This window comes from Exiguobacterium sp. TDN 0502 (assembly GCF_050846835.1).
Classification (GTDB): domain Bacteria; phylum Bacillota; class Bacilli; order Exiguobacteriales; family Exiguobacteriaceae; genus Exiguobacterium_A.
The window spans coordinates 172,221-225,021 of sequence record NZ_JBOZGJ010000003.1 but is presented as its reverse complement, the minus strand read 5'-3'; the positions used below and the strand labels follow the sequence as shown (position 1 = coordinate 225,021).

Here is a 52,801-nt window from a genome sequence, read left to right as displayed (position 1 = left end):
AGCCATAGAAAAAGCTCCCTTCAAAAAGTAGACAGTTTTTGTTATTTCAACTGTCTACTTTTTGGGGAGCATATCACAGTGCGGGCGAACGTTTTTTTATTAAAAGAAGCGCTCCGAGAGGAAAAGGAAGATTTTCATCCCGAGAAATACGCCGAAGATGCCGACGATCGCCGGAAAGACGGGCGGCGCGGGAATAGGGAGTTTAAGTGCGGTAAAGACGACTCCGCAGATTACACCTGCGAGTAAAGATAATAAGATTTGCTGAATCATAGGTTGCGTCCTTTCTGCTGTTAAACAGCTTCATGAATCACCTTCATTTGCGACATACGGTCATTGCAAAGAAGCGTTTTGATCAAAGATGATCTTTTCTTCCTTTTTTTCGATAGGAAGCCATTTGTTCGTAAGGGGTGCGGAAAACGTAGGTTTTTGTTTCAACTTCCCACTCGTATAGTCTTGAATCAGCAACTGTGATTCACAGCTCTGTTTTCCGTCGCTGACGTAGTGATACGAACCGTCAGCAGATTGTTCACGTGCTTTAATGTTATCAGCAAGTGCCAAGGCGAGACAGTCTTTTAGATAATCTTTATGCTCTTCATCCATGATCGGGAACAGAATTTCAATCCGTTTTCGCATATTGCGTGTCATCCAATCCGCGCTCGAGCCATACATCAACTCCTGTCCGCCGTGATGGAAGTAGAAGATGCGCGAGTGTTCAAGGTACCGATCGACGATTGAAACGACTCGGATGTTGTCGGAAACATCCTTGATACCGGGACGTAAACAACAGACCCCCCGGATGATCAGCTCGATTTGGACACCGGCACGCGAGGCTTTGTACAGCTTTAAAATGATATCCTTTTCAGTCAGGCTATTCATCTTTGCAACGATTCGACCGTTTCCATGTTTTTTATGGTGCTGAATCTCTTCGTCAATCAAAGAGAGGAACTTTTCGAGCATCGCGTTGGGAGAGGTTTGAATGACATTCCATTCGGGTTGTTCCCCGTATCCGGACAGCCAGTTGAAAAAATTCGTCGCATCTTCGGCAATTTCTTCACGAGATGTCAACAAACCGACATCCGTATAGAGCTTTGCGGTTGAATCATTATAATTACCAGTACCGAGATGAACGAAACGTTGAATTTTTCCTTCCTGAAGCCGGACGACGAGTGTGATTTTTGAATGGGTCTTCAAATCGCTATAGCCATAGATGACGTGAGCACCTACTTTTTCGAGTTGTTTTGCCCATTCGATGTTTTTCGCTTCATCAAACCGGGCTTTCAGTTCGACGAGAACGGTGACCTGTTTCCCATTTTCGGCTGCCGTCTTCAAGGCTTTGATAATCGGCGAGTCACCTGAGACGCGATAAAGCGTTTGTTTAATGGCCAGGACGTTTGGATCGTTCGCAGCCTGAACGATGAAGCGGACGATCGGGTCGAACGTATGGTATGGATGGTGCAACAGGTAATCGCGTTCGAGTAACTGATTGAACAGATTTTTAGAACTATCAAGCGCAGGGGGGTCAACTGGCATGATCGTCTGATAAATCAGATGATCATACTCAATCCCGATTTGACTATAGAACGCAAAGGCGAACGTCAAGTCAAGCGGACCGTCAACAGCAAAAATATCACGTTCTTGCAGATCGAGTACATCCCTTAACATATTGAGCAGTTCCGTATTGATGGCTGTCTTTTGAACTTCTAGACGAATGGCGACACCCCAACGCCGTTTCTTTAATTCCTTTTCGATCAATTTCAACAAATCATGAGTGCCTTCTTCATGGAACGGAAGATCCGCGTTACGGGTGATGCGAAAAGGCATAGCAGATAGTACACGATAACCTTTGAATAGGCTGCTGATGAAGGCGACGATGACATCTTCAAGTAAGATGATGGCGGTCGTCTCTTCATCAGGGACAGGTAAATCAACGAATCGTGGCAGGACGGCCGGTACTTGAACGAGTGCTAAGTTTCGTTTTGTTCCATCTTCCGCCTCAAGTACCGTTGCGATGTTCAACGACTTCGAAGATAACATCGGAAATGGACGATAAGCGTCGACGGCAACGGGTGTCAGGACAGGGAAGACCTGTTCCCGAAAGAACGTTTTCACATAGGTCGTCTGTTCGGCGTCTAGCGCATCATATTTCAAAAAGGTGATGCCCTCGTCAGACAACGTTTTATGGATTGTTTGAAATGCTTCGTATTGACGATCGACAAGTTCTTTTGTTTTTGAGGCGATGGCGCGCAACTGTTGTTTGGGTGTCATCTGCTGTTTGTTTTCCGGCTTATTAAAGCCCGCTAGGACTTCATCCTTTAAACCGCCGACACGGACCATGTAAAACTCATCTAAATTGGAGCTGAAAATACCGAGAAATTTGAAACGTTCCATTAGTGGATTGCGGGTATCGAACGCTTCATCTAAAACGCGTTCATTGAACTGTAACCAACTAAGCTCACGATTATTGAAATGCTCGGGAATATCGAGCTTCATGAAAGATCGTCTCCTTTCGTTTCGAAAGTGATTGTACAATCAATGATCCGTTCAAGATGCTTTTTTTGTTTTTCAGCTTTTTCGACTTCAAAGCCGTAGTCGTGATCACCTGTATCCAAGACGAAGCGCAGTTCGTCTTTTTCCGAAAACAGTTCGAGATGATCGACTGCTTTACGCTCCGTGATGTCAAGGGAATGGCTTAATTTTAATAAGGCACCGAGTAAGTCGAACCGATCAAGTGATTTTTCGGTAAACCAGTCTTTGAAGGGTTTGGCTAACTGTTGCATCCGTTTGGCCGATGAGTACGAGCTGACGAGCGCGAGCGCCACACGGTCTTTGTGCGTCATCCCGTTTAATTCAGTATTTGTCAGCAAATAGAAGGTTTGATCGGACCGGGTATCCGGATTGATGTATTGTCCGCAGTAAAACAGACGACTTGCTGAATCCAGTAAGCGTAAATCCGACGCCCGTTCCGGAATCACGTCGAGCGTAACGAGTTGACGGTACATCGACTTTGCGAGGGTACCGATATAGGTTGCGCGATCTCGGTTGACCTTATAATCGCTCTCCAGTTGATAAAGGCTTTGCTCACGCACGTTTTCGATTCGGCGATACGCTTCATCCTGTACATCAAACTCGTAGACGAGACCCTCCCGGAGACCCAGGTTGCTCATGACGAATTCTTCTGCTTCGATATGTTGTGCGAGTTCTTGGATGGCGATCAGCGCCGGAAGAAAGATATCAATTCGATCTTTTGACAGCCCTTCGATTTTGGCTAATTGTTTGGCAGACTTTCCTTCTAAGTCGTCAACCATCTTCGAAAGCTCTTTTGCCTTGATTTGATACTGGTGCACGCTGTGGAGTGGATAATCCTGATTGGCTTGATGAATCCGGACGAAGTTTCGGGCAGATCCGCCGACACCGATCAAGGGTAGTTCTTTGTCCGTCAACCAAGGAATCGTTTCAAATTGTTCGCGCAGAAACTTCACGAGCTTTTTCTTGTCGCTGGAACTTAGTGTCTCATCCGAGACGAACTGCCGGGTAAGCGTGACCGCACCGAACGGAAAGCTGTGATATGCGACCATTTCCCGGTTCTCAATCAAGGTGACCTCCATCGAGCCACCGCCGATATCGACGGAAAACCCGTCTTCGAGGAAAGTCGAATTGATGATGGCGAAATAGCCGTAATAGGCTTCTTGTTCGTCCGACAGGACTTGGATCGAAAATGGCGTATGCTCGGTGACGGCAGCAACGATTGCTTCTTGATTCGTTGCATTGCGAATCGCAGCAGTTGCGACGCAAATCGTCTCCTCGACTTCATGCGTGATCCCGACCTCATAAAAGCGATGTAACGTTTCTTCGAGTAATGCGATTCCTTCCTCGTCGAGTGCCCCATCTTCATTGATGTGAGCAGACAGACGGGCAACGACTTTAATATTAATCTTCTCGATATACCGTCCGGAAGCAATCGGGTGGAAAATGACATAACGGATCGAGTTGGAACCGATATCGATGACTGCAAGTTCTTGTTTCAAATGACTCCGACTCCTCTCTACAATGCGTTCCATATAAAGATTTCCCTCTAGGCTCCAGCTGAAAACAGCTAGCTTCTTTCTTTATTGTACTCTGATTTTTTCACCGTAGGGTAGGAAGTTGTTAGAGTTGCACCGTTAATTCACCGGCGCTATAATAAGACAGTTGAATAAGACGTAATTATTCCGTTTTACGATAACGGAAGGAGTGAGAATAGATGGAAACACCCATTATCGAGATTGACCAGGTGAGTTACGACTATCCGGATCGACGGGTTTTGAATCAGGTCACGTTTCAAGTACAGCAAGGTCAATTCCTAGCCATCGTCGGTGAAAATGGATCGGGAAAATCGACGTTGATTAAATGTATATTAGGTTTGTTGCAGCCAAAAGGTACGATTCGTCTATTTGGACAACAGCAGTCTCAATTCAACGAATGGTGGCGCATCAGCTACGTATCGCAAAAAGCAGCATCCTTTAATTCAGGATTCCCGGTGACGGTTGCTGAAGTCGTTGAAATGGGTTTGTATGCGAAGAAAGGACTGTTTCACCGCCTGACGCGGACGGATCGCGAAAAAGTTCGCACTGCGCTTGAGACAGTCGGCATGTGGGAGCGTCGTGACTCGAAGGTCGGTGATCTGTCTGGTGGGCAGCAACAACGTGTCTTCATTGCCCGCGCCCTCGTGAATGATCCGGATCTCATGATTTTGGATGAACCGACGGTCGGGGTGGACCAACGGTATGTCAAGGAATTCTATGAAATTCTAGAAGAGTTACGCCGTGATAAGCGTCGGACGTTCGTTCTTGTCACGCATGATATTCATTTCGTCAGTAAACTCGTCACGGATGTCATTCATCTCGTGGATGGACGGTTAGGCTGTAATTGTGGCATCAAGGAGTACTGGGAGCTTGATGAACAGACGATCCGGTCTCTTTATCCGGTTCCCGGCCGTGTCCTTGTACATGAAGGGAAGGGTGTCTGATGATTGAGGCATTCATGACCTTGAAGTTTCTGCAATATGCGTTAGTTGCAGCCATCCTGATTGGCTTCACGGCACCATTGATCGGTTCATTCGTCGTCGTTCGGCGGATGAGTTTGATCGCCGATGCGCTGTCGCACGTCACATTAGCCGGAATTGCGCTCAGTCTCTTGATTTCTGGGATGATTGCACAACTGGCAGACCTGAATCCGTTGTATTTAGGAATCGTGACAGCAGTCATCGCGGCACTGACGATTGACTGGTTGCGGGCGAAGTATAAGCACTTTCAAGAATTGGCGATTCCGATCATCATGGCGACAGGAATGGGTCTTGGAGCGACATTCATTAGTCTTGCGAACGGCTTTTCGATGGATCTCGTCTCCTTCTTATTCGGAACGGTCTCAGCCGTCGCCTTGACGGATGTCTACACGATTTTTGCTGTGACAATCGTCGTCGTCATTTTCGTCATTGCATTCTATAAGGAATTGTTATTTTTATCATTTGATGAAGAACAGGCACGTGTGTCGGGGATTCGTCTTCGTCTTGTGCATGTCCTCTTCATGATTGTCGTCGCACTTGTCATCGCGATCAGCATGCGGATCGTCGGAATTCTGCTTGTTTCCAGCTTGATTACGTTACCGGTCGCAGCAGCACTTCGGATTGCCAAAAGTTTTAAGGCGACAATCTTTTATGCCATCCTCTTTGGCGAAATCGCAACAGTGCTTGGACTCATTCTGGCGTATCAATTTGATTTGGCACCGGGTGGAATGATTGTCTTACTGGCGGTTCTTGAATTGATCATCGTCATGTTGTTGGAACGATTTTGGATGGGAGGGCAAACACATGAAGACGAACATCGAACAAGCGCGTGAACGGATGAAGGCTTCCGGCTTCAAGGCGACACCGAAACGGCTGGATCTACTATCCTATCTGTTTGAAGTGAATCGCTATGTCAGTGCACGGGAAGTAGCGGAAGCCCTTCGAATGTCCCATCCTTCACTCAGCTACGATACGATTTATCGGAACTTGAATGATTTTTCGGACATCGACCTGCTAGAGGTGACAGAACTCGACGGAGAGATGAAATATCGCGCAGCGTGTGCTTCGGGTCATCATCATCACCACCTGATTTGTCGGATTTGCGGGAAAACAGAGACATTGAATGTCTGTCCGATGGAATGGATTTCGCCGGTTCAGGAAACTGGGTTTGAAGTCGAGGATCATAAATTCGAAATTTACGGTCGTTGTGCAAGTTGTCGACGTATGACGTCTTGAACAAAGAGTATGTCCGATCGGACATGCTCTTTTTTTGTTTTAGGACTAGACCGCTTCAAAACGGGAATAGTCGAACAGAGGTGATGAATAGATGATTTATGATACTCAGGAAGCGAGACAGATTGACGAGTGGGCACGAACATCAGGACTGCCGCTAGAAGTCTTAATGGAACGGGCAGGGAGTCAGATTGCAGATATGCTGAAACGACGTCACACGAAAACGGAGCGTATATTGATCTTGTGCGGTACAGGCAACAATGGCGGGGACGGGTATGTGATTGGTCGCGAATTACTGCGAGACGACTACGATGTCACGGTCCATGCGCCGTTCGGCGAAAATCGTTCAGAAACATCCCGGGTGCATGTGCACTATGCGGAAGCTTTCGGACTCGTGACGGAGCAACCATGCGGGCAATATGATGTCATCGTTGACGCCTTATATGGAACAGGATTCGATCCGACACGTATAAGCTCCGCCTTCAAAGAGCAATGCGATTGGGTGATGGATCAACGACGCCAAGGTGCATGCGTGTATGCCGTTGATATGCCGAGTGGTGTTCCGACGGATCATGCGAAACGATTCGAACGGATTGCCATCCACTCCGATGTGACGTTTCAATTACATGCCGTGAAGCGATCGACGTTTTTAATACAAACGGCTCCCTTTTACGGCGAATCGGAAGTCATTGATATCGGATTACCTTCTTTTGGAGAATGGAGGCGTTTTGACGAACAACTCGATTCATTGTTCAAGCGAGATCGGTATGGTCATAAAGGAACGTATGGCACAGCCTTATTGATTGGCGGTAGTGATAAGATGCCGGGATCGATTCAGTTAGCAACGCGGGCAGCCTTGCGAAGTGGTGTCGGTAAGTTACAGGTGGCAACGACTGCACTTGCGAAGCATGGCATCATCGTTCAAGCACCGGAAGCAATGCTTCTTGATGCATCGCTTCCGGCGATTGAAGAGATGCTTCCATCCGTAACGGCAGTGGGTATCGGACCGGGTCTTGCGCACGATGAAATCGAACTGTGGGTCGACCGCTTACTCGAGAGTGACCGACCGCTTTTGTTGGATGCGGGTGCACTTGTCAAACAGTCATATCCAGAGCGCTCGGCGCCTATCATCGTCACGCCACATATCGGTGAATTTGCGCGAATGACGAATCAGAGCGTCTCGGCTGTACAGGAGGATTTATTCGGTCAAGCGACAGAATATGCACAGATTCATGGGGTGACAGTCGTATTGAAATCGCATGTCATCGTGATCGCCCGACCGGACGGCGGGGGATATGTAGTTGCGGGAGCATCCAGCGGACTAGCAAAAGGCGGAAGCGGCGATACTTTATTTGGAGTTCTCACCGGGTTACTAGCACAAAATCCGACAGATGATGTGGAACGAACACTTGCGATGGGGGCATCCTGGTATGCGCATGCATCCAAACAAGTGGAACACCGTCTTCATCCGAGTAGTTTACTTGCGAGTGATGTCATAGAGGAGCTTGGAAAATTAAAATGAATCAGTAGAGTGAAAGTCTTCCTAATCGAATCAGGTGAGGGAAGACTTTTCATTTAAGGAAATAATTGACACATCGCTTTCGATAGGAGTATCATCAAGCGATGTCGAATGAATGATTGAAAAAGATATAGGAAAGGAGGCGGACACATCATGGATGAAATCGTTCGAAAACAGCAGTGGTGGATTGGAAACTTTGCCTTATTCATGATGATCGTCGGTGCGCTGATCATTTGGACGACGACGGAAGAGACGATCAAGAATGCTTATCTCAGTCGTACGGCAATTATTACATTTTTATTGATCATGGGACTTTTTATATTTTATATCAGCCGTCGAAAGATGGGAACGGTTCTCCAAACCCATTTACTATCGCTTATGCTGTTGGTCGTTCCGATTACATCAATCAGCTTTTTACCATATGCGGCAGTAACCGTCTGGGCTAGCAGTTTCCTGTTTTTGATGATTGCACTCATATCCTATCAACGCATCATGATGTGGTATGCGATATTCGTCACAGTAGCAACGAGTTTATATGTTATGTGGAACACACGGACGGTTACGGTCGAAATTGACCCATCGGATCATTACGGGCGGATCGGAATGATTTTAATTGGTGTATCGATTGCGCTCGTAATCAATCATTTGCATATCCGTAATTTAAATCGACTGAACGATTTAGCGAATCAATTGCATGACACGGCACGCCGAGACGAGGAAACAGGAATCTTAAACCGTCAGGGATTGAATGAATTGACCTTCGCGCACTCCCATCAGCATTTGATTTTCGTCGGGGTTCATTTGCAAAATTATTATGAACTGGCGCGGTATTTCGGAGAGGACATTCAATCTCAAGTTTTACTTGCCTGTATCGATCGATTGAAGGAACAGCTCCCCCCGTATCAGGCGTTTGCCCGGATCGAGGCGGAGACGTTGCTGATTGTCATGGCGAAGCCGGATGAAGTCGCATGTAAAGAGGCGATGGAAGAACTCAGTCAGGCGATTTCTGTTCCGTATGAGATTGAAGGGCATCATATCTTTGTCAATATTTCAATCGTCATTGATAACGGGGAAGGAGCCACATCGAATCGAAAGCGGCGAGTCCAGCAATTGTTGACGGCTTTACAGGAGACAGCCCAACAAAATGAACGACTGATGTGTATCGACCAATCCTGGCGTGAAGATCAGGAATTACGTGTGAATGCAGCGCGGTCATTGGCTCAGGCCAACATCAAGACGGACTTTCATCTCGTTTATCAGTTGCAATACGATGTGCAATCAGAACAATTTATCGGCTTGGAGGCACTGGTCCGGTGGAAAACGAATTTACGAGGGGCCGATCGACCGTCTGTTTTCATTCCGATTGCCGAAAAAAGTGATCTGATCATTCAACTAGGTGAATGGATCTTTGAGGAATGCTGTAAAACAAGGCAGACGCTAACGGGACTCGTACCAGACGATTTTACGTTATCGGTCAACGTATCGCCGCGGCAGTTGACGAGTGAGGGCTTCATGCCGTTCATTGAACGGACATTACTCAAGTATGGATTAAAGCCCCAACAGATAAAGATTGAAATCACAGAAAGCCAGTCACTGGATTTCGAGAGTCAATCGATTCACCGAGCGCTTAAACGGATTAAGACGCTCGATTTCCCGGTTTCGTTAGATGACTTCGGAACAGGACATGCATCGTACCATGTCCTGGAGCGGTTGTTGCCGTTACGACAATTAAAGATCCCGAAACAGTTCATTGAACAAATCGGAAAATCTGAGAAACGACAATCTATTTTGGAATCGATTTTTCAATTGAGTCAATCGATGCACGTCGAATGTATCGTTGAAGGGGTCGAAACCGGAGAGGAAGTACAGATTGCAAAGGAAATTGGAATTCATCTATTCCAAGGGTACTTTTTCGCAAAACCGGTCCCGCTTGAAGAAATCATGTGCCTGCTTCAAAAAACAAACGAGAGCACGACACGCTAGAAAGAAGCCGCTTCTGTCCGTCATTCGGAGCAGGAGCGGCTTCTTTGATAACTATGAGTGATATAAACGATATTGATTTCGACCATGGACTTTCGCTTCATAAAGTGCAGCATCAGCGTGCTTGAATACGAGGTCTGCTGAGTCGTGCGAAGCATAGGCAATACCGGCGGAAACCGTAATGGATACCGCGTGATCCTGCATGACGAAAGGTGCCTGTGGAACTACCTGCACGATGGTGTCTGCCAATTGAACAGGATCATGTACACGCGTATCAGGAATGATGACGATGAATTCCTCACCTCCGTATCGTCCGACCGTGATCGGCGAGGGACAATGCTCATTCAAGAGAATTGAAAAATGACGGAGTACAGCGTCACCGACTGCATGGCCGTGCGAATCATTTACAGATTTGAAATGGTCCAGATCGAATAAAATAACGCCCCACGTAGCATCGTGTTTCTCGAGTTCTGTGACTTTTTCTAAAATGACATGTCGATTCGCGAGACGAGTCAATTGATCTGTCGAAGCCAAATAAGATTGATAGGAGTAGAGGACGAAGTGCTGCTGAAGAAGGGCGGATAATCGATAGAATAAGATGGCTCCGCCAATCGTTAGAATGAAATATGGAATATAAACCGTCGTCCATGCATTTGCAGGGGAAGAGCTTGTGATTAACCGCCAAAGCACGAGCAGCGAGCCTGTAGTGACGATTGCCGTATAAAAATAGGCTTGTCGCTTGATAAAACGGCGAAAGAGCAAGGAAAAGACTAGAAATCCAGCCAGTGTCATAATGGAATTCAGTAAAACGTCCAGCGTATCACCAGTCGCAATCAAAAAGCGATAGACGAGTAACGTTAAGCCCGTTACCATGAGACTGACATTTCCACCGAATAACGCGGACAACGCCAGCGGTAACAGCCGCAAGTCAATCAATGCACCGTTTAGATCAATTGCATTATGCATAAGTAAAACACCTGCAACGCCGTTCGCTAATCCGAAGTAAATGCGTGTAGAAAGCATCGAGTCTTCCTGAATCGGCAACCGGTTGCGAAGTAAATAAAATGAAAATGTAGAGATAAGAAAGATGATACAAATATTTAAAAAAAAGATATTCACTGTTACAAGCATCATGAAACCCTTTCCTTTTTAAAAGTCTAAAGATAGTGTACAGGACGTCAGCACAAAATGACATGAGAAATGGAAAAAACAGCCTAATCGGCTGTTTATTAACGAATGGGTGCAAATTTATGAATCTCTTGAACCGCTTCGTTCCAGGAAGCAACACGAATGACATTCGCCGGTACGGCTTTTCGATTATACGGAGCATCGAATAAAATGACAGGAATCAATGTATCTTCAGCAATTTGCACAGCATTTTCCAATCGATCTTCCATGAAGAGGTCAAGGGATAAATCACGAACGACCTGCACTTTATCGTGTGATCCCGTCATGATCAAGGAATCAAGCGGAAGCTCGTGTTGTCTGATCCACTCTTCAGTGACCGGGCGAACGAGTTCCGATCGTGCTGTCACGTAATGTAAGTCAAACTGTTTTCGTAAGTTCCATAAGTGATGCCGTACGCGATCCTGTGGGATCGACTCACGGTAAATACCCGTCTCGTGACCGGAATTCACCATGTACTCCCAAAATTCGATTTGATTCATATCCGTATACGTATGCAGTTCGTATTCAGACGCCTGACTGAAGTCAATCGACGTACCGAGATGTTTGTTCATATATGTGAAGCAAGAGGATGGATGTGTAATCGTTCCATCGATGTCAATTCCGATTTTCATTTGCAGCCACCTACGATCTAAGAATTTTCTTCACTTAGTATAACATAGACGAAATCGAGATACGAAAAAAGACTCCTCACGGGGGAGGAGTCTAAAACTTATGCGTGGTTTGCTTTTTCAGCTTCTTTTTCAGCTTGCTTTTCAAGAACGATCGCATCGATCTCTTTTTTCAATTCGTCGACCATTGTCGCTTCCGGTACTTTACGGATGATTTCTCCGTGACGGAACAACAACCCTTCGTTACGGGCTCCGGCGATTCCGATATCAGCTTCACGTGCTTCCCCAGGACCGTTGACCGCACAACCTAGAACCGCAACTTTAATGTTCGCTTGGATGTTTTCGATATAGTCTTCGATTTCTGCGGCGATCGACATCAAATCGATTTCAATCCGACCGCATGTTGGGCATGAAATCAATGTCGCGGCGTTCGCGGCAAGACCGAATGATTTCAAGACCTCTTTTGCAACTTTGACTTCTTCGACCGGATCCGCTGAAAGAGATACACGAACCGTGTTCCCGATTCCGCGTGACAAGATCGCGCCAAGACCCGCTGCTGATTTTAATGAACCAGAACGAAGTGGTCCGGATTCCGTGATTCCGACGTGAAGTGGGTAGTCGAATGATTCAGAAGCGAGTTGATATGCTTCAAGTGCCAACTGTACGTCAGAAGCTTTAAGTGAAACGATGATATCGTGGAAGTCGAGATCTTCAAGGATCTTGATGTGGTGCAACGCACTCTCGACCATACCACGGGCTGTCGGGTAGCCGTATTTTTCGAGAATGTGCTTCTCGAGTGAACCGGCGTTTACCCCGATCCGGATTGGGATGTTTTTCGCTTTTGCTGCTGTCACGACGGCTTCGACTTTTTCGCGACGACCGATGTTACCCGGGTTGATCCGGATTTTATCGACGCCGGCTTCGATTGCCATGAGCGCGAGTTTATAGTTGAAGTGAATGTCTACGACAAGCGGAATGTTGATCCGGCTTTTGATCTCTGCAAGTGCGAGCGCATCACGTTCTTCAGGACAAGCGACGCGGACGATTTGGCAACCAGCTTCTTCAAGACGTAGGATTTCAGCGACTGTCGCTTCGACGTCGTGTGTTTTAGTTGTCGTCATACTTTGGATGATGACTTCATTATTTCCACCAATGACAAGGTCCCCTACACGAACGGGACGAGTCTTAGAGCGATGGACCATTTTCGGCATATCGAAAATCTCCTTTTGTGGCATACCGCCATATTGTTTATGTTTACCTTTTCTATCATATCGAACTATTCCCTAAAAATCGAGAAACAAGAACGAAAATCGAACATTTACAATTGTTTAATGAAAGAAAGGCGTCCGTCAATCCGTCGGACGCCTGATTTTGATGCTCATAGAGGTTTACGTGAAGCGCGTGGCTTTGAGGAACGGGCGATCCATAAAGGGACCAACGTGTAAATCAAGTGTCCGATGATGAGTAAAGAAACTCCTATTTGATGATGACCCAATTGATAAAGAAGCATGCCAAGAGGGAAGGTCCATAAATTCGTAGCAACCGTGTAAGGGAACGTTTGCCGATATGCCCAGGGGCGGGGGAGTAACAGACGAACGAATCCTTTCGTCAGATAGGCCATCAAGAGCAAATACAGTAAGACGGCAATGGCGATGAAGATCAAGTGAAGAACGAACCAAATCACGATTGGAATATCTTTTTGTAAAAAAAAGGAATCAATGAGCGTCGTCCACAGTGAAATCCAAGCCAATCCACAGAAATACATGGAAACATCTGCGAGACGTAATCGAAGAAATGACCGATTTGGAATTAGGGAAGTTTGTAAGTAATTAAGGAATTGACGTAAAAAAGACACGATTATCACTCTTTTCTTTGTTTTATAACAGTTTAATAATTTGAGATTAATCATTGATAAATAAAGAATAATCTGTATTGATACAGTTTAATAAAACCTTAACAAATGGATATCTGAAAAACTATTTACAAGTTCAACAGACCTTTACATAATAGGGGAGTCGTGAAAGGACAAACTTTACAAACAATTCAATCCACATGAAATAAAGGAGCTGGCAAGATGAACTATGATTTGCAGGAAATGATTTTCACTTTCATCGGTGGACTCGGGATTTTCCTATTCGGTATTAAGTATATGGGAGATGGTCTTCAAAAAACAGCCGGAGACCGGTTACGTTACATCTTAGATAAATATACGACGAATCCGTTGCTTGGGATACTAGCGGGTATCGTCGTTACCGTCCTGATCCAATCCTCATCAGGAACGACCGTCATCGTCGTCGGACTCGTCAGTGCAGGTCTGATGAATTTAAGACAGGCAATCGGTGTCGTCATGGGGGCGAACATCGGAACGACGATTACGGCGTTCATCATTGGCTTTAACGTCAAGGAAGCGGCGTTACCCGCCATTGCTCTTGGAGCTTTCCTGATTTTCTTCTTTAAAAAGGAACGGATTCAATATATCGGTCAAATCGTCTTTGGTTTTGGTGCGCTTTTCTATGGTTTGACGCTGATGGGAGATGGCATGGAGCCTCTTGAGTCAAGTGTCTGGTTCCGGGAATTGACGGTATCGATGTCTGATAATCCGTTACTCGGTGTCTTCGTCGGAACGATTTTCACGGTTCTCGTCCAATCGTCTTCTGCGACGATCGGTATCTTACAAGAGTTATACTCTGGTGGCATGATCGATATCAAAGCAGCATTGCCGGTCTTGTTCGGTGATAACATCGGAACGACGATCACGGCTGTACTTGCAGCACTCGGTGCCTCGATTGCAGCGAGACGGACAGCCGCCGCACACGTCATCTTCAACATCATCGGAACGCTGCTGTTCTTGATTGCCTTACCGATTTTCTCAAGCTTCATCACGTGGATCACAGGTACACTCGATTTAGGTCCGAAGATGCAAATTGCCTTTGCACACGGGACATTCAATGTCGTCAATACGTTGATTCAGTGCTGGTTCATCGCGCAAATCGCATGGCTCGTTCAAAAAATCGTTCCAGGAACGGATGCGACGATCGATTCGAAGCCGCGCCATCTCGATCAGAACATCTTGAATCAATCTTCTGCACTTGCTTTAAGCCAAGCGAAGCTAGAAGTCTTGCGGATGGGAGAATTCTCAAAAGATGCACTCACAAAAGCACATCGTTATACACTTTCGCATGATAAGAAAGATGTCGCAGAATCTGAACAAATTGAATATGCGATCAACCACTTGAATACGGAAGTGACGAACTATCTCGTCAAAGTAGCTGCACATGACTTATCAGAGCGTGAATCGAATGACCACTCATTGTTGATGCATGCAATCAACGATTTCGAACGCATCGGTGACCATGTCGAGAATATCGTCGAATTGATCGATTTCCAAATCGTCAATCGGATCCATTTCACACCAGCTGCGAAACAAGAGCTGGAAGAGATGTACGTCTTGACGCAAGAAATCGTAGAATGTGCCGTCCGTGCGGTCGAAGAAGATGATGTCACACGTGCACGCAAGGTGCTTGAATTAGAAGGAAAGCTGGATGCTCTTGAACGCTCATTCCGAAAGCATCATGTCTTACGTGTCAACGCAGGAGAATGCTCTGGACAAGCGGGGATGATCTTCGTCGACTTACTTTCAAACCTTGAACGAATCGGCGATCACGCTGTCAATATTACGGATCTCGTGCTCGAACAACGGACAGCATTAAGCAATTAAGCCTGTATTCACAGTCCTGAACAGTTGTTTCCTTGAAAATGAGGAAACAACTGTTTATTTTTTTGAAATAGCATATTGACAAGAAACGTTACATCTCGTAATCTAATAAGAGTAAAGCAACACACATCATGGCGGTGTAGCTCAGCTGGCTAGAGCGTACGGTTCATACCCGTGAGGTCGTGGGTTCGACTCCCTCCGCCGCTACTATTTTACTTAAGGACCCTTAGCTCAGCTGGTTAGAGCTGACGGCTCATAACCGTCCGGTCGCAGGTTCGAGCCCTGCAGGGTCCATTCAGTAGAACGCTTCTCGTTAATAGACGGGGAGCGTTTATTTTTTTGTTACTCCGGGGAATAGTAAAGATATTGTAATAATATTCATACTATAGTAACTAAGGGAGAGCGAAGAGAGATGGAACGTAACCATACGATGATGCAGTTTTTTGAGTGGCATGTAGAGAATGATGGGAAGCACTGGCAACGCTTGAAAGAGCGGGCGCCTGAATTACGTGCTGCCGGCATCACGTCCGTGTGGATTCCACCGGCGTCAAAAGGTCAATCAGATGAAGATACAGGATATGGCATCTATGACGTGTATGATTTAGGTGAATTTGATCAAAAGGGAACGGTCCGTACGAAATACGGCACGAAGGACGAACTCGTCGAAGCGATTCAAGTCGCTCGTGAGAACGAAATCGCCGTCTATGCGGACGTCGTCATGAATCATAAAGCAGCAGCCGATGAACTTGAGACAATCAAGGTCGTTGAAGTCCATCCGGAAGATCGTTCAAAAGAAATTTCAGAAGAGTTTGAAATCGATTCCTGGACGAAATTCACCTTCCCAGGTCGTAACGGGAAGTATTCGGATTTCGTCTGGACACACGAATTTTTCAATGGAACGGACTTTGATGCGCGTGAGGAAAAAACAGGCGTTTTCAAAATATCGGGTAAAAATAAAGATTGGAATGATCAAGTTGATGATGAATTCGGAAACTATGATTATTTGATGTTTGCGAACATCGACTATAACCATCCTGAAGTACGTGAAGAAATGATCCGCTGGGGACACTGGTTCAAAGAGACGATTGACTGCCAAGGGTTCCGACTCGATGCCATCAAACACATCAACTATGAATTCGTCCGTGAATTTGCGAAATCAATGATTGAAGCGAGTGAAGACGATTTTTACATGGTTGGTGAGTTTTGGAAATCGGACCTCGACGATTGCCGGCACTTCCTTGATAGTGTCGACTATACGATCGATTTATTTGACGTACCGCTTCATTATAAGTTCCATGAAGCTTCAAAACAGGGGCAGGAATTTGATTTGACGACATTGTTTGCGGATACACTGGTTGAATCACACCCGACGAACGCCGTCACGTTCGTCGACAATCATGATTCACAACCCGGGGAATCACTTGAATCATGGGTGGATGACTGGTTCAAACAGCACGCTTATGCATCGATTTTACTCCGGAAAGATGGTTATCCATGTGTCTTCTATGGCGATTATTATGGGGTACAAGGACCGGAGCCGGTCGAAGGGAAAAAAGAGATGATCGATGCTTTATTGTATGCACGCTATCATAAAGCATACGGTGACCAAGAAGATTATCTTGATGATCCACATTGTGTCGGTTGGGTTCGTCGAGGTGTTGACGAAATCGAGAACTCTGGCTGTGCCGTCTTGCTATCGAATGCTGATATGTGTGAAAAACGGATGTTCGTAGGCGAAGAGCGTGCGGGTCAAGAATGGTACGACTATACGAACCATCAGGATCACCCGGTCGTGATCGATGAAGAAGGATTCGGAGTCTTCCCGGTTCCCGGCGGCGGGGTTTCCGTTTTTGCCCCACGAGAAGTCGAGTGAAACCGAGGGTCTTGACTTGCGTCAACACAGGTTCTTTTGCTAGTCTTAAAGAGTATTGAAGTTATGAAAATAGCACAAAGGGGGACATGAACATGTCAAAATTTGAATTACCAGAACTCGGCTACGCTTATGATGCGCTTGAGCCACATATCGATGCTCGTACGATGGAGATTCACCACACGAAACACCACAACACGTATGTCACGAACGTGAATGCGGCGCTTGAGGGTACAGAACATGAAGGAAAGTCACTTGAAGAACTTCTTCAAAACTTGGATGCTCTCCCGGCAAACATTCAAACTGCAGTCCGTAACAACGGTGGCGGTCACTGGAACCACTCATTCTTCTGGAAATTGTTGAAGAAGAATGACGGCGCTACTCCAACAGGAGAACTTGCAACTGCAATTGACGAAGCATTCGGTTCATTCGATGCCTTCAAAGATGCGTTTGCAAAAGCAGCAACAACTCGTTTTGGTTCAGGTTGGGCTTGGTTAATCGTTGACGGTGGCAAATTGGCAGTCGTTTCGACACCAAACCAAGATACACCGGTCATGGAAGGCAAAACGCCGATCCTCGGTCTTGATGTTTGGGAACACGCATACTACCTCAACTATCAAAACCGTCGTCCTGACTACATCAACGCATTCTTCAACGTTGTAGATTGGGATCATGTAGCGAAGCTTTATGCTGACGCGAAGTAATGTGAAAACGAGCGTATCGTTCAATTGTGAACGATACGCTTTTTTTAATGCGGAAAATGATGGGATAGGTTGTTATGGAAAGTTTCCTTCTATATAATGAAACAAGATGACTTTTGAACGATAGGGGAGTACGCCATGGCTAAACGAATTACCGTACGAGGAAGACGGCGTAATCACTTGCCGCTTCGTCTGAATTTAATGTTCTTCGTCGTTTTTTTATTGTTTGCGATTTTGATTTTCCGTCTAGGAGTCGTCCAAATCGTCAATGGTGAGAAAATTTCGCGGGAAGTCCAAAAAACAGAAATGATCGCATCGAAATATGAAGTACCACGCGGGAAGATGTATGACCGGGACGGTCGTCTTCTTGTCGATACGATTTCTAAATACTCAATCGTCTATCGTCGCGCACAGACGACGAAAGTCGATGAGCGGATTGAAATTGCGCAACGTCTTGCGGCAATCATTGATTTGCCGAAAAAAGACTGGAAGGTTACGGAACGAGATGTGAAAGACTTCTGGGTAGCAACGAATACGAAGGAGTCTGATCGTCGTTACCAAGCAGCCGTTAAAAAGAAGTATCCTTCAGCAGAAGAACAAAGTAAGCTCTCGATTCCAGAGCAAGATCAAATTCGTTTAGATGCCATCACAAAAGAGGATATCGATTATGATGATCAAACGATGGAAGTCATCGCCATCAAACACAACATGGAAGTCGGGTATGCCCTAGATCCACAGTTGGTTAAACTAGGAGCATCGGCAAAAGAGATGGCGATCATTGATGAGAACCTCGAAGATTTAAAAGGGGTATCGGTTGAACCTTTCTATGAGCGTTCATATCCATATGAAGGAACGTTGCGGAACATCTTCGGTAAATATTCGAAGATTCCGGCAGAGCAACAAGCTGAGTTCAAAGCAAAAGGATACAGTTTGAATGACCGCGTCGGGACGTCGTTCCTTGAACAACAGTATGAAGACCTCTTACGCGGAAAACCAGCTTACGATGTCTATGAGACGTTTAACGGAGAGCCGGTCGGTGATCCGAAGCGGGAAGAAGGCGAGTCCGGTAAGGATCTCGTGTTGACTGTTGATGCAGAATATAATAAACAAGTTGACCAAATCATGCAGCAAGCCATCAAGATGGGGCGCGGCATGGGTAGTCGTTATTTAAAAGAAGGATATGCCGTCGTCATGAATCCGCAAACAGGTGAAATCTTAGCGATGTCAGGTCAAAAACTTGATCCTTCGACTGGGAAGTTCACGGATGTGGCAATCAATAACGTCTTGACCTCCCTTCAGATCGGTTCGACGATCAAAGGGGCGACGGTCGCGATGGGACTGCAGGAAGGTGTCATTCGCCAAAACGAAGTCATCAATGATGCACCAATCACGATCGGAGGCACAAAAAAAGCATCATATGTTAACATGGGTCCCATCACGGATTTAACGGCGCTTGAGCGTTCATCGAACGTCTACATGTTCAACATCGCGATGCGGATGGCGAAGTATCCGAGTAACGGGATTGCCGGGGCGAGCGTTGATGCCGCAGCGGCAATCATGCAAAACTATTACAGCCAATTTGGTCTAGGTGTGACGACTGGAATCGATTTGCCGTATGAAGCAAAAGGGGTTCAAGGGACACCGGACCGTGTTACGTTGCTGATGGACCGAGTCATCGGTCAGTATGATGCATTTACACCACTTCAGGTCGCGCAGTATATTTCAACGCTTGCGAACGGTGGCTATCGCGTACAGCCCCACTTCTTAAAAGAGGTACTGGCCTCGAACTCGATTGAAAAAGAAACGAAAAAAGTCGATTACAGTTTTAAGACGAATTATTTGAACCGGATTGAAGTCAGCCAAGAAAACATTGATCATGTAAGAGAAGGTCTTCACCGCGTCGTCAAAGGTGAGCGCGGGACTGCGAAAGTCATCGCCCAAACGGGAATTGACGCAGCAGCGAAGACAGGTACAGCGCAGGTCAGCGTATACGGTGATGATGGAATCGCTTTGCGTGATGGTAGCGGTCAACCGATTCGTTCGTTGAACTCGAATCTTGTCGGCTGGGCACCGTATGATAATCCGGAGATTGCTTGGGCTGTCTTCCTTCCTTATATGGAACAAGAAACGGTCAACTCGAAAATCGGTCATGACCTGGTCAAAGCATACTTCAATGTCAAGGATGTACCGTGGCAGACTAAGCCAAATTAACTAGTTATCAAGCGAGAGTGAGCCATCACTCTCGTTTTTTTTGTTTGTATTGACCTTTTTTTCTAATGGATTTCGAATTGTAAACACCAAAAAACACGCCTTTACAATTCTTTTACGTTGGATTCATTTCGTTTTAATAGTTCATCCGTAGTATAAGTCTTGTAAGGAAAACGGATAAAAAGTCGTAGCATCGTCAGCGACATAATTTCGAGGAGGAAAATTAATCATGTCTTGGATGAAAAAAACAGCATTAATCACAACGGTAGCATCAATCGCGGTAGTCGGAGCGGCATGTGGTAACGATAAAGGCGGTTCTGCTAGTTCATCTGATTTAAAAGGAAAAATCGCAATCGACGGTTCTTCTACAGTCTTCCCGATCATGGAAGCTGTCGGTGAGGAATATTCAGCTGAACAACCAGATGTCGATGTCACAGTAGGTGTTTCTGGAACAGGTGGCGGATTCAAACGCTTCGTCGTCGGTGAAACGGATCTCTCGAATGCCTCACGTGAAATCAAAGAAGAAGAAGCAGCTGAAGCAAAGAAAAATAACATCGAATACACAAAATTAGCACTCGCATATGATGGTTTGACTGTCGTAGTCAGCAAGGAAAACACTTGGGTCAAAGAACTTTCACTTGATCAACTTGAAAAGATCTGGCTAGATCCAAACGTCAAGACTTGGAAAGATGTCGATTCATCTTACCCAGCTGAACCATTGAAATTCTACAGCCCTGGTAAAGATTCAGGTACGTTCGATTTCTTCTCAGAAAAAGTACTTGAGAAAAAAGACATGCGTAAAGACGTTCAATTGTCTGAAGATGACAACGTCCTCGTTAAAGGCGTCGAAGGAACAAAAGGGGCAATCGGCTACTTCGGTTATGCGTACTACGCTGAAAACAAAGATAAGTTGAAAGAAGTCCCAGTTTCAGCTGATGGAAAAGACGCAGTCGATCCAAAACCTGAAACAATCAAAGATCTGTCTTATCCGTTGTCACGTGAAATCTACACGTACGTCAACAACAAATCATTGAATGATAAAAAACAAGTAGCAGATTTCGTGAAGTTCGCTAACGAAAACGCAGGTGAACTCTCGGAAGAAGTCGGCTATATCAAAATGCCGCAAGATCGCTATGATGAGAACGCTAAAGCAATCGAAGATGCAATGAAATAATCATCGAGTCATGAGGATGGCCCAACCGGGGAAGTCTATACCGGTTGGGTCCCGTTCTCATGTCAAGAAGGAGTAGGGAGCGAAGAAGGATGAATTCAACACCAAACAAATCGGTTCGCGAGCTGATTCAACAGAACCGACAGCAAAAATTCAGTACGAAAAACGTCATGGAACGCATCATGCCGATCGTCTTATTTCTCTGTGCGTTTGTCTCGGTCGTTACGACCATCGGCATCATTCTCACGTTAGTCATCGAAACAGAGCACTTCTTTGAAGTCGTGCCGTTCAAGGAATTCTTCGGCAGCACGAGCTGGTATCCACTGAACTCGCAACCAGAGTACGGGATTTGGCCGCTTGTCGTCGGTACACTTGAGATTACCGTGATTGCGATGCTAGTTGCCGTGCCGATTGGCCTCACGTCTGCGATTTATTTAAGTGAGTATGCGTCAGACCGCGCACGTCGTATTTTAAAACCAATTTTAGAAGTATTAGCTGGAGTGCCGACGATCGTTTTCGGATTCTTTGCGTTGACGTTCGTTACTCCAATCCTTGATAAAGTGATTCCAGGTCTCCAAATTTATAACGCCTTAAGTCCGGGGATCGTTGTCGGGATCATGATCATTCCGATGATTGCTTCGATTTCTGAGGATGCAATGAGTTCTGTACCGAAAAAGATTCGTGACGGCGCCCTTGCACTTGGATCGACACGTCTTGAAGTTGCTGTAAAAGTTGTCGTACCTGCTGCTTTATCAGGGATCATCGCATCCATCGTTTTAGGTATTTCACGTGCGATTGGTGAGACGATGATCGTTACGATTGCAGGTGGTTCGAATCCGACAGCCGCAATCAATCCACTTGAGCCTGTCCAGACGATGACTGCGTACATCGTTCAAGTAGCACTTGGAGATGCCGGATTTGGAACAGTCGAATACTACAGTATCTACGCAGTTGGTACGTTACTGTTCGTATTCACATTACTAATGAACCTACTAGCGAACTGGATTACACGTCGCTTCAGAGAGGAGTACTAAGATGGCCTTACCAGAAAAACAACCCGTTACGAAAAAATTCATCGATCCAGTCGCGGTGAAGAAATCGATTAGCCAACGACTTGTCGTCAACAACGTTACGAAAGGCATCTTTCTCGTCGGACTATTTTTCGGTCTTGTCGTACTAGGTATTCTTCTCTATGGCGTCATCCGGGATGGTGCGTCTTGGTTATCTCTTGATTTCCTACAAAATGCACCTTCGCGTCGTGCTGAACGTGCTGGAATCTATCCGGCGTTGATGGGATCCATCTATTTGATGCTCTTGATCATCCCGATGATTTTCATCATCGGTGTCGGAGCTGCGATTTATTTAGAAGAGTATGCGAAGAAAAGCCGGATGACTTCGTTCATCGAGATTAATATCTCGAACCTTGCCGGTGTACCGTCAATTGTCTTCGGTTTACTTGGATTGACGTTCTTCGTTCGAAACATGGGATTCGGTTCGACATTGATTGCAGGTGCCTTAACGCTTGCCTTGATGAGTCTTCCGGTCGTCATCGTCTCGTCGCAAGAGGCGATTCGTGCTGTTCCGCAAGCGATGCGCCACGCGTCACTTGCACTCGGGGCTTCGAAGTGGCAGACGACGTTTAAAGTCGTGTTACCTGCTTCATTGCCGGGGATCATCACAGGAATCATCCTTGCCGTATCACGTGCGATTGGTGAAACAGCACCACTGATCATGGTCGGGGCCGCGATTTTCATCGCCCGTGCACCAGAAGGGATTTTCTCTTCGTTTACTGCTTTGCCGATTCAGATTTACAACTGGACGAGTCGCCCGCAAGCGGACTTCCAAGGTCTTGCAGCTGCAGGAATCATCATCTTGATGGTCATCCTACTTGCGATGAACTCCATTGCCATCTGGATCCGAAACCGTTTCTCAAAACGTTACTAACATGAACTTGATCGATAGAAGGGTTTTCTTGAAGGAGGAAGACAGATGATGGATACGAAGCTGAATATGAAATCAGTCGTCACAGAAGGGACGGAGCGTATGAACCAGCCAGTTGCAGCACAAGAGAGCGTTTATAACGTCAAAGACTTAAACCTATGGTACGGCGACGATCACGCATTAAAAGATATTAACTTAGATATTAAGAAAAATGAGGTCACAGCAATCATTGGACCGTCTGGATGCGGAAAATCCACATTCATCAAAACATTGAATCGAATGGTGGAACTTGTTCCGATCGTACGGACGAACGGTGCAATCGATTATCACGGACGCAATATCTTTGATAAGGATTACGGTGTAGAGGAGCTTCGGACGTCTGTCGGAATGGTCTTCCAGCAACCGAATCCGTTTCCGAAATCGATTTATGACAATATCGCGTATGGTCCACGTGTCCACGGCGTCAAAAACAAAAAAATCCTTGATGAGATTGTTGAGCGCAGTCTTCGACGGGCAGCTATCTGGGATGAAGTCAAAGATCGCTTGAATGAAAATGCGTATGGACTCTCTGGTGGTCAGCAGCAACGTTTATGTATCGCCCGTTGTCTTGCAATCGAGCCGGACGTCATCTTGATGGATGAACCGACATCGGCACTTGACCCGATTTCTACATTAAAAGTAGAAGAACTCGTCCAAGAATTGAAATCAGATTACTCGATCATCATCGTGACGCACAACATGCAGCAAGCAGCTCGTGTATCTGACAAAACAGCGTTCTTCTTAAACGGTGAAGTCGTCGAGTTCGATCAGACAGACCGGATCTTCGGAAATCCAAGTGACAAGCGGACAGAAGATTACATTTCAGGACGATTCGGATAAGAAGGGGAGACGAGACGAATGGCAGCGAACCGTACGATTTTTGGAGAAAATCTTGCAATACTCGACCAAAAGGTCTTTTTACTGGCACGTAAGACGATGCAACAAATCGCAACAACAGCAGAAGCACTTGAAAAGTATGATCAAGACATCGCGCGCGGTGTCATCGAAAATGATAATGAACTCGATGATCTCGAACTCGAAATCAATGATGATGCCATCCTGTTGATTGCAAAACAACAGCCGGTTGCGACGGATTTGCGTCGTATCGTCACGGCGATGAAGATCGCTTCCGATCTTGAACGGATTGCGGATTATGCAGGGAATATTTCGAAAGCAGTCCTGCGTGTCGAGACATTCCCCTATGTCATTGATATCTCATTACTCAAAGAGGCGTTCGAGACCTTACTCGATATGACGGAAACGGCAATCGTCGCCTATCGTGACGGAGATGTCGAAAAGGCAAAAGCATTGTCTGACCTCGATAACATCATTGATGAAACGACATACAAGGCACTGCGACAGTACATGCGTCATATGTCGCTACAACCGATCGTCGTGGATGAAGTCATGCAGTTTACGAATATTTGCCGTTATATCGAACGGATGGGTGACCACTTGACGAACGTCGGTGAGCATCTGATTTATCTCGAAAAAGGAAAACACTATGATTTAAACGGTTGAACCAAGTAGGCGGAGGAATTTCCTCTGCCTACTTTTTTTGTAAAGGGATTCGAAACACGTTTGTAGAATAGGAAAGAAGTGAATAATGACAGAGAGGTGATTGGGAATGCTTGAGCAAATCATTAAAATGAAGGAACAAGGGCTGACAACAAAACAAATCGCAGCTCAATTGGATACGACTGAAGGAAAAGTCAAATATGCATGGACGAAATACCGGAAGTCTCTCGCGGGACAATCCTCTACAGCGGTCCCGAAAGTGAAACCTAAAACGGTAAAGCAGACAAAAAAACGGGGATCAGCGGATCTTGATGTCGTACCTGCTGTTCATGTCATGCCGTCTTTAGAGCGGGATGCCTTCGGAATGGCAACGCATTATGAAGATGATATTTTGCATGCGATCGTTCAATCGCCGACTGCACTGTATGTCTATTGGGAATTATCAGAACTGTCGAAACAGTTGCTTGAGACCCACTACCATACGGCATTTGATTCATTCCGTAAAGAATTGCGGATCATCGATGTCACACTTGTCGATTATGAACAGGGACAAGCGAATCGAACGTATCAATTCGAATTACCGGAAATGACGAATGCGTGGTTCGTTCGACCGGTTACCCCAAATACTACATACATCATCGAATGGGGCATTCAAACGATTGATGGGGACTTCGTTCCAGTACTGCGGTCAAAACCAGTCGAAACGCCGCGCGACGAACCGGTCGCGGATGGCCGATTCGCTGAAGTCGTCCACCATTGGCAATACGGAGAGGTCGAACAGCCGGAATGGGTCGAAGTCTTACGCCCGTATTCCTATTTCGATCGCGTCCGGTAATAGAATTAGAGAGAGGGAAAGGAAGAGAAGCCATGCGTAAAGGATATTTTTCACTCGTCTTACATGCACACTTACCATATATCCGTCATGAAGAGGCACATCGTCTTGAGGAACGGTGGATGTATGAAGCGATTTCAGAAACGTACATCCCGTTATTATGGGAAGTCGATCGCTTGTCACGACCGCTCGGTTGGACAGTCAGTATTTCACCGCCCGTCATCGAGATGCTTGCCGATCCACTGATTCAAGAGCGGTATATCGAGCATATCGAGGATACATTGCGTTTAATCCGTCAGGAACTGGAGCGAGAGCTTGATCAAAAGGAGCGAGATGCCCTTTTGTTCTATCAAGACCGTTATCAAGACCTATTGAATACGTTCCTCCACTGGGAAAAGGATTTAAACCGGGCGTTCCGTCATTACAAGGAGCAAGGTTATCTCGATTTGATTACGTGTACGGCGACGCACGGATTCAGTCCGCATATGTTGTCCGAACAAGCGGCACGTTCTGAAATTCAGACAGGATTGAACTGTTTTGAACGTCATTACGGATTCCGTCCAACTGGTCTTTGGATGCCGGAATGTGCGTATACGCCAGGACTTGACCGTATTTTGTACGAAGAGGGCATTCGTTATACATTCGTTGACGAACACTCGATTTTAAATGCGGATCCGTCACCGAAACACGGAATCGGAGCACCTGTCTATTCGCCGCATGGTGTGGCACTCTTCCCGCGTGATCAAATCATTTCCGGAAAGATTTGGAGTTCCGTCATCGGATATCCGGGTCATCCGGATTACCGCGAGTTTTACCGGGATCTTGCGTATGACCGGGAATGGGATCAAATCGCTGAGTTCATGCATCCGGAAGGCTTGCGATATGATACGGGACTAAAGCTGCATCGTGTAACCGGGGAATCGGATCAAAAAGACTACTACGTTCGTGACTGGGCATGGCAACGGACAAGTGAGCACGCAGCAGACTTCGCACAAGCACTCGGCGAGCATCTGGACGCACATCAAGGACAAGACTTCCCACCGTTCCTTGTCACCGCACCATTCGATGCCGAATTGTTCGGTCACTGGTGGTTTGAAGGTCCCGACTTCCTCGGTAAAGCGATGGAACGTTTAGAAGATCAAGGAATTGAGTCGATTTCACCGGCGATGTTCCTCGAACGTCACTTCCAGGACATCGACACCGCGCATGTCGCGATGGGGACGTGGGGGCGTAAGGGTTATGCGGAAGTCTGGATCAATGAACGCAATGACTGGATGATTCGTCATCTCCATCAGCTTGAGAAGAGACTAGCAGGCGTCGTGGCACGAAACCGTCATCAAGATGCCTTGACTGTCAAAGCGAAGCGTCAACTCATTCGAGAATACCTGCTTGCTGTTTCAAGCGACTGGCCGTTCATTTTAGACGGACAGACGACCGCTCAGTATGCGGCAAACCGATTCCGGGAACACGTGTTACGGTTTGAAGAGACGGAACGGCGCCTCGATGCCAAAGAACTGACGCTCGATTGGTTGGAAAGAAGATACGAGCACTATCCGTTTCTGCAGGACGAAGACATCGAACCAGATGTTTTCCTGACGGCACATGATTATTACGTCGCTGTTAAACGCGATACGTCATGGAATACGGACGGAATCTTATTGTTCGTACGGGATTATGAGCAATCACATCGTCCGGCAAAAGATGTTGCGAAACGACTGGCAGCGGTGGGAGAGAATGTGTATGTCATTACGGAACATCCGGAAGCGTACCGTCTAGAAGACGGTGTACACATTTACGGTGTCCAAGTGACGGGCTTACCACTCGTTCAGACGTACAATCAGCTGGCAGCGTTAAACCTGGCTTTCTTACGTCAAGCGCAAGCTTTGTGTAAAATCGTTGATTTCCGAGTCCTCCATAACTTCAATATGGAGACGGCGTCAGCTGCGCAGTCGATTGCGAAAATCAAAGAGTTACCACTCGTCAGTAATGTCTACGATGTCGAAAGCGAACGCTCGCCTGATCGTTCAGGAGGTCTCGTCGTTGCCTTAAAACGACTAGAAGGAGATGCTCTCCGTCAATCGAGTGTCATTTATTTAGAGCGTGAAGAGTCACGCCATGGGGTGGAACAGGAGTATCACGTCGAAAAGAAACCCCTTCGTTTTGAAGAGAACCTTGAAAAACCATACCAACACGTGACGAATCCGAAAAAGAACGGATGAACAGTTGCAATTCCCTTCCTTTCTTGGTACGATACTTGAGTATGCTTAACCTTATGTAAAGCAAAATCACTTGATACATCGAGAGCTAGATAGGAGGGAATCCCATGCGCGTTAAAATTACATTAGCTTGCACTGAAACTGGTGACCGTACTTATATCACTAAAAAGAACAAGCGTAACAACCCAGAGCGTCTTGAGTTGAAGAAATACAACCCACGTCTCCGTAAGCACACACTTCACCGTGAAGTGAAATAATTGAGATGGAAGCCGTCACTTCGTGTGATGGCTTTTTTTGTGGAAAGGAAGTCAGTCATGGACAAACAGGAAGCACGCCGTCGAATCAAAGACCGGCTCGATCGAATGGAGAATCGGGCTGAAAAAGAACGATTGATACATGAACATGTCGTATTATTACCTGAATGGCAACAAGCGACCTGTGTCGCAATCACGTTAGCGTTTCGAAATGAATGTGATACGAGAATGCTGATTGAACGCGCATGGCAAGAGGATAAGACGGTCTTGATACCGAAAGTAACGGGAGAAGAGATGGTTTTTTACGAACATAAACCGGAAGATGTATTACAGCATAATCAGATGGGGATTGCTGAACCGATCGATTCGGCACGTCGCGTCTCGCTGGATCAAGCGGAACTGTGTCTCGTTCCGGGACGTGCGTATCGACGGGATGGCTATCGACTAGGATGGGGGGGTGGCTATTACGATCGGGCACTGATGACATACAGCGGATGCAAACTATCGATTGCTTTTTCTGAGCAGCTTCTTTCGGATTTTGATGTGGAAGCTTTCGATATTCCGGTCGACCTGATTGTCACGGATCAAGAGGTCATCCGATGTTAAAGATCACGATCTTGTTTTGCCTCGTACTCGCGCTGACCGGTTATCGATTTCGTTTGTTGACAATGAGTGGAGCTGTCCTGACACTTGTAGTCGGCAGTGGTGTTTCAGTCGGTTTTGGTTGGCAAGGGTTGGCAGTACTCCTACTCTTTTTCGGTAGTTCGAGTCTATTATCGAAAGTCGGACGTTCGAAAAAACAAGTCGTCGACACGATCGTTGAAAAAGACGGTGCACGTGATGGCTGGCAAGTGCTTGCAAATGGTGGAGTGGCACTTTTCGCTGCACTTGCATACACCATGACGCAGGAAGCTTCCTATCAATTGCTCTTTCTATTTGTCATCGCAGCGTCGAATGCCGATACATGGGCTTCGGAAATCGGACCACTTTCTAAACGGGATCCATGGTCATTGAAAACCTTTCGGCGTGTACCGGCCGGGACGAGCGGAGCGATGTCTGTCATTGGTACGATTGGAACGATAGCAGGAGCTGCCTTTATTGCATGTACCGCATCGCTCATTTTTTCGCTACCGATACCGATGGCGGTTCTCATCACGTCAATCGGTGTCTTAGGCAGTCTGTTCGATACGATTTTTGGAGCCACCTGGCAACGCGTGTACCGCTGTTCGATTTGTGGTGAACTGACGGAAAAGCGGATCCATCATCAAACACCGACCTCTTACGTTTCCGGGATTCGCATTCTTGGTAATGACGCTGTCAATTTTTTGACGAGCGGGCTTGCAGGTGGGATCGGGTTTATCTTCGTTCGATTCTGGTGAGTGGAAATCAAGAGCATATGATTCCTTATGTTAGGATATCAATGTCACAAAATGGACAAATGTGATTAATTTCACATATACCAAAGTTTGTAGAAGGTGTTACAATTTGATTGTGAGGTAGTTAACAAACTCTGATGGCGAATGAAAGGGTGGACATAACGAATGGAATTACATGCGAAAGTGACACGTGTAGCATTAATAGGAGCAGGAGCAGTCGGTTCAAGTTTTGCATACCAAATGTCGACGGCTGGTTTATGCGAAGAACTTGTCATCATTGATGTCAACAAGGCGAAGGCAGAAGGGGAAGCGATGGATTTAAACCACGGAACCCCGTTCAGTTCTTCGCCGATGCGCATCTGGGCAGGGGATTACGCGGACTGCCGCGAAGCGGAAGTCGTCGTCATTACGGCGGGAGCCCCGCAAAAGCCGGGTGAGACTAGACTCGATCTTGTTGCAAAGAATGCGTTGATCATGAAGGAAATGATTCGTCAAATCATGGAGTCCGGTTTTGATGGAATCATCGTCGTAGCGTCCAATCCAGTTGATATCATGGCGCACTTAGCATGGAAGTATTCGGGTTTGTCAAAGTCGCGGGTCTTCGGCTCAGGAACGGTTCTGGATACAGCCCGCCTGCGTCAAATGCTCGGAGAATACTTTCATATCGATTCGCGTAACGCTCATGCCTATATTCTTGGGGAACACGGAGATACCGAGTTCGCAGCCTGGAGCAACAGTCGGATTTACGGAAAGACGATCGATGAGCTGCTTGCAGAGGATGATCGGTATTCACAGGCAGACCTTGATCAAATCTATATCAACGTCCGTGATGCGGCCTACCATATCATTGAGCGTAAAGGTGCAACCTATTATGCAATCGGTCTCGGTCTCGTTCGAATCGTCCGCGCGATTCTCGGAAATGAAAATTGTCTCTTGACCGTCGGAGCCCATGTCGATGGTCAATACGGCATATCAGGTATTCATATCGGAGTTCCCGCCATCATCAATCGGCAAGGCGTCCGTGAAATCATTGAAGTCTCCTTGACGGAAGAAGAACTAAAAAAATTCCATCATTCAGCTGATGTTCTACGTCAAACGTTAGAACCTGTCCTGCAAGGACGGTAAAGCAGTGTAACACGATAACACTCAATCGATGTTCATATGCATCGGTCGGGTGTTTTTTGCTTGAAATCATACATACCTAATAAAAAGAACAGGTACCCATTGCATACATCTCGTCTTACGGTTACTTGAGAGTTAGTAAGAAAACGAAAAAGAAAAAATCCAGGTTTTATTTTACTAGAAAAAGGTTAAGTAGAAAGGTAGGAGCATTTTTACGTGTTTTTAGTACGACATGAAACCCAAAAAGGAGAGAACCGACAGTCATGTATACTTTTCGAAAATTAACTAAAGAGGATGCAGAACAATACTGGAATCTACGCCTTGAGGGACTAAAAAATCATCCGGATGCTTTTGGACATTCGTTTGATGACGAACAGCAGACGCCGTTACGTGAGGTGCAGGAAGGACTTGAAGGGGAACCTGATTCTGATGAAATCTGGCTAGGTATATTCGATGGGGATACCTTATTCGGTTTCGGTCAAGTGAAGCCATATGAACTTTCACGTGAATCACACAAAGCGATGATTTCCGGTGTATATGTCTCGCCTGAATACCGGGGAGGAACGGGTCGTGCCTTGATGGAGGCCTTGATCGATGAAGCGAAAAAAATACCAGATGTCGAACAAGTCATCCTTGCTGTCTTGTCAGGAAATGAAGCTGCTCAAAGTCTCTATGAGTCTCTTGGATTCGAAGTCTATGCAGAAGATCCAGATTCCGTAAAACTGGAAGATGGTACGTATCGAGATGACATTTGGATGAAGAAGTACGTCTAACCCGGAATACGAAAAAGCTGTAGTGTGGGCATACTACAGCTTTTTCGTATACCTGGACGAATATATCAGTATCGAATGAGTGAGATTGTTTGTTATCATGAAGGAAATGCGGAAGCAACGATGCAGTCCGACTGAAAGGGAGCGAATGAATCATGAAAGAAGTCATACGTACGATTGAAGAACTTGTCTCGATTCCAAGTCCGACAGGATCAACGAAAGAAGCGATTACATATGTAGAGAATCGGTTGCAGGCAGATGGAATCAGTTACCGAAAGCTTGAGAAAGGTGCAATCCTTGCGACGATACCGGGCGTTTCGGAACGAACGCGTTTGTTGACGGCACATGTCGATACGCTCGGTGCAATGGTCAAGGAAATTCTGCCGACCGGTCGTTTACGGTTATCTCAGCTGGGGGGATATGCCTGGACAGCAATCGAAGGGGAAAATTGTTTGATCCATAAGATGGACGGGCAGACGGTCTCCGGTACGATCGTCTTCCATCATTCGAGTGTCCATACATCACGGGAGACGAATTCGACTGAACGTTCTAGTGAAAATATTGAAGTCCGACTGGATATCCGTTCAACGACAGCAGAAGAAACACGAGTCGCGGGCATTGAAGTAGGGGATATCGTCACGTTTGATCCAAGATTCGATTATACGGAAACGGGATTCGTGAAATCACGTCATCTTGACGATAAGGCATCGGTTGCTTTATTGCTTGAACTGGTCAAGGAATGGAAAAAGAGTGAACTCCCGCATACGATCCAAATCTTAATCTCGAATTATGAAGAGGTCGGATTCGGTGGAAATGCTGGGTTTACAGAAGACGTTGCAGAATACATCGCGGTGGATATGGGAGCTTTAGGTGACGGTCAACATTCGGATGAATTCACCGTCTCCATTTGTGCCAAGGACGGATCAGGTCCTTACGACTTAGAATTACGCCATCAGTTGACGCGTCTTGCCCAGCGAGACAGCATTCCCTACAAGGTCGATATCTATCCTTTCTACAGTTCAGATGCCTCAGCAGCAGTCCGCGCCGGTCATGACATCCGTCATGGATTGTTTGGTCCGGGGATCGAATCAAGTCACTCCTATGAACGTACGCATGAAACGTCCTTACAAGCGACATATGACTTGTTGAATGCCTATGTAAAGGAGCCGATGATCGATGAAGACGCTGTATGATGTCCAGCAGTTACTGAAGACATACGGGACGTTCATCTATTTAGGAGACCGGGCATCGGATATCGCGATGATGATGCTGGAACTCGATGAGTTGTATGAAGCCGGCGTTTTAGAACAGCGCCAATATGACTCGGCAAAATTAATTTTGCGCCATGAATTAAAACGATCTGAAACGGATCAACCCTAACAGTGCGCAACCCTTTGCGCATTGAAGAGGATTTCGGTAAAATGAAAACGTAGACATTAAACGAAAATAGGGGAGACATAAAGATGAAATGGTTACTCGGTATTGATATCGGTGGTACGACGGTCAAGATGGCAATCTTGGATTTACAAGGGATCATCGTCGAAAAGTGGGAAATTGAAACCGTTATTTTAAATGATGGGGCGCAAATTCCGGGCGACATCGCAAAGTCGTTCTTTGAGAAATGCCAAGAAAGCAATAAGCGACCAGAAGACTTCGTAGGTGCCGGTATCGGAGCACCTGGATTCATTGATTTCAACACGGGCGTCATCGAAAAGGCTGTGAATATCGGATGGCATGATTTTGAACTGGTTGGTGAGTTCGAACGGCTGACAGGCTTACCGGCAGTCCTTGAAAATGATGCAAACGCAGCGGCGATCGGTGAAATGTGGAAAGGGGCGGGTAGTGGTGCGACGGAACTACTCGCAGTCACGCTCGGAACGGGTGTTGGCGGAGGCTTGATCACGAATGGTCAAATCGTTCACGGAACGGTCGGTATGGCGGGCGAGATTGGTCACATCACGATGTTGCCTGAAGGTGGTGTCATGTGCGGATGCGGACGTAAAGGATGCCTCGAGACGATCGCATCAGCGACGGGCATCGCTCGATTAGGTCTTGAGAAGCGAAAAGGTCAGGAGACGTTACTGAATGACATTAAGGCAGTGACGGCGAAAGATGTCTTTGAAGCATATGAGAAGGGAGACCGAATCGCTACAGAAGTCGTAGAAGAAGTGACGTATCATCTCGGTCTTGCGATTTCGAATCTCGCGAATAGCATCAACCCGGAGATCATCGTCATCGGTGGCGGTGTCTCAAAAGCTGGAGAGACGTTGCTTGCACCATTACGGACGCAATTCGAGCGTTTTGCATTACCGCGTGTTTTCGGTTCAACGACGTTTAAAATCGCTGAGCTGGAGAATGATGCTGGTGTCATCGGTTGTGCATGGCTTGCTAAACAAATGTTTCTGTCGAAATGATGATATTCTATTTCAATGAAAGATTCGCTTTTGCGAATCTTTTTTTTGTTTACAAACGTACAGTAAATATGTGATTGTTAAGTATCTTCCGGATTCCGGTTGCATTTTTGTAAAACTAAGCGTAAAATTTTCACGTGATACGGGTATATGTACATTATGATGTAAGTTGTGTGAACTGAAAGTAGAAAGCAGAAAGCACATGTAAATTAGGAGGCAGGTTTTTATGCAGCAAGACGCAAACATCTGGTCGCGAATGCGCCTAAAGATGGGTCAAGGCGTTCGCAGTACCTATAAAGAACACAAGCTCTTTTGGATTGCGACCTTATTGATTTGGTTAAAAACGTATTTAGCGTATACACTTTTCTTTAATGTTCCCATTACGAACTCTGCGCAAGCATTCATTTTACTGATCAACCCGATTAGTTCAGCGCTCTTCATGTTCGGGTTCAGTTTCTTCTTCCGGGGGAACGTCCAAAAGTGGTTCATTTACGGCACATTATTCGTCGCAACACTCATTTTATATGCGGATATCATTTTCTTCCGCTTCTTTAATGATTATCTGACATTGCCAGTATTGTTCCAAACATCCAATGCGGAGACGGTCTCCGCTTCACTCGGATCGCTTTTAAGCTGGGCTGACTTACTGATCGTCGGTGATTTAATCATCTTACCGTTCTTCCTACGGAAAATGGATATGTCAAAAAATGTCGCATCACGCGGACGTGCGATTCTTGCATTCGTCGCAGCAGTCGTCGTTTTCCTTGGAAACTTGACACTCGCTGAGACAGAGCGCCCGGAATTGCTCACACGTGCCTTTGACCGGGAATTGCTCGTCAAGAATATCGGAACATTTAACTTCCATATGTATGATGCGCTTATCCAGTCGAAGACTTCTGCGCAAAAAGCGCTTGCAGACAGTTCGGAATTATCGGAAGTCCAAAACTTCATCGATTCGAAGCACGCTGCACCGAATCCTGCGATGTTCGGAAAATATAAAGGGAAGAACGTCATCGTTGTTTCCTTTGAATCGGCTCAATCGTTTGCAGTCGGATTAAAAGCTCCGAATGGTCAGGAAATTACACCGAACTTGAACAAGTTGATTAAAGAATCTCACTCGTGGGATAACTTCTATCACAACACAGGTCAAGGGAAGACTTCTGACGCCGAGTTCATTCTTGAAAACTCGATTTATCCGCTCGGTCGTGGATCGGCATTCTTTACGAATGGGGAAAACGAGTTCCGTGCGACACCGGAAATGTTGAAAGAAGATGGATATTATTCTGCCGTCTTCCATGCAAACAATAAATCATTCTGGAACCGGGATATCGTCTACAACAGCTTCGGCGTAGATCGTTTCTTCTCGGAAACAGACTATGATTTAGGAAATCCGGCCGATTTGACGGAATGGGGCTTACTCGATGATAAATTCTTCGAACAGTCACTACCGATGTTGAAGGATTTACCGCGTCCGTTCTATTCGAAGTTCATCACGTTGACGAACCACTATCCGTTTGAGATGCCTAAACCAGAAGATGAACTTGTTCCACCACTCGAAACAAGTTCGACGACATTGAATCATTATGTACAGGCGCTTGCTTATCAGGATATGGCACTTGGTAAATTCATCGAAGGTTTGAAAAAAGACGGTACATGGGACGATACGATCTTCATGTTATACGGTGACCACTATGGTATCTCGACGAACCATAATGCCGCAATGGCGGAACTGATGAAGAAAGATGAGTTAACGCCGTATGACGTTGCGCAACTCCAACGTGTACCATTCGTCATCCACTTACCAGGACAGACAAAAGGGGTTAAACACGAAGATGTCGCGAGTCAAATCGATATCAAACCGACATTGCTTCATCTGTTAGGACATGACTTCAAAAACGAGGTGCTGTTCGGTACCGATCTCTTCTCGAAACAACATAAGGATTATGCGTTGTTCCGTGACGGTTCAGTCGTAACGGACAAGACGGTCTATACGCAAGAAACGTGTTATGATCGGAAAACCGGGGAAGAAGTGACGGATGAGAAACAATCGGAGATGTGTAAACAATCAACGAAACAATCCGAGAAGGAACTAGGACTTTCGGATAAAGTCATCTATGGTGACCTGCTCCGCTTCCTTCAAACTTCAAAATAAGTATGGATATGGATCTACTTATGGGTAGATCCACCAGACTGAAGATAAAGTGCAGTTTTTCTCTTGACGAGAAAGATTGCGCTTTTTTTGTGCTTCTCTCTTCTTTCTTCCAGGTATAAAACGAAGAAGAAGGACTTTCTATGGTGCATAGTGAGATTACCATCACCGTTCAGACCATGTCACCATGACATATGCGGTCAAATAAAAAGAGAGATGCACGAGGCACCTCTCTTTTTATGCGTATGCTGATTACGATGGAATACCGCCGTAAATCAATGTCGCAATTCCGAACCAGCCGAACAAGACGACAGTCAGACCTGCGAATACGAGTGGAAACATTTGGCGTTTCTTAAGTGAACGAACGACGGCCCAAACGCCGACGAGTGCGACGAAGAAGAAAAGCCAACCGATTGGTTGATCCAAATGCATGACGTACTCCCCCTTAAACAATCACGTTATGAATTTCACGAAGATTTCACTTAAATCTCACTTTTTAGTTTATCCGACTCGCGGGATAAAGTCGAGAGGACGTTGCAGGAAGTTTCGACAATTTCGTGTATAGTAGGAGAAGAGTCTAATGAAAAGGGGTTTTACAGAATGGAAATCGTAATGATCACGTCCGGTATGGCATCCGAGAATGGCTATCTGCTATTTCAGGACAAGGAATGCATCGCCATTGATCCGGGAACAGAGGATATGCGTTTTTTCGATGAAATTGAAAGTCGAGGGGCAACTTTAAAAGCGATCTTGCTGACACATGCGCATTTTGATCATATCGGTGGTGTCGATATGTTACGACGCTTTACGGAAGCGCCGGTCTATGTCCATCCAGAAGAAGCAGGATGGCTCGGTAATCCAGAATGGAATGGTTCAGCAAAATTCGGTATGCCACCGATGCGGATGAAACCAGCCGATCATCTGTTGCAATCAGGGCGGTTGACGATCGGTAGCTTTTCAATGCATGTACTTGAGACGCCAGGGCATTCACCGGGAAGTGTGACGTTCTACTTCAAAGGAGAGCGGATTGCATTTGGGGGGGATCTCTTATTCCAGCAAGGAGTAGGACGGACGGATCTCTATGGTGGCGATCAAGACGTGTTGATGCGTTCGCTTGATCGCATCATCGCTGAGCTACCGGCAGATACCACGGTTTATCCAGGGCATGGTCCAAGTACGACGATTCGTCAAGAGATGAAATCCAATCCATTCCTATGACAAAAAAACTCGCCATCCGGAAGGATGACGAGTTTTTTTTGATTACATCTGGAAATTCGACCAGTACGTAAAGACGATGAAAAATACAGTTAAGTAAGCTCCAAAGATGTAGACATACGTTTTTTCAGTTAAGCGCAAGTAACCAAGCGCTGCGAAAAAGACGGTTTGTGCCAAGAAGACGAAGCCCATGACTAAAAATGAATCCGTATGCTCACTTGAGCTTGCATCGCCACCCAATGCGCCGATAAATGCCATGACTGCGATGATACCAGTCCAGAAACCGAGTACGCGGTACATTCTCCCCATTCCTATAACCCCCTAAATCCGACAGATAGTCAATATACGTACTTATTTTACCAAGCAAACAATCATCCGTCTATCCTGTTCTAGTGATTGTTAAGGAATAACTGTGAACAAAAGATGAAGTTTCAAAAAAAGTTGTACAATAGTTGTACAAAAGGTGTACAAATCCAAAAAGCCTTGCTATAGTAACTGTAATGAAACCCCACACTTTGAGAGGAGGAGCAAAAATGGCGAATGAACTAGTCTTTTTCACATATCCAAGTTGTACATCATGTCGTAAAACGAAATCATGGTTAAAAGAGGAACATGTTGATGTAGAGGAACGTCATCTGTTCAGAAATGCTCCAACAGTTGATGAACTCATGGAGCTGTTGAAATTATCGACAGATGGGATTGAAAGTTTGCTCGCAACACGCAGCCAAGCTTTTAAAGATCTTGGAATCGATATTGAAGACATGAAACTCAGTGAGTTATTACGCCTCATGAGTGACAATCCGAAATTGTTACGCCGTCCAATCATCACTGATGGAAAACAACTCGTTATCGGATATGATAAGCCAGGTCTTGAGACGTTAGCGAAGCGTAAACATCGGACAATTGCACACGTATCATAAAGAAGCCGAGTTGGTCGGCTTCTTTTTTTTGTGTATCTTGTGGTAGGGAGGTGAGGAAAGATGAGAGAATGGACCGCACAATTGATGGAACGATTCGAGGCGCTTGGTGCAACGGATGTGCATTTTGTTCCCAGTGAAGAGCATGTTCGGATCGTCTGTCGGACCGGAACGGGACTCTGTGAGCAAGATGCAGTGGCACTCACGCAGTACCGGACACTTGTCAGTCATGTCCGTTATGAAGCCAATTTAAAAGAGCAAAACGAACGGGTTCCCCAAAGTGGACTGTATCCTCATGGAAAACAAGGAATGCGTGTCTCTTTGTTACCGAGTCGCCAGGGGGATGCCATGTCTTGGCGATTCTATCGCTCGACGGTCTCGCGTGAGGTGGCACTGCGGACGTTGGATAATCAGCTGGACTTCTCGTGGCTCAGGCAACAACGTCATGGTTGCATCGTCATTTCTGGATCGACAGGTGCCGGGAAAACGACCTTGATGTATTCTTTGATGAGTGCGATGGAGGAAAAGCGAATCATTTCAATCGAAGATCCTGTTGAATGTACTGTGCCGAACGTTTTACAGCTGGAACTAAATGAAAAAGCAGGTTTTACAGCTACCCGCTGTTTCGAAGAGATTTTACGGGCTGATCCGGATTGGATTGTGTTCGGTGAAGTACGTACAAAGGAAGCCGCCCGTTTAACGATTAATGCAGCGCTGAGCGGTCACGTCGTAGTGTTTACATTACATGCCGGTAGTATTGAAGAAGCGCGGCTGCGTCTGCGCAGTCTCGGCATCGAAGAGTCTGAATTAGCAATTTGTCAACGCATCATTCATCTCGATCGGAAAGGGGAGAATGTATGTTGTACCGTCAAAAGCTTACAAGCCGCGATCAAAGTCGATTCCTAAAACGGTATCATCGATTGTTATCAAAAGGAATTTCAGCAAAAGAGACGTTAATCATCTTGAAGCGGTTTGAACGTCAGCCGTTTGCAGGAGTGGTGGATGAAATGGAGAGGCGACTAGTGAAAGGAGAAGCCTTTGCTGCGACTCTTGAACCACTCGCTCTCACGGACACGCTGAAACGGTTGTTATTCGTCGGTGAAAGAACGGAACGACCGCTACTCGTCCTTCGTCAAATCGTCAAACTGCTCGATCTTGAAACCGAGATGCGCTCGAAATTTTGGAAAATGGTACGGTATCCGCTCGTCCTTGCCGCAAGTCTATTCCTCTTATTTTTCTTTTATGCCTTGTATGTGTTTCCTTCCCTACTCGAGATGACGGATCCAAAGGCTCTTCCATCCTTCCTCCATCTACTGTTACATCCTTCGGCAAAATACATTCTCGCCAGTCTGCCGATTCTAACAGGGGTCTCCTTCTACCTCTTTTTCCGTCTAGTTCCATTAACGCGTATTCTACGCCTGAAGCCGCTACAACGTTTGATTCGTCTCTACTATAGTTACTTGTTTACGATCGAAGTCGGATCGTTCATTGATGCTGGATTTTCGCTTGAAGAGACGTTTCGTCATCTGGAGCAAGGACAAGTGAATAAAAAAGGACATCTGTATGCGCGATTACACACAAAACAACAGGCGGGAGAACCTCTCGCAGAAGCACTGGGCGAAGATGAAATCATCGAAGCCGAGACGATCGGCATCGTCCACTTGGCAAGGGAAAGTGGCGATCTTGGTCCGTTGTTGCTCGAACAAGCGACGCTGTTACATGAGGCGATGGAAGAAGAGCTTGAGAAAAAGCTGTTATGGATCGAACCGATATTGTACGGCGGATTGACGATCATGACGGGAACGTTGTTTCTCATCTTATATTATCCGATTCAACTCGCAATTCAGCAGCTTCCATTCTAAACAGAGGAGACGATCTGATGAAACAATTCTTAAAACGACAGGATGGGTTTACCTTACTTGAGATGGCAGCCGTCTTATTAATCATTTCATTGTTACTGCTCGTCTTGATTCCAACGATGACAAGTGGAAAGGACCAAGCGAAAGGTGTCAGCTGTGAGGCGAACATCCGGGTCATTCGTTCAGAGGTCAATCTATATTACGCAAAAGAAAAGAAATATCCGGAATCGCTTCAGACAATCAACCGGGGAACGGCTGATAAGCCGAATGCGCTCGTCTGTGATCAGGAGACCTACACATATGATCCAAAGACCGGCGAACTTACGAAGTGAACAGGGGTTTACATTGTTCGAGATGACAGCGGTTCTGACGATTTGTGCTTGTATGCTCGTTCTCCTGTTACCGATACTGTTTGAAAAACGTCCGGACTGGGTGCCGCTCGAACAAGAAGTGAATGTAATGGAACAGGACATTCAGACGTTAAGGCTCATGCAGTACTCGAAGCAAGATCAAGCACTCATGCAGTTTCGTTTCCGAGGAGATGGAACCGGTTATCTCGTCCTGGCGGATGACCGGTTGTTGTGGCAACGGACATTTCAACCCGGACATACGTGCGTCGTACCACCTTCCAATCGGATCATTTATTTCAAAAGTTATCATTCAATTTATGCGGCGACCTGGTCGTGCCGATCGGCGACAGCTGAATATGAAATTAAATTTTTACTTGGTAATTATCAAATGGCGATTCGGAAAGTGAGATGATCGGCATGTCTTTCGCGCGTCAAGACGGGTTTTCCTTACTGGAAACCATTCTTTCGATTGTTGCGGTCGGTATCTTCTTAATGCTTGCGCTTGATCCGTATCTTGATTTACGCGCAAAACAAATACAGTGGGAACAAGAGACAGGACGACTGGAACAGATGGCGACGGATCAAGTCGAAAATCGAACGGCGTCCTATGTCATAAAGCAAGGAGCGTGGTGTAATGAAACGACATGTCTTGCGAGCAGAATCCGGAATGACCCTCCTCGAACTGTCCTTCGTCCTTTGGCTCGGCCCGCTGATGTTGCTGGCTCTATTGACGCTTACGTCACTCGTCCATCCACCAGAGAGCAATCGAATGAGTGAAGCCTTGTTTTTTCATACAGTTGAGCGTTTGATGTGGCGTAGTACGATGTGTGAACGAGTCGACGATGAGATTCGAGGGATGGACGTCAATCCAGGAGAGACGGCTGAAAAATGGCGTCTTGTCCGCGTACAAGATCAATTACGCCTCAAGAAAGAACAGGGAGGTGAACTGACATACGCACGCGACGTCAAACAATACACGGTGACAGGGGATGCCGAAATTCTCTCGATCCAGTTGAACGGCAGCAAGCGCTCCTTTCACTGCCGCAAGAAGGATTCATCTTGATTCAGACATTACTCTTACTTCTTGGAATGGGTGTCGTCATCCTGATTTCTTGTCAACAAATCGATGGGGCGATGCGGCATCAGCAATTGGAACAGGAGGCATTGCAATTGGAGTCTTTAGTGAGGGCAGGAAAAGAAGACTGTTTGAAGGAGGAGACCATCCATTATCCGATTGGACAAGTTAGCTGTACAGTGACTGATAAAGGCTTTAAAATGGAAGCGAGATTAGACAATGGTCAGAGAATCGAGGCGGTCGTCACGAATGAATAAGGTTTATTTGATAGGGTTTATGGGAACTGGTAAATCAGCTGTCGGACATCGATTACGTGTCCGCTATGAGGTGGATGAACTCGATGAACGATTTGAGCGGGAGTATGGCGGAACGATAGCTTCGTATTTCGAACGATATGGTGAAGCAGGGTTTCGGCTACGTGAAAGCGAATTGTTAAGGGACAGTCAACTGGAAATCGTCGTCACCGGTGGCGGAATCATCGAGCGTCAGGAAAATCGGACGTTCATGCAAACAACAGGAACGGTGATATGGATTGATACACCATTTGATCTTATCTGGGAGCGAATCGCAGCTGATCCGAAACGTCCGCTCGTCATCGAACGGCAACAGGTCAGAAGGTTATTCGAGCGACGTTATCCGTTATACGCAGAAGTTGCCTCTGTTCGGCTCGAAGGAACAAAATCAATCGACGAATTGGTTCACTCGATTGAATCAGTATTGGAGGAGAAGTCATGATTTGGATTACGTTAAACATTATTGTATTTTCAGTTATTGGACTTGTGATTTTTGGATTTAGTCTATACAAAAAGAAGCTGTCTCAGGATATTCGCCAATTGAAAAAGCTGATGGAACGCTTTACGATTCGCCAGCAGACACTACAAACGAACATCGATCATACGACCCATCGCGTCGATCAAATTAAAGAAAACATCAATCGAATTACGGAAGAAGGAAATCGCGTCAAGCAAGGAGCAAGTCAGTTGGTTACGGAAGGGCGACGACTTCAAGAAGAAATCAAGCGAACTGCCGGAATCAAGCAATTTTGAAATGGCTTTCATGGGAAGAATATGAAACAATAGGAGAGAAGGGACAGGGTCCTTTCTCTCTTTTTCGTGTGTTCCTTTTTCCGAATAATACTAGATAATTATGATTTTAATTGGTAAGATGGATTTGAAAATGGAACATTAAAGAGAAGAGAGAGTAAAAACGTTCGGGAATAGGGGGATTATGTATGAGTCAAACGACATTAAAAAGAACACCGTTATTCGAGACGGTTTCGCAAACCGGTAAGATGGTGGATTTTGCAGGTTTTGAAATGCCAGTTTTATTTTCCTCGATTAAAGAAGAGCACGTTGCGGTAAGGGAGAACGTCGGTATGTTCGACGTCTCGCACATGGGTGAACTGTTCGTCAGCGGACCAGATGCTCTTTCGTTTTTACAAGCCACGTTATCGAATGACATTTCGAAGATTGCGGTGGGGCAAGCGCAATATAACGTCTTATGTCAAGAAGATGGTGGCACGGTCGATGATTTGCTCGTCTATCGTTTAGCAGAAACGGACTATCTTCTCGTCGTCAATGCCTCGAACATTGAAAAAGATGAACAACATCTACGTCAGTATCTAACAGGGGACGTCATACTTGAGAATCAATCAGATCAATACGGTCAAATCGCTGTCCAAGGACCTCGTGCGGAAGAAGTTCTCTCCGGCATGACGTCACTTAACTTATCGGAGGTCGGATTTTTCAAGTTCCAACGGGGAACGGTTGCGGGAGTTGAGATGATCGTCTCACGTAGCGGTTATACAGGAGAAGACGGATTCGAGCTCTACATGGCAGCCGGTGACGCACCTGCTGTCTGGCAAGCACTGCTTCAGCAAGATGTCGTACCATGCGGACTCGGGGCACGCGATACATTGCGTTTTGAGGCATGTCTTCCGCTTTATGGACATGAGTTATCAGCGACGATTTCACCCATCGAAGCTGGTATGGGATTTGCCGTCAAACCACAAGTCAAATCGTTCGTTGGTTCTGAAGTCTTATTACAACAAAAAGAACAAGGTGCACCGCGGCGGTTGATTGGTCTTGAACTACTCGATAAAGGGATTGCACGTCAAGATGCACCGGTTTGGCATGATGGGGAAGTCGTTGGTGTCGTGACGACGGGTACGTTACCACCGACCGTTGGAAAAGCAATCGCTTGGGCGCTCGTTCCAGCAGAAGTATCGGAACAAGAGCAATTTGAAGTGGAAGTACGTGGCAAACGTCTAACAGCGAAGCGGACAGCGACACCGTTTTATCGTCGCACGAAATAAGGGGGATATTTCTATGGATTTTCGTTATTTACCAATGACAGCAGAAGATGAGCAGGCGATGTTACAAACGATCGGTGCAGCGTCGATTGAAGATTTACTCGCTGATATCCCGGCATCCGTCCGTGATAACGGTACATTGGAAGAAGTCGGTGTGCCACTTCCAGAAACAGATTTGATTCGGACGCTCTCGAAGCTTGCCGACCAAAACATGAACACCAAACAATATCCGTCGTTCCTTGGCGCTGGCATCTACGATCACTATGCGCCAGCTGTCGTCAATCATATGTTACTGCGCTCGGAGTTCTATACGGCCTATACACCGTATCAGCCGGAGATTTCGCAAGGGGAGTTACAAGCGATTTTTGAATTCCAATCGATGATCTGTGAATTGACAGGGATGGACGTCGCGAACTCGTCGATGTATGACGGGATTACAGCGTTAGCGGAAGCGGCGATGCTCGCTTGCGCTCACACGAAGAAAAAGACGATCGTTCTTTCAGACGGTGTCCATCCGGAAGCGCACGATGTCGTCCGGACGTATGCGAATGGTCCCGGACTAAACGTCGAGACGCTGTCGTTTGAGCAAGGTGTCACACGGATCGATCAACTCGATGCCATCGAAGACGTCGCCTGTGTCATCGTACAGTATCCGAACTTCTACGGTCGTGTCGAAGAACTACAAGCATTGGCTGATGCGACCCATGCACGTGGTGCACTGTTCATCGTCTCTGCAAATCCACTGGCACTTGGTATCTTAGAAGCACCAGGTAAACTTGGCGCTGACATTACGATCGGAGATTGCCAACCGTTCGGAATTCCCCAAAGCTTTGGTGGACCGACGTGTGGTTATTTTACGACGACAAAAGCGTTGATGCGTAAGATTCCAGGCCGTCTCGTTGGACAGACGGTCGATGAGAACGGAAAACGCGGCTTTGTTCTGACGTTACAAGCACGGGAACAACACATTCGTCGCGATAAGGCAACTTCGAACATCTGTTCGAACCAAGCGTTGAATGCACTCGCTGCTTCGATCGCGATGAGTGCACTCGGTAAACGGGGTATCCGGGAACTCGCAACGCGTAACTTGCAAACGGCACATGCCTTAAAACAAAAGCTGAAACAGGCTGGCTTTACGATCGTTGACGATGGACCGAGCTTCAATGAATTCGTCGTTACGCTACCAATCGACGCGACACGTGCGAGTCAACAATTGCTCGATCGCGGGATCATCGGCGGTTTGCCGTTAGGATCGTATGACGCGGCACGTCAAAATGAAATGCTTGTTTGTGCAACGGAATTACGGACGAATGAAGAGTTGGATCAATTCGTGACAGCGTTAGGGGGACTCACACATGAATGAGCAAACATTGATCTTTGAAATTTCGAAACCGGGTCGTATCGCCTATAGCTTACCGTTACCGACTGTCGATGAAGTGGCAGTCGAAGAATTGTTACCGGCTTCGATGTTACGAAAGGAAGACGTGGCGCTACCGGAAGTATCTGAACTGGATCTCGTCCGTCACTACACGGCCCTTTCAAATCGTAACCATGGTGTGGATTCTGGATTCTATCCACTCGGGTCATGTACGATGAAATACAACCCGAAAATCAATGAAGATATGGCACGCCTCCCTGGGTTTGCACACATTCACCCGCTTCAACCGGTCGAAAGTGTCCAAGGGGCACTCGGTTTAATGTATGATCTGCAAGAAAAACTCGCAGTCATCACTGGAATGGATGAAGTGACGCTCCAGCCGGCAGCGGGAGCGCACGGGGAATGGACAGGCTTGATGCTGATTAAGGCCTACCACCATGCACGCGGTGACTTTAAACGGACGAAAGTCCTCGTCCCGGACTCGGCACACGGAACGAATCCGGCATCGGCATCAGTCGCTGGATTTGATACGGTGACGGTCTTGTCGGATGAACGTGGTCTCGTTGATCTAGCAGACTTAAAGAAAAAAGTCGGTGACGATACGGCGGCACTCATGTTGACGAATCCGAACACACTTGGATTGTTCGAATCCGATATCGTCGAAATCGCAAAAGCGGTTCATGAGGCAGGCGGAAAACTGTACTACGATGGTGCGAACTCGAATGCGATCATGGGCATCGCTCGTCCGGGGGACATGGGCTTTGACGTCGTCCACTTGAACTTGCATAAGACGTTCACAGGACCGCACGGTGGCGGCGGACCAGGGTCGGGTCCGGTAGGGGTCAAACAAGATTTGATTCCGTATTTACCGAAACCGATCGTCCGCAAAGAGGAAGAGCGTTATGTCCTCGACTACGATCGTCCGGAAGCAATCGGTCGTGTCAAACCATTCTACGGTAACTTCGGCATCAACGTGCGTGCCTATAGCTATATTCGGACGATGGGTGGAGCAGGTCTCGCTCGCGTCTCGAAAGAAGCGGTCTTGAATGCGAACTATATGCTCGCTCGTCTTAAAGGTGCGTATGAAGCGCCATACGACGTCTATTGCAAGCACGAATTCGTCTTGTCGGGGAAACGTCAAAAAGCACTCGGTGTCCGGACGCTTGATATCGCAAAACGTCTGCTTGACTTTGGATACCATCCACCAACGATCTACTTCCCGTTGAACGTCGAGGAATGTATCATGATCGAACCGACGGAAACCGAGTCGAAAGAAACACTCGATGCTTTTTGTGACGCGATGCTTCAAATCGCAAAAGAGGTCGAAGAGACACCAGATGTCGTCTTGAACGCACCACACACGACGGTCGTCAAGCGGATGGACGAGACACTTGCTGCGCGTAAGCCGGTCTTACGTTATCAACCGAAACAAGAAGTACACGTATAAGCGAGTTTGAAAAAGAGGATCTCTCCGGTGAAGGAGAGATCCTCTTTTTGCGATGAACGAAGCATTAGCTCCGTTTGATTTTTCCTGACCACTGCTTGAATCCGCCTTTTAATTGATACAGATTCGTATAGCCTGCTTTTTTCAAGACTTTTGCAGCCTGTGAAGAACGCATGCTTCCTTGGCAATACAAGTAAATCGGCATATCCTTCCGTAGTTCCTTCGAGCGCATCTTCATTTGGCTGACCGGGATGTTCCGGGCCCCGACGATATGTCCACCCTTGAATTCCTGAGTTTCACGGACATCAACGATTTGTGCTTTTCGGTAGTTCGCACGGAATTCTTCCTGCGACAATTTCGTAATGCCTTTGACCGGCATGAAACGCCAAGCGATGTAGGCGATCAAGGCGACCCAAAGTACGATCGTAATGATAGTTCCAGTTTCCATATTCGACTTCCAACCCCTTCGTTCGTTTAACCTCTGTTTCATTATAGTCAACGAAATCGATTTCGGCAATCGACTCGTGATTGCGCGACTGAGAAAGGGTTTGATACACTAAGACGGAAACGTTTTGGGGGTGTTCGAGTGAACAGGAAGTGGCAAGTGTTGACGACGCCGGCAATGGAGCCGGCAATGAACATGGCAATTGATGAAGCATTGATCCAGTTCGTCGGGCGAGGAGAAGTCGCACCGACGCTTCGTTTTTATTCATGGGAACCACGTGGATTAAGCGTTGGTCATTTTCAACGGGCAACCCGTGATATCGATCGAAAGCGGATTGCAGAACTCGGCATTCCGATCGTGCGTCGGATGACAGGAGGGCGCGCTGTCTTGCATGCAGACGAGTTGACCTACAGTGTCGTCATCCCAGAAGATACAGAAGGTTTACCACGCACGGTCATCGAAAGTTACCGGATGTTGACGGAAGGAATTCGGAAAGGCTACCATCATCTCGGTATTCCTGTCGAATTTTCCGTTCCATTGACGGAAGAGGAAAAAGAGGAGCTACGGAAGCCGAAATCGGCTGTTTGCTTCGATGCAGCATCGTATTATGAACTCGCTGTCGGTAAGCGAAAGGTCGCCGGAAGCGCACAAGTTCGTCATCAAGGCGTCGTCCTTCAGCATGGCTCGGTTCCACTCTCGGTTGACGAAGGGGAATTGTTCGACTGTTTTTTGTATGAAGATGAGACGACCCGTGAACGGATGAAATCCCGCTTCTCTGGAAAAGCCGTTGCATTGAACGAGCTAGCAGGTCGCACGGTCACGTTTGACGAGGTCCGAGAAGCATTTACGAAAGGATTCGAAGATGCACTCGAATTATCATTCGTACCTTTGACATTCACGAGCGATCAGTGGCAGGAAATCGAACGTCTTGCCGAGAAATACCGTAGTGATGAGTGGAACTGGAAACGCTAATGAATGAAATGGGAAGGTGATGTCGTGCCAACTCCGAGTATGGAAGATTATTTGGAACAAATCTATAAGTTGATTGAAGGGAAAGGGTATGCGCGTGTATCGGACATTGCGGAGTCGTTAGGTGTCCATCCATCGTCCGTGACGAAGATGGTTCAAAAACTTGATCGCGAAACCTACCTCGTGTACGAAAAATATCGAGGGCTCATGCTGACACCAAAAGGTCGTAAAATCGGGAAACGTCTCGTAGAGCGGCATGCGCTGCTTGAAGATTTTCTTCGTCTCGTCGGTGTCGATGAAGAACTGATCTATAAAGATGTTGAAGGGATCGAACATCACATCAGTATCGAAGCGTTAGATAAAATCAACGGGATGATCCAGTTTTTTGCGGAACGTCCAGGTTTAAAAGAAGAATTACACCGGTATCAACAAGCCCATCCAGAGGATTGAGGCTTGTTTTTTTAGTGGTTTCCTCATAAAGAACGTCTCAGAAACGAACGTTCTATTACAAATATATGATAAAGTGCGTATTTTGGAGAGTTTGTGCTATACTGATCCTGAAAATGGACGAAGGGGGTGGCAGGTGTTCGCACCTGGTCATGGAAATCACGATTAAAGAAAAATTAGTGCCGGAATCACAACTGAAGGAAAAAGTTCGCGAATTAGCACAGCAGATCGAAGCAGACGCTGCCGGACGTCAAATCGTTCTCGTCGTCGTATTAAAAGGGTCGATGGTCTTTGCTGCAGATTTGATGCGTGAAATCAAAGGAAGTGTCCAAATTGATACCGTTGCGTGTTCTTCTTATGGGACAAAGACGGTGTCCTCCGGACGTGTCCAGTTGAAGAAGGATCTCGATCTCGATGTGCAAGGAAAATATGTCGTCGTCGTCGAAGATATCATCGATACGGGGCGGACACTCCATTTCCTATGCGATCACATGAAGTTGCACCAACCGGGCGTTTTAAAAGTCTGTACATTACTTGATAAACCAGCACGTCGGGAAGTAGAACTTGTCGCAGATTATGTCGGGTTCGAGATTCCGGACTATTTCGTGGTCGGGTACGGGATTGATTGCGCGGAAGAATATCGTAATCTACCGTATATCGGATGGGTTGAGACGGAGTGAAGCACATGAAAAAAGGAAGTTCGTCACTCGCGGCGAACTTCCTTTTTGATGTACTTTTTGCTATTAAAAAGCACGTTTTTTCTTTTTGCCTTTTTTTCCTTCGATGACAGTCAAGTGAGGTGCTTTTGAACGGTCACGAAGGGGGCGGACTTTATTAGATGCTGGTGTTTTTGAGGATTTGACCGGTTTTTTCTTGAAGTCCGTCCGGCGCACCGCATTCGAAGAACCGTGCATTTTTTTGGATTGGGCAACGGACTTACGGTATTGTGCATTCGCACCGTTTCCGACGCTTCGGTTCCGAGTCAGGAACTTAAAGAGCAGGAAGATGATTCCTGCAGTAATACCGAAGAACAATAACTGTGAAAACAGACTACTTGGATTATTGACGAGTTTATATCCAAAGCCGATAAAAGCGAACAGTAAGACGACGAGTGCAAATGTAGAACCAATGCGTTGTCTGATCATAATATCACCCCTGTTATCGATTAACCCAGTGCATTCTCATGTAGGTTATGTTCCTGTTTTTCAAGTTCTTCAAACGCATAAATCGCAACCGCGATCTGCGCATCGTCTGGCTCTTTTGTCGTTAAATACTGTAACCATAGACCAGGCAAGGCGATGACGCGAAGTCCTTTGATGTGCTGTGCTTTATTCGTCAGCTGCAGGACTTCAAAGGACAGACCGATGACGACTGGCAATAAGGCGATCCGACAGACGAGACGCAACCAAAGTGGATCCGTCGGAACGATCAGGTAGACGAAAAAGCCGACGATGACGGTGAAAATCAAGAAACTCGATCCGCATCGATAATGGAGACGGCTGCTGAGGCGAACGTTCTCGACCGTAAGTGGACGTCCTGACTCGACGCAGTTGATGACCTTATGCTCGGCACCATGGTACTGAAAGAGCCGTTTGACGAGCGGGGTCAAGGAGATCAGATACAAATAACTGAACAATAGGGTTAATTTAATGACCGCTTCAATGACGTTTTGAACGACGTGCCCTGATAAGACAGGAAATACATCAAACAGTGAGGCAAGGAAAGCAGGTAATAGCGTAAAGAGTAATTTACCGAAGAAGAACGATAGAATCCCGACGACAGCTACTCCGAGCCATTTCGTCAATGGACTGGCCGTCGATTCCTCCGGTTCTTCCTCACCCGGTTTGACGCCGTAACGATCACTTGCGAAGTTCATGTGGCTCGCACCATTCGCGGAAGATTCCATTAAAGCAAAGAGACCGCGCAAAAGGGGAATCCGTTTTCCTTTTGCGATTCGTGGTCGCACCGGTTTTTGCTGTGTAAAGGTCTCAATCGAATCATCGTTTCGACGAATCGCGGATACCGCATGGGTCGCATTTTGGAACATGACGCCTTCGACGATGGCTTGACCACCGACGGGCGGATTAGTCGTTTTCATAATAGAACGCATCCCGTCTTCATAAAATAAGGTGTATCGTCAGTGTACTTGATTTACGCTAAAAAAACTATGTTTGACTCGTTAAACCGAGGTAATCTTTAGGAGTCGGAAAAGGGCTTATGATACAATAAGAAAGAATTCGAGGAGGTGTTTTTTTGCGTGTCTTGATTTTAAACGGACCAAACTTGAATTTACTCGGAACGCGTGAACCGGATACATATGGAACGGCGACGTTAGCCGATTTAGAACAGGAGCTTCGCGCTTATTTTCCGAACATTCAGTTTCGGTTTGAACAATCGAACCAGGAAGGGCGATTGATCGATGTTCTTCATGAGGAACGTGGAGCGGACGGCATCGTGTTCAATGCAGCAGCCTATACACACACGAGCATCGCGTTACGTGATGCAATCGCTGCGATTGAAGCACCCGTCATCGAGGTTCATCTATCGAACGTCCATGCACGCGAATCCTTCCGGCATCATTCGATGATTGCGCCCGTCTGTAGAGGTGTGATCGCCGGACTCGGTATGACCGGGTATCGCCTGGCAACAGAAGCAATCCAAGCTTTACAACAATCGGAATAAGGGGGAAATCAATCATGAAACAACGAATCGAGGCGTTACAAGCGGCATTAAAAGAACGGGATCTTCCGGGATTACTCGTCACGAAAGCAGAGAACATCCGCTATATTTCAGGGTTCACAGGGTCAAGCGGTGCCTGTCTCGTAACAGAAGAGCAAGCATACTTCGTGACGGATTTCCGTTACACGGAGCAAGCGGCAGATCAGGTCAAAGGAATGGAAATCGTTCAAATCGAACGGTCGATTCCCGAGACGATGGGCGAGTTAATGGCAGGGGCACGAGTTCGTGCCGTTGGCGTCGAAAAGGATGCGATGACACTTGGTGCTTTTGAAGCGTACGATCAGGCTTCATCGATTGAGCTCGTTCCGACGACGGGAATCATTGAAAACCTACGCTTGATTAAGGATTCATCAGAGATTAAGATGATTAAGGAAGCGGTGGAGCTCGCAGACGCGACCTTCCAACACATCTTGACGTACATTCAACCAGGACGGACGGAACTTGAAGTATCAAATGAACTAGAATTCTTCATGCGTAAGCACGGGGCGACGTCTTCTTCTTTCGATACGATCGTTGCATCAGGCTATCGTTCTGCTTTGCCACATGGTGTTGCCAGTTCGAAAGTCATCGCGACGGGAGAACTCGTCACGCTTGATTTCGGAGCACTCTTAAACGGTTATGTTTCAGATATCACCCGGACTGTCGCAGTCGGACCGATCAATGCTGAGTTGCAAAAGATCTACGACACGGTCCTCCAGGCGCAACTGGCAGGGGTCGATGGTTTAAAACCAGGCATCACGGGCATCGAAGCTGACGCATTGACGCGTGATATCATTAAGGAAGCAGGATACGGCGAGTACTTCGGTCATTCAACGGGACATGGTATCGGTCTTGAGGTACATGAAGGTCCTGGCTTATCATTCCGCTCGGAAACGAAGCTTGAACCAGGCATGATCGTCACGGTCGAACCAGGTATCTACGTACCACAAGTTGGCGGTTGCCGGATTGAAGATGACGTCTTGATCACGGAAACAGGTCGAGAAATTCTTTCGTCTTCACCAAAAGAACTGATCACTCTCTAAACAGAGTGACAGGACATTTTAGGAGGAACCATTCATGGTATCAGTAAACGATTTAAAAACAGGACTTACAATTAAGACATCAGACGGTATGATCTGGCAGGTACTCGAATTTCAACACGTTAAACCAGGTAAGGGAGCAGCATTCGTTCGGACGAAAATGCGTAACATTCGTAACGGAAACATCCAGGAGATGACATTCCGCGGCGGAGAACGTGTCGAACGTGCACATATCGACCGCAACAAGATGCAATACCTCTACCCAATGGGTGAAACATACGTCTTCATGGATACAGAATCGTATGAACAATTGGAATTGACGACAGCTCAAGTCGAAGCAGCTCTTCCGTACTTGCTTGAGAACATGGAAGTTCAAATCGCGGTTTACAACGGCGAAATCCTCGGTCTTGAATTGCCGAACACGGTTGTCATGACGATTGTTGAAGCAGAGCCTGGCGTCAAGGGCGATACAGCTTCAAACGTCAAGAAAAACGCGACAGTCGAAACAGGACACATCATTCAAGTCCCACTCTTCATCGAAGCGGGCGAAAAAGTAACGGTTGATACACGTACAGGTGATTTCACAGGTCGTTACAACGGATAAGAACGAAACGACAAGACGTCTCTCACCTTCAATCAGGTCGAGAGACGTCTTTTTTTCATACGCCACGACTTGCATCCAATGGTATGACCAGTTAATATAAGTATTTGAGTAGGCATTAGCACCTGGTATAATAATTGTGAATACAGCATAGATGGGGGAAGAATGAC

Annotated in this window: 56 protein-coding genes, 2 tRNA genes and 1 pseudogene; 47 read left to right on the top strand and 12 right to left on the bottom strand. The window is 46.5% G+C overall.

From position 1 onward, the window contains the following. Positions 1-99: 99 nt before the first annotated feature. The 3 genes from ACRPK8_RS05780 to ACRPK8_RS05770 are packed head-to-tail and all read right to left on the bottom strand — an operon-like array spanning position 100 to position 4,025. Positions 100-270 (bottom strand): XapX domain-containing protein, encoded by a 171-nt coding sequence (locus tag ACRPK8_RS05780; RefSeq protein WP_432237335.1) that lies wholly within the window; start codon positions 268-270, stop codon positions 100-102. A 60-nt stretch (positions 271-330) separates the two neighbouring features. Beyond that, a complete protein-coding gene (locus tag ACRPK8_RS05775) occupies positions 331-2,490 on the bottom strand; it encodes an RNA degradosome polyphosphate kinase (RefSeq protein WP_432237334.1) in 2,160 nt (719 codons plus the stop codon). Continuing rightward, the gene (locus ACRPK8_RS05770; RefSeq protein WP_432237333.1) at positions 2,487-4,025 is read right to left on the bottom strand and encodes a Ppx/GppA family phosphatase; all 1,539 of its coding nucleotides are present in this window, start codon (positions 4,023-4,025) and stop codon (positions 2,487-2,489) included. The genes ACRPK8_RS05775 and ACRPK8_RS05770 overlap by 4 nt, the downstream gene beginning before the upstream one ends. A 215-nt stretch (positions 4,026-4,240) precedes the next feature. Here ACRPK8_RS05770 and ACRPK8_RS05765 point away from each other — a divergent pair, with 215 nt between their 5' ends. The 5 genes from ACRPK8_RS05765 (at position 4,241) to ACRPK8_RS05745 (ending at position 9,776) form a co-directional block, all read left to right on the top strand. Further along, complete coding sequence (locus ACRPK8_RS05765) at positions 4,241-5,005, top strand: metal ABC transporter ATP-binding protein (RefSeq protein ID WP_432237332.1); 765 nt, start codon at positions 4,241-4,243, stop codon at positions 5,003-5,005. Then, positions 5,005-5,874 carry a metal ABC transporter permease gene (locus ACRPK8_RS05760; protein WP_432237331.1) on the top strand — a complete coding sequence of 290 codons (870 nt, stop codon included), beginning with the start codon at positions 5,005-5,007 and terminating at the stop codon, positions 5,872-5,874. Before ACRPK8_RS05765 ends, ACRPK8_RS05760 begins: the two co-directional genes overlap by 1 nt. After that, complete coding sequence (locus tag ACRPK8_RS05755; protein ID WP_432237330.1) at positions 5,846-6,277, top strand: Fur family transcriptional regulator; 432 nt, start codon at positions 5,846-5,848, stop codon at positions 6,275-6,277. The genes ACRPK8_RS05760 and ACRPK8_RS05755 overlap by 29 nt, the downstream gene beginning before the upstream one ends. A 91-nt stretch (positions 6,278-6,368) precedes the next feature. Continuing rightward, positions 6,369-7,796: an NAD(P)H-hydrate dehydratase gene (locus ACRPK8_RS05750; protein ID WP_432237329.1), complete on the top strand. Its 1,428-nt coding sequence runs from the start codon at positions 6,369-6,371 to the stop codon at positions 7,794-7,796. Positions 7,797-7,946: 150 nt separating this feature from the next. Next, on the top strand, positions 7,947-9,776 hold the full coding sequence (locus ACRPK8_RS05745) for an EAL domain-containing protein (RefSeq protein ID WP_432237328.1): 1,830 nt from the start codon (positions 7,947-7,949) through the stop codon (positions 9,774-9,776). Between the two features lie 51 nt (positions 9,777-9,827). Here the strand turns inward: ACRPK8_RS05745 and ACRPK8_RS05740 are convergent, their stop codons facing one another. The 4 genes from ACRPK8_RS05740 to ACRPK8_RS05725 form a co-directional block, all read right to left on the bottom strand. After that, positions 9,828-10,904, bottom strand: coding sequence for a GGDEF domain-containing protein (locus ACRPK8_RS05740; protein WP_432237341.1), 1,077 nt, complete (start codon positions 10,902-10,904; stop codon positions 9,828-9,830). 98 nt (positions 10,905-11,002) lie between these two features. After that, positions 11,003-11,572: a 5' nucleotidase, NT5C type gene (locus ACRPK8_RS05735; RefSeq protein ID WP_432237327.1), complete on the bottom strand. Its 570-nt coding sequence runs from the start codon at positions 11,570-11,572 to the stop codon at positions 11,003-11,005. Positions 11,573-11,670: 98 nt separating this feature from the next. Continuing rightward, positions 11,671-12,780 (bottom strand): flavodoxin-dependent (E)-4-hydroxy-3-methylbut-2-enyl-diphosphate synthase, encoded by a 1,110-nt coding sequence (gene ispG, locus ACRPK8_RS05730; RefSeq protein ID WP_432237326.1) that lies wholly within the window; start codon positions 12,778-12,780, stop codon positions 11,671-11,673. Between the two features lie 167 nt (positions 12,781-12,947). Further along, entirely contained in the window at positions 12,948-13,253 is a 306-nt protein-coding gene (locus tag ACRPK8_RS05725) for a hypothetical protein (RefSeq protein WP_432237325.1), read from the bottom strand. 390 nt (positions 13,254-13,643) lie between these two features. Here ACRPK8_RS05725 and ACRPK8_RS05720 point away from each other — a divergent pair, with 390 nt between their 5' ends. From ACRPK8_RS05720 to ACRPK8_RS05615, 22 genes are all read left to right on the top strand, one after another. Continuing rightward, complete coding sequence (locus ACRPK8_RS05720; RefSeq protein ID WP_432237324.1) at positions 13,644-15,287, top strand: Na/Pi cotransporter family protein; 1,644 nt, start codon at positions 13,644-13,646, stop codon at positions 15,285-15,287. 130 nt (positions 15,288-15,417) lie between these two features. Further along, a tRNA-Met gene (locus tag ACRPK8_RS05715) sits at positions 15,418-15,491 on the top strand. Positions 15,492-15,504: 13 nt separating this feature from the next. Further along, positions 15,505-15,578, top strand: a tRNA-Ile gene (locus ACRPK8_RS05710). 118 nt (positions 15,579-15,696) lie between these two features. Next, positions 15,697-17,157 (top strand): alpha-amylase, encoded by a 1,461-nt coding sequence (locus tag ACRPK8_RS05705; protein ID WP_432237323.1) that lies wholly within the window; start codon positions 15,697-15,699, stop codon positions 17,155-17,157. Positions 17,158-17,249: 92 nt separating this feature from the next. Continuing rightward, complete coding sequence (locus ACRPK8_RS05700) at positions 17,250-17,858, top strand: superoxide dismutase (RefSeq protein ID WP_432237322.1); 609 nt, start codon at positions 17,250-17,252, stop codon at positions 17,856-17,858. 135 nt (positions 17,859-17,993) lie between these two features. Beyond that, complete coding sequence (locus ACRPK8_RS05695) at positions 17,994-20,066, top strand: peptidoglycan D,D-transpeptidase FtsI family protein (protein ID WP_432237321.1); 2,073 nt, start codon at positions 17,994-17,996, stop codon at positions 20,064-20,066. A gap of 226 nt (positions 20,067-20,292) precedes the next feature. Beyond that, a complete protein-coding gene (locus ACRPK8_RS05690; protein ID WP_432237320.1) occupies positions 20,293-21,237 on the top strand; it encodes a PstS family phosphate ABC transporter substrate-binding protein in 945 nt (314 codons plus the stop codon). 89 nt (positions 21,238-21,326) lie between these two features. Then, on the top strand, positions 21,327-22,268 hold the full coding sequence (gene pstC, locus ACRPK8_RS05685) for a phosphate ABC transporter permease subunit PstC (protein WP_432237319.1): 942 nt from the start codon (positions 21,327-21,329) through the stop codon (positions 22,266-22,268). A gap of 1 nt (position 22,269) precedes the next feature. After that, positions 22,270-23,178 carry a phosphate ABC transporter permease PstA gene (pstA, locus tag ACRPK8_RS05680; RefSeq protein ID WP_432237318.1) on the top strand — a complete coding sequence of 303 codons (909 nt, stop codon included), beginning with the start codon at positions 22,270-22,272 and terminating at the stop codon, positions 23,176-23,178. A 99-nt stretch (positions 23,179-23,277) separates the two neighbouring features. Next, positions 23,278-24,054: a phosphate ABC transporter ATP-binding protein PstB gene (pstB, locus tag ACRPK8_RS05675; RefSeq protein WP_432237340.1), complete on the top strand. Its 777-nt coding sequence runs from the start codon at positions 23,278-23,280 to the stop codon at positions 24,052-24,054. A gap of 18 nt (positions 24,055-24,072) precedes the next feature. Beyond that, positions 24,073-24,735 (top strand): phosphate signaling complex protein PhoU, encoded by a 663-nt coding sequence (gene phoU / locus ACRPK8_RS05670; RefSeq protein ID WP_432237317.1) that lies wholly within the window; start codon positions 24,073-24,075, stop codon positions 24,733-24,735. Positions 24,736-24,841: 106 nt separating this feature from the next. Then, positions 24,842-25,567 (top strand): DUF4912 domain-containing protein, encoded by a 726-nt coding sequence (locus ACRPK8_RS05665; protein ID WP_432237316.1) that lies wholly within the window; start codon positions 24,842-24,844, stop codon positions 25,565-25,567. Between the two features lie 32 nt (positions 25,568-25,599). Continuing rightward, positions 25,600-27,783 carry a glycoside hydrolase family 57 protein gene (locus tag ACRPK8_RS05660; protein ID WP_432237315.1) on the top strand — a complete coding sequence of 728 codons (2,184 nt, stop codon included), beginning with the start codon at positions 25,600-25,602 and terminating at the stop codon, positions 27,781-27,783. Between the two features lie 104 nt (positions 27,784-27,887). Next, entirely contained in the window at positions 27,888-28,037 is a 150-nt protein-coding gene (rpmG, locus tag ACRPK8_RS05655; RefSeq protein WP_012369771.1) for a 50S ribosomal protein L33, read from the top strand. Between the two features lie 57 nt (positions 28,038-28,094). Continuing rightward, the gene (locus ACRPK8_RS05650; RefSeq protein ID WP_432237314.1) at positions 28,095-28,640 is read left to right on the top strand and encodes a 5-formyltetrahydrofolate cyclo-ligase; all 546 of its coding nucleotides are present in this window, start codon (positions 28,095-28,097) and stop codon (positions 28,638-28,640) included. Continuing rightward, a complete protein-coding gene (locus tag ACRPK8_RS05645; protein WP_432237313.1) occupies positions 28,634-29,413 on the top strand; it encodes a DUF92 domain-containing protein in 780 nt (259 codons plus the stop codon). Before ACRPK8_RS05650 ends, ACRPK8_RS05645 begins: the two co-directional genes overlap by 7 nt. Before the next feature lie 162 nt (positions 29,414-29,575). After that, positions 29,576-30,535: an L-lactate dehydrogenase gene (locus ACRPK8_RS05640; protein ID WP_432237312.1), complete on the top strand. Its 960-nt coding sequence runs from the start codon at positions 29,576-29,578 to the stop codon at positions 30,533-30,535. A gap of 260 nt (positions 30,536-30,795) precedes the next feature. After that, entirely contained in the window at positions 30,796-31,305 is a 510-nt protein-coding gene (locus tag ACRPK8_RS05635; RefSeq protein WP_432237311.1) for an N-acetyltransferase family protein, read from the top strand. A 152-nt stretch (positions 31,306-31,457) separates the two neighbouring features. Continuing rightward, complete coding sequence (locus ACRPK8_RS05630; RefSeq protein ID WP_432237310.1) at positions 31,458-32,495, top strand: M42 family metallopeptidase; 1,038 nt, start codon at positions 31,458-31,460, stop codon at positions 32,493-32,495. After that, on the top strand, positions 32,479-32,682 hold the full coding sequence (locus tag ACRPK8_RS05625) for a YqgQ family protein (protein ID WP_432237309.1): 204 nt from the start codon (positions 32,479-32,481) through the stop codon (positions 32,680-32,682). Before ACRPK8_RS05630 ends, ACRPK8_RS05625 begins: the two co-directional genes overlap by 17 nt. 83 nt (positions 32,683-32,765) lie before the next feature. Then, positions 32,766-33,716 (top strand): ROK family glucokinase, encoded by a 951-nt coding sequence (locus tag ACRPK8_RS05620; RefSeq protein WP_432237308.1) that lies wholly within the window; start codon positions 32,766-32,768, stop codon positions 33,714-33,716. 223 nt (positions 33,717-33,939) lie between these two features. Then, positions 33,940-35,865, top strand: coding sequence for an LTA synthase family protein (locus ACRPK8_RS05615; protein ID WP_432237307.1), 1,926 nt, complete (start codon positions 33,940-33,942; stop codon positions 35,863-35,865). A gap of 249 nt (positions 35,866-36,114) precedes the next feature. Here ACRPK8_RS05615 and ACRPK8_RS05610 read toward each other — a convergent pair whose 3' ends face one another. Beyond that, a complete protein-coding gene (locus ACRPK8_RS05610; protein ID WP_023467553.1) occupies positions 36,115-36,294 on the bottom strand; it encodes a DUF2759 domain-containing protein in 180 nt (59 codons plus the stop codon). Positions 36,295-36,462: 168 nt separating this feature from the next. On the opposite strand from ACRPK8_RS05610, the gene ACRPK8_RS05605 reads away from it, so the two are divergent. Continuing rightward, positions 36,463-37,080: an MBL fold metallo-hydrolase gene (locus tag ACRPK8_RS05605; protein ID WP_432237306.1), complete on the top strand. Its 618-nt coding sequence runs from the start codon at positions 36,463-36,465 to the stop codon at positions 37,078-37,080. Positions 37,081-37,122: 42 nt separating this feature from the next. On the opposite strand, the gene ACRPK8_RS05600 is transcribed toward ACRPK8_RS05605, so the two are convergent. Next, the gene (locus tag ACRPK8_RS05600) at positions 37,123-37,386 is read right to left on the bottom strand and encodes a DUF2626 family protein (protein ID WP_023467555.1); all 264 of its coding nucleotides are present in this window, start codon (positions 37,384-37,386) and stop codon (positions 37,123-37,125) included. A 224-nt stretch (positions 37,387-37,610) separates the two neighbouring features. On the opposite strand from ACRPK8_RS05600, the gene ACRPK8_RS05595 reads away from it, so the two are divergent. From ACRPK8_RS05595 to gcvPB, 13 genes and pseudogenes are all read left to right on the top strand, one after another. Continuing rightward, positions 37,611-37,997 carry a Spx/MgsR family RNA polymerase-binding regulatory protein gene (locus tag ACRPK8_RS05595; RefSeq protein ID WP_035409130.1) on the top strand — a complete coding sequence of 129 codons (387 nt, stop codon included), beginning with the start codon at positions 37,611-37,613 and terminating at the stop codon, positions 37,995-37,997. A 60-nt stretch (positions 37,998-38,057) separates the two neighbouring features. Beyond that, positions 38,058-38,900, top strand: a complete 843-nt coding sequence (locus tag ACRPK8_RS05590) for an ATPase, T2SS/T4P/T4SS family (RefSeq protein ID WP_432237305.1) — start codon at positions 38,058-38,060, stop codon at positions 38,898-38,900. Next, positions 38,852-39,856: a type II secretion system F family protein gene (locus ACRPK8_RS05585; RefSeq protein WP_432237304.1), complete on the top strand. Its 1,005-nt coding sequence runs from the start codon at positions 38,852-38,854 to the stop codon at positions 39,854-39,856. Before ACRPK8_RS05590 ends, ACRPK8_RS05585 begins: the two co-directional genes overlap by 49 nt. A 17-nt stretch (positions 39,857-39,873) precedes the next feature. Further along, positions 39,874-40,185: a competence type IV pilus major pilin ComGC gene (locus tag ACRPK8_RS05580; RefSeq protein WP_023467559.1), complete on the top strand. Its 312-nt coding sequence runs from the start codon at positions 39,874-39,876 to the stop codon at positions 40,183-40,185. Continuing rightward, positions 40,154-40,615: a prepilin-type cleavage/methylation domain-containing protein gene (locus tag ACRPK8_RS05575; protein ID WP_432237303.1), complete on the top strand. Its 462-nt coding sequence runs from the start codon at positions 40,154-40,156 to the stop codon at positions 40,613-40,615. The genes ACRPK8_RS05580 and ACRPK8_RS05575 overlap by 32 nt, the downstream gene beginning before the upstream one ends. Continuing rightward, positions 40,612-40,698 (top strand): annotated as a pseudogene (locus tag ACRPK8_RS05570) (prepilin-type N-terminal cleavage/methylation domain-containing protein); the annotation flags it as partial. The gene ACRPK8_RS05575 and the pseudogene ACRPK8_RS05570, both read left to right, overlap by 4 nt. 139 nt (positions 40,699-40,837) lie before the next feature. After that, on the top strand, positions 40,838-41,266 hold the full coding sequence (locus ACRPK8_RS05565) for a hypothetical protein (protein ID WP_432237342.1): 429 nt from the start codon (positions 40,838-40,840) through the stop codon (positions 41,264-41,266). After that, complete coding sequence (locus ACRPK8_RS05560) at positions 41,263-41,535, top strand: hypothetical protein (protein WP_432237302.1); 273 nt, start codon at positions 41,263-41,265, stop codon at positions 41,533-41,535. Before ACRPK8_RS05565 ends, ACRPK8_RS05560 begins: the two co-directional genes overlap by 4 nt. A gap of 19 nt (positions 41,536-41,554) precedes the next feature. After that, positions 41,555-42,013, top strand: a complete 459-nt coding sequence (locus ACRPK8_RS05555) for a shikimate kinase (RefSeq protein ID WP_432237301.1) — start codon at positions 41,555-41,557, stop codon at positions 42,011-42,013. A 110-nt stretch (positions 42,014-42,123) separates the two neighbouring features. After that, positions 42,124-42,324: a hypothetical protein gene (locus ACRPK8_RS05550; protein WP_432237300.1), complete on the top strand. Its 201-nt coding sequence runs from the start codon at positions 42,124-42,126 to the stop codon at positions 42,322-42,324. A gap of 185 nt (positions 42,325-42,509) precedes the next feature. Next, positions 42,510-43,592 carry a glycine cleavage system aminomethyltransferase GcvT gene (gene gcvT, locus ACRPK8_RS05545; RefSeq protein ID WP_432237299.1) on the top strand — a complete coding sequence of 361 codons (1,083 nt, stop codon included), beginning with the start codon at positions 42,510-42,512 and terminating at the stop codon, positions 43,590-43,592. Positions 43,593-43,605: 13 nt separating this feature from the next. Further along, positions 43,606-44,952, top strand: a complete 1,347-nt coding sequence (gcvPA, locus tag ACRPK8_RS05540; RefSeq protein ID WP_432237298.1) for an aminomethyl-transferring glycine dehydrogenase subunit GcvPA — start codon at positions 43,606-43,608, stop codon at positions 44,950-44,952. Continuing rightward, positions 44,945-46,414, top strand: coding sequence for an aminomethyl-transferring glycine dehydrogenase subunit GcvPB (gene gcvPB / locus ACRPK8_RS05535; protein WP_432237297.1), 1,470 nt, complete (start codon positions 44,945-44,947; stop codon positions 46,412-46,414). The genes gcvPA and gcvPB overlap by 8 nt, the downstream gene beginning before the upstream one ends. A gap of 64 nt (positions 46,415-46,478) precedes the next feature. Here the strand turns inward: gcvPB and ACRPK8_RS05530 are convergent, their stop codons facing one another. Next, positions 46,479-46,859, bottom strand: a complete 381-nt coding sequence (locus ACRPK8_RS05530; RefSeq protein ID WP_023467569.1) for a rhodanese-like domain-containing protein — start codon at positions 46,857-46,859, stop codon at positions 46,479-46,481. A 138-nt stretch (positions 46,860-46,997) separates the two neighbouring features. Here ACRPK8_RS05530 and ACRPK8_RS05525 point away from each other — a divergent pair, with 138 nt between their 5' ends. The 3 genes from ACRPK8_RS05525 (at position 46,998) to hpt (ending at position 48,952) form a co-directional block, all read left to right on the top strand. Continuing rightward, complete coding sequence (locus ACRPK8_RS05525; RefSeq protein WP_432237296.1) at positions 46,998-47,828, top strand: lipoate--protein ligase family protein; 831 nt, start codon at positions 46,998-47,000, stop codon at positions 47,826-47,828. Between the two features lie 24 nt (positions 47,829-47,852). Further along, positions 47,853-48,275 carry a transcriptional regulator MntR gene (mntR, locus tag ACRPK8_RS05520; RefSeq protein WP_432237295.1) on the top strand — a complete coding sequence of 141 codons (423 nt, stop codon included), beginning with the start codon at positions 47,853-47,855 and terminating at the stop codon, positions 48,273-48,275. 149 nt (positions 48,276-48,424) lie between these two features. Continuing rightward, positions 48,425-48,952 (top strand): hypoxanthine phosphoribosyltransferase, encoded by a 528-nt coding sequence (hpt, locus tag ACRPK8_RS05515; RefSeq protein ID WP_432237294.1) that lies wholly within the window; start codon positions 48,425-48,427, stop codon positions 48,950-48,952. A 63-nt stretch (positions 48,953-49,015) separates the two neighbouring features. Here hpt and ACRPK8_RS05510 read toward each other — a convergent pair whose 3' ends face one another. Further along, positions 49,016-49,417, bottom strand: a complete 402-nt coding sequence (locus ACRPK8_RS05510) for an SA1362 family protein (RefSeq protein ID WP_432237293.1) — start codon at positions 49,415-49,417, stop codon at positions 49,016-49,018. A 20-nt stretch (positions 49,418-49,437) separates the two neighbouring features. Then, positions 49,438-50,370: a DUF1385 domain-containing protein gene (locus ACRPK8_RS05505; RefSeq protein ID WP_432237292.1), complete on the bottom strand. Its 933-nt coding sequence runs from the start codon at positions 50,368-50,370 to the stop codon at positions 49,438-49,440. Between the two features lie 155 nt (positions 50,371-50,525). On the opposite strand from ACRPK8_RS05505, the gene aroQ reads away from it, so the two are divergent. Genes aroQ through efp form a run of 3 tightly spaced genes read left to right on the top strand, consistent with a single transcriptional unit; the run spans position 50,526 to position 52,634 of the window. Beyond that, positions 50,526-50,954, top strand: coding sequence for a type II 3-dehydroquinate dehydratase (gene aroQ / locus ACRPK8_RS05500; protein WP_432237291.1), 429 nt, complete (start codon positions 50,526-50,528; stop codon positions 50,952-50,954). 14 nt (positions 50,955-50,968) lie between these two features. Further along, positions 50,969-52,033 (top strand): M24 family metallopeptidase, encoded by a 1,065-nt coding sequence (locus tag ACRPK8_RS05495; RefSeq protein ID WP_035409103.1) that lies wholly within the window; start codon positions 50,969-50,971, stop codon positions 52,031-52,033. A 34-nt stretch (positions 52,034-52,067) separates the two neighbouring features. Next, on the top strand, positions 52,068-52,634 hold the full coding sequence (gene efp / locus ACRPK8_RS05490; protein WP_432237290.1) for an elongation factor P: 567 nt from the start codon (positions 52,068-52,070) through the stop codon (positions 52,632-52,634). Positions 52,635-52,801 lie beyond the last annotated feature (167 nt).

Bases quoted from the DNA above. Each gene is read 5' to 3' on its own strand.
- ACRPK8_RS05780 (WP_432237335.1), bottom strand. From the start codon at position 270: ATGATTCAGCAAATCTTATTATCTTTACTCGCAGGTGTAATCTGCGGA.
- ACRPK8_RS05775 (WP_432237334.1), bottom strand. From the start codon at position 2,490: ATGAAGCTCGATATTCCCGAGCATTTCAATAATCGTGAGCTTAGTTGG.
- ACRPK8_RS05765 (WP_432237332.1), top strand. From the start codon at position 4,241: ATGGAAACACCCATTATCGAGATTGACCAGGTGAGTTACGACTATCCG.
- ACRPK8_RS05760 (WP_432237331.1), top strand. From the start codon at position 5,005: ATGATTGAGGCATTCATGACCTTGAAGTTTCTGCAATATGCGTTAGTT.
- ACRPK8_RS05755 (WP_432237330.1), top strand. From the start codon at position 5,846: ATGAAGACGAACATCGAACAAGCGCGTGAACGGATGAAGGCTTCCGGC.
- ACRPK8_RS05750 (WP_432237329.1), top strand. From the start codon at position 6,369: ATGATTTATGATACTCAGGAAGCGAGACAGATTGACGAGTGGGCACGA.
- ACRPK8_RS05745 (WP_432237328.1), top strand. From the start codon at position 7,947: ATGGATGAAATCGTTCGAAAACAGCAGTGGTGGATTGGAAACTTTGCC.
- ACRPK8_RS05740 (WP_432237341.1), bottom strand. From the start codon at position 10,904: ATGCTTGTAACAGTGAATATCTTTTTTTTAAATATTTGTATCATCTTT.
- ACRPK8_RS05735 (WP_432237327.1), bottom strand. From the start codon at position 11,572: ATGAAAATCGGAATTGACATCGATGGAACGATTACACATCCATCCTCT.
- ispG (WP_432237326.1), bottom strand. From the start codon at position 12,780: ATGCCGAAAATGGTCCATCGCTCTAAGACTCGTCCCGTTCGTGTAGGG.
- ACRPK8_RS05720 (WP_432237324.1), top strand. From the start codon at position 13,644: ATGAACTATGATTTGCAGGAAATGATTTTCACTTTCATCGGTGGACTC.
- ACRPK8_RS05705 (WP_432237323.1), top strand. From the start codon at position 15,697: ATGGAACGTAACCATACGATGATGCAGTTTTTTGAGTGGCATGTAGAG.
- ACRPK8_RS05700 (WP_432237322.1), top strand. From the start codon at position 17,250: ATGTCAAAATTTGAATTACCAGAACTCGGCTACGCTTATGATGCGCTT.
- ACRPK8_RS05695 (WP_432237321.1), top strand. From the start codon at position 17,994: ATGGCTAAACGAATTACCGTACGAGGAAGACGGCGTAATCACTTGCCG.
- ACRPK8_RS05690 (WP_432237320.1), top strand. From the start codon at position 20,293: ATGTCTTGGATGAAAAAAACAGCATTAATCACAACGGTAGCATCAATC.
- pstC (WP_432237319.1), top strand. From the start codon at position 21,327: ATGAATTCAACACCAAACAAATCGGTTCGCGAGCTGATTCAACAGAAC.
- pstA (WP_432237318.1), top strand. From the start codon at position 22,270: ATGGCCTTACCAGAAAAACAACCCGTTACGAAAAAATTCATCGATCCA.
- pstB (WP_432237340.1), top strand. From the start codon at position 23,278: ATGAACCAGCCAGTTGCAGCACAAGAGAGCGTTTATAACGTCAAAGAC.
- phoU (WP_432237317.1), top strand. From the start codon at position 24,073: ATGGCAGCGAACCGTACGATTTTTGGAGAAAATCTTGCAATACTCGAC.
- ACRPK8_RS05665 (WP_432237316.1), top strand. From the start codon at position 24,842: ATGCTTGAGCAAATCATTAAAATGAAGGAACAAGGGCTGACAACAAAA.
- ACRPK8_RS05660 (WP_432237315.1), top strand. From the start codon at position 25,600: ATGCGTAAAGGATATTTTTCACTCGTCTTACATGCACACTTACCATAT.
- rpmG (WP_012369771.1), top strand. From the start codon at position 27,888: ATGCGCGTTAAAATTACATTAGCTTGCACTGAAACTGGTGACCGTACT.
- ACRPK8_RS05650 (WP_432237314.1), top strand. From the start codon at position 28,095: ATGGACAAACAGGAAGCACGCCGTCGAATCAAAGACCGGCTCGATCGA.
- ACRPK8_RS05645 (WP_432237313.1), top strand. From the start codon at position 28,634: ATGTTAAAGATCACGATCTTGTTTTGCCTCGTACTCGCGCTGACCGGT.
- ACRPK8_RS05640 (WP_432237312.1), top strand. From the start codon at position 29,576: ATGGAATTACATGCGAAAGTGACACGTGTAGCATTAATAGGAGCAGGA.
- ACRPK8_RS05635 (WP_432237311.1), top strand. From the start codon at position 30,796: ATGTATACTTTTCGAAAATTAACTAAAGAGGATGCAGAACAATACTGG.
- ACRPK8_RS05630 (WP_432237310.1), top strand. From the start codon at position 31,458: ATGAAAGAAGTCATACGTACGATTGAAGAACTTGTCTCGATTCCAAGT.
- ACRPK8_RS05625 (WP_432237309.1), top strand. From the start codon at position 32,479: ATGAAGACGCTGTATGATGTCCAGCAGTTACTGAAGACATACGGGACG.
- ACRPK8_RS05620 (WP_432237308.1), top strand. From the start codon at position 32,766: ATGAAATGGTTACTCGGTATTGATATCGGTGGTACGACGGTCAAGATG.
- ACRPK8_RS05615 (WP_432237307.1), top strand. From the start codon at position 33,940: ATGCAGCAAGACGCAAACATCTGGTCGCGAATGCGCCTAAAGATGGGT.
- ACRPK8_RS05610 (WP_023467553.1), bottom strand. From the start codon at position 36,294: ATGCATTTGGATCAACCAATCGGTTGGCTTTTCTTCTTCGTCGCACTC.
- ACRPK8_RS05605 (WP_432237306.1), top strand. From the start codon at position 36,463: ATGGAAATCGTAATGATCACGTCCGGTATGGCATCCGAGAATGGCTAT.
- ACRPK8_RS05600 (WP_023467555.1), bottom strand. From the start codon at position 37,386: ATGGGGAGAATGTACCGCGTACTCGGTTTCTGGACTGGTATCATCGCA.
- ACRPK8_RS05595 (WP_035409130.1), top strand. From the start codon at position 37,611: ATGGCGAATGAACTAGTCTTTTTCACATATCCAAGTTGTACATCATGT.
- ACRPK8_RS05590 (WP_432237305.1), top strand. From the start codon at position 38,058: ATGAGAGAATGGACCGCACAATTGATGGAACGATTCGAGGCGCTTGGT.
- ACRPK8_RS05585 (WP_432237304.1), top strand. From the start codon at position 38,852: ATGTTGTACCGTCAAAAGCTTACAAGCCGCGATCAAAGTCGATTCCTA.
- ACRPK8_RS05580 (WP_023467559.1), top strand. From the start codon at position 39,874: ATGAAACAATTCTTAAAACGACAGGATGGGTTTACCTTACTTGAGATG.
- ACRPK8_RS05575 (WP_432237303.1), top strand. From the start codon at position 40,154: ATGATCCAAAGACCGGCGAACTTACGAAGTGAACAGGGGTTTACATTG.
- ACRPK8_RS05565 (WP_432237342.1), top strand. From the start codon at position 40,838: ATGAAACGACATGTCTTGCGAGCAGAATCCGGAATGACCCTCCTCGAA.
- ACRPK8_RS05555 (WP_432237301.1), top strand. From the start codon at position 41,555: ATGGGAACTGGTAAATCAGCTGTCGGACATCGATTACGTGTCCGCTAT.
- ACRPK8_RS05550 (WP_432237300.1), top strand. From the start codon at position 42,124: ATGGAACGCTTTACGATTCGCCAGCAGACACTACAAACGAACATCGAT.
- gcvT (WP_432237299.1), top strand. From the start codon at position 42,510: ATGAGTCAAACGACATTAAAAAGAACACCGTTATTCGAGACGGTTTCG.
- gcvPA (WP_432237298.1), top strand. From the start codon at position 43,606: ATGGATTTTCGTTATTTACCAATGACAGCAGAAGATGAGCAGGCGATG.
- gcvPB (WP_432237297.1), top strand. From the start codon at position 44,945: ATGAATGAGCAAACATTGATCTTTGAAATTTCGAAACCGGGTCGTATC.
- ACRPK8_RS05530 (WP_023467569.1), bottom strand. From the start codon at position 46,859: ATGGAAACTGGAACTATCATTACGATCGTACTTTGGGTCGCCTTGATC.
- hpt (WP_432237294.1), top strand. From the start codon at position 48,425: ATGGAAATCACGATTAAAGAAAAATTAGTGCCGGAATCACAACTGAAG.
- ACRPK8_RS05510 (WP_432237293.1), bottom strand. From the start codon at position 49,417: ATGATCAGACAACGCATTGGTTCTACATTTGCACTCGTCGTCTTACTG.
- ACRPK8_RS05505 (WP_432237292.1), bottom strand. From the start codon at position 50,370: ATGAAAACGACTAATCCGCCCGTCGGTGGTCAAGCCATCGTCGAAGGC.
- ACRPK8_RS05495 (WP_035409103.1), top strand. From the start codon at position 50,969: ATGAAACAACGAATCGAGGCGTTACAAGCGGCATTAAAAGAACGGGAT.
- efp (WP_432237290.1), top strand. From the start codon at position 52,068: ATGGTATCAGTAAACGATTTAAAAACAGGACTTACAATTAAGACATCA.